General features: G+C 44.9%; 55 protein-coding genes, 1 tRNA gene and 1 riboswitch (2 of these 57 only partly in view). Of the genes, 43 read left to right on the top strand and 13 right to left on the bottom strand.

All coding sequences use genetic code 11. From position 1 onward, the window contains the following. Nucleotides 1-858, top strand: the 3' portion of a protein-coding gene (locus ACFQ2J_RS09475; protein WP_386059210.1) for a YaaC family protein. 96 nt of this gene lie to the left of the window's left edge; 858 of the gene's 954 nt are visible here — the last part of the coding sequence; the start codon falls outside the window, past its left edge; the stop codon is at nucleotides 856-858. Nucleotides 859-1,088: 230 nt separating this feature from the next. On the opposite strand, the gene ACFQ2J_RS09480 is transcribed toward ACFQ2J_RS09475, so the two are convergent. From ACFQ2J_RS09480 to dnaA, 8 genes are all read right to left on the bottom strand, one after another. After that, on the bottom strand, nucleotides 1,089-2,171 hold the full coding sequence (locus ACFQ2J_RS09480; RefSeq protein WP_386059213.1) for an HD-GYP domain-containing protein: 1,083 nt from the start codon (nucleotides 2,169-2,171) through the stop codon (nucleotides 1,089-1,091). 115 nt (nucleotides 2,172-2,286) lie between these two features. Next, entirely contained in the window at nucleotides 2,287-4,827 is a 2,541-nt protein-coding gene (gene gyrA / locus ACFQ2J_RS09485; RefSeq protein ID WP_386059216.1) for a DNA gyrase subunit A, read from the bottom strand. Nucleotides 4,828-4,950: 123 nt separating this feature from the next. Then, a complete protein-coding gene (gene gyrB, locus ACFQ2J_RS09490) occupies nucleotides 4,951-6,873 on the bottom strand; it encodes a DNA topoisomerase (ATP-hydrolyzing) subunit B (protein WP_386059219.1) in 1,923 nt (640 codons plus the stop codon). A gap of 89 nt (nucleotides 6,874-6,962) precedes the next feature. After that, on the bottom strand, nucleotides 6,963-7,259 hold the full coding sequence (gene remB / locus ACFQ2J_RS09495; protein ID WP_386059221.1) for an extracellular matrix regulator RemB: 297 nt from the start codon (nucleotides 7,257-7,259) through the stop codon (nucleotides 6,963-6,965). Nucleotides 7,260-7,268: 9 nt separating this feature from the next. Beyond that, nucleotides 7,269-8,387 carry a DNA replication/repair protein RecF gene (gene recF, locus ACFQ2J_RS09500; protein WP_386059224.1) on the bottom strand — a complete coding sequence of 373 codons (1,119 nt, stop codon included), beginning with the start codon at nucleotides 8,385-8,387 and terminating at the stop codon, nucleotides 7,269-7,271. A gap of 25 nt (nucleotides 8,388-8,412) precedes the next feature. After that, nucleotides 8,413-8,634 (bottom strand): S4 domain-containing protein YaaA, encoded by a 222-nt coding sequence (gene yaaA / locus ACFQ2J_RS09505; RefSeq protein ID WP_386059227.1) that lies wholly within the window; start codon nucleotides 8,632-8,634, stop codon nucleotides 8,413-8,415. A gap of 277 nt (nucleotides 8,635-8,911) precedes the next feature. Next, entirely contained in the window at nucleotides 8,912-10,054 is a 1,143-nt protein-coding gene (dnaN, locus tag ACFQ2J_RS09510; protein WP_386059230.1) for a DNA polymerase III subunit beta, read from the bottom strand. Between the two features lie 172 nt (nucleotides 10,055-10,226). Further along, complete coding sequence (gene dnaA, locus ACFQ2J_RS09515; protein ID WP_386059233.1) at nucleotides 10,227-11,582, bottom strand: chromosomal replication initiator protein DnaA; 1,356 nt, start codon at nucleotides 11,580-11,582, stop codon at nucleotides 10,227-10,229. A gap of 694 nt (nucleotides 11,583-12,276) precedes the next feature. Here dnaA and rpmH point away from each other — a divergent pair. From rpmH to ACFQ2J_RS09575, 12 genes are all read left to right on the top strand, one after another. After that, nucleotides 12,277-12,411 carry a 50S ribosomal protein L34 gene (gene rpmH, locus ACFQ2J_RS09520; RefSeq protein WP_019377820.1) on the top strand — a complete coding sequence of 45 codons (135 nt, stop codon included), beginning with the start codon at nucleotides 12,277-12,279 and terminating at the stop codon, nucleotides 12,409-12,411. 130 nt (nucleotides 12,412-12,541) lie between these two features. Further along, nucleotides 12,542-12,889 carry a ribonuclease P protein component gene (rnpA, locus tag ACFQ2J_RS09525; protein ID WP_386059238.1) on the top strand — a complete coding sequence of 116 codons (348 nt, stop codon included), beginning with the start codon at nucleotides 12,542-12,544 and terminating at the stop codon, nucleotides 12,887-12,889. 93 nt (nucleotides 12,890-12,982) lie between these two features. Continuing rightward, nucleotides 12,983-13,756, top strand: coding sequence for a YidC family membrane integrase SpoIIIJ (spoIIIJ, locus tag ACFQ2J_RS09530; protein WP_386059241.1), 774 nt, complete (start codon nucleotides 12,983-12,985; stop codon nucleotides 13,754-13,756). After that, nucleotides 13,753-14,484, top strand: coding sequence for an RNA-binding cell elongation regulator Jag/EloR (jag, locus tag ACFQ2J_RS09535; protein ID WP_386059244.1), 732 nt, complete (start codon nucleotides 13,753-13,755; stop codon nucleotides 14,482-14,484). The genes spoIIIJ and jag overlap by 4 nt, the downstream gene beginning before the upstream one ends. A gap of 793 nt (nucleotides 14,485-15,277) precedes the next feature. Beyond that, nucleotides 15,278-16,654 (top strand): tRNA uridine-5-carboxymethylaminomethyl(34) synthesis GTPase MnmE, encoded by a 1,377-nt coding sequence (gene mnmE / locus ACFQ2J_RS09540; protein WP_386059246.1) that lies wholly within the window; start codon nucleotides 15,278-15,280, stop codon nucleotides 16,652-16,654. A gap of 23 nt (nucleotides 16,655-16,677) precedes the next feature. Further along, nucleotides 16,678-18,567: a tRNA uridine-5-carboxymethylaminomethyl(34) synthesis enzyme MnmG gene (gene mnmG, locus ACFQ2J_RS09545; RefSeq protein ID WP_386059249.1), complete on the top strand. Its 1,890-nt coding sequence runs from the start codon at nucleotides 16,678-16,680 to the stop codon at nucleotides 18,565-18,567. A 21-nt stretch (nucleotides 18,568-18,588) separates the two neighbouring features. Continuing rightward, a complete protein-coding gene (gene rsmG, locus ACFQ2J_RS09550) occupies nucleotides 18,589-19,305 on the top strand; it encodes a 16S rRNA (guanine(527)-N(7))-methyltransferase RsmG (RefSeq protein ID WP_386059252.1) in 717 nt (238 codons plus the stop codon). A gap of 253 nt (nucleotides 19,306-19,558) precedes the next feature. Continuing rightward, nucleotides 19,559-20,443, top strand: coding sequence for a nucleoid occlusion protein (gene noc, locus ACFQ2J_RS09555; RefSeq protein WP_386059255.1), 885 nt, complete (start codon nucleotides 19,559-19,561; stop codon nucleotides 20,441-20,443). Between the two features lie 125 nt (nucleotides 20,444-20,568). Beyond that, nucleotides 20,569-21,342: a ParA family protein gene (locus tag ACFQ2J_RS09560; RefSeq protein ID WP_386059258.1), complete on the top strand. Its 774-nt coding sequence runs from the start codon at nucleotides 20,569-20,571 to the stop codon at nucleotides 21,340-21,342. Next, the gene (locus tag ACFQ2J_RS09565; protein WP_386059261.1) at nucleotides 21,323-22,165 is read left to right on the top strand and encodes a ParB/RepB/Spo0J family partition protein; all 843 of its coding nucleotides are present in this window, start codon (nucleotides 21,323-21,325) and stop codon (nucleotides 22,163-22,165) included. The genes ACFQ2J_RS09560 and ACFQ2J_RS09565 overlap by 20 nt, the downstream gene beginning before the upstream one ends. A 74-nt stretch (nucleotides 22,166-22,239) precedes the next feature. Then, the gene (locus ACFQ2J_RS09570) at nucleotides 22,240-23,379 is read left to right on the top strand and encodes an aminotransferase class V-fold PLP-dependent enzyme (RefSeq protein ID WP_386059263.1); all 1,140 of its coding nucleotides are present in this window, start codon (nucleotides 22,240-22,242) and stop codon (nucleotides 23,377-23,379) included. 5 nt (nucleotides 23,380-23,384) lie between these two features. Continuing rightward, a complete protein-coding gene (locus tag ACFQ2J_RS09575; protein ID WP_386059266.1) occupies nucleotides 23,385-24,089 on the top strand; it encodes a DUF554 domain-containing protein in 705 nt (234 codons plus the stop codon). A 54-nt stretch (nucleotides 24,090-24,143) separates the two neighbouring features. Here the strand turns inward: ACFQ2J_RS09575 and yyaC are convergent, their stop codons facing one another. Continuing rightward, complete coding sequence (gene yyaC, locus ACFQ2J_RS09580) at nucleotides 24,144-24,740, bottom strand: spore protease YyaC (RefSeq protein WP_386059269.1); 597 nt, start codon at nucleotides 24,738-24,740, stop codon at nucleotides 24,144-24,146. 91 nt (nucleotides 24,741-24,831) lie between these two features. On the opposite strand from yyaC, the gene ACFQ2J_RS09585 reads away from it, so the two are divergent. The 10 genes from ACFQ2J_RS09585 (at nucleotide 24,832) to serA (ending at nucleotide 33,194) form a co-directional block, all read left to right on the top strand. Beyond that, nucleotides 24,832-25,851: a YkvI family membrane protein gene (locus ACFQ2J_RS09585; protein WP_386059272.1), complete on the top strand. Its 1,020-nt coding sequence runs from the start codon at nucleotides 24,832-24,834 to the stop codon at nucleotides 25,849-25,851. Between the two features lie 46 nt (nucleotides 25,852-25,897). Beyond that, entirely contained in the window at nucleotides 25,898-26,803 is a 906-nt protein-coding gene (locus ACFQ2J_RS09590) for a mechanosensitive ion channel family protein (RefSeq protein ID WP_386059275.1), read from the top strand. 11 nt (nucleotides 26,804-26,814) lie between these two features. Beyond that, nucleotides 26,815-27,012, top strand: a complete 198-nt coding sequence (locus ACFQ2J_RS09595; protein ID WP_386059278.1) for a DUF951 domain-containing protein — start codon at nucleotides 26,815-26,817, stop codon at nucleotides 27,010-27,012. Between the two features lie 200 nt (nucleotides 27,013-27,212). After that, a complete protein-coding gene (gene ychF / locus ACFQ2J_RS09600; protein ID WP_386059280.1) occupies nucleotides 27,213-28,313 on the top strand; it encodes a redox-regulated ATPase YchF in 1,101 nt (366 codons plus the stop codon). 142 nt (nucleotides 28,314-28,455) lie between these two features. Then, nucleotides 28,456-28,746 (top strand): 30S ribosomal protein S6, encoded by a 291-nt coding sequence (rpsF, locus tag ACFQ2J_RS09605; protein ID WP_386059283.1) that lies wholly within the window; start codon nucleotides 28,456-28,458, stop codon nucleotides 28,744-28,746. Between the two features lie 12 nt (nucleotides 28,747-28,758). Further along, the gene (gene ssb, locus ACFQ2J_RS09610; protein ID WP_386059286.1) at nucleotides 28,759-29,229 is read left to right on the top strand and encodes a single-stranded DNA-binding protein; all 471 of its coding nucleotides are present in this window, start codon (nucleotides 28,759-28,761) and stop codon (nucleotides 29,227-29,229) included. Between the two features lie 22 nt (nucleotides 29,230-29,251). Then, complete coding sequence (rpsR, locus tag ACFQ2J_RS09615) at nucleotides 29,252-29,479, top strand: 30S ribosomal protein S18 (RefSeq protein WP_386059288.1); 228 nt, start codon at nucleotides 29,252-29,254, stop codon at nucleotides 29,477-29,479. A gap of 138 nt (nucleotides 29,480-29,617) precedes the next feature. Beyond that, nucleotides 29,618-30,280: a peroxiredoxin gene (locus tag ACFQ2J_RS09620; protein WP_386059291.1), complete on the top strand. Its 663-nt coding sequence runs from the start codon at nucleotides 29,618-29,620 to the stop codon at nucleotides 30,278-30,280. Between the two features lie 182 nt (nucleotides 30,281-30,462). Next, nucleotides 30,463-31,611, top strand: coding sequence for a pyridoxal-phosphate-dependent aminotransferase family protein (locus ACFQ2J_RS09625; protein WP_386059294.1), 1,149 nt, complete (start codon nucleotides 30,463-30,465; stop codon nucleotides 31,609-31,611). Next, nucleotides 31,608-33,194 (top strand): phosphoglycerate dehydrogenase, encoded by a 1,587-nt coding sequence (serA, locus tag ACFQ2J_RS09630; protein ID WP_386059297.1) that lies wholly within the window; start codon nucleotides 31,608-31,610, stop codon nucleotides 33,192-33,194. Before ACFQ2J_RS09625 ends, serA begins: the two co-directional genes overlap by 4 nt. 40 nt (nucleotides 33,195-33,234) lie before the next feature. Here the strand turns inward: serA and ACFQ2J_RS09635 are convergent, their stop codons facing one another. After that, entirely contained in the window at nucleotides 33,235-34,050 is an 816-nt protein-coding gene (locus ACFQ2J_RS09635) for a histidinol-phosphatase HisJ family protein (RefSeq protein WP_386059299.1), read from the bottom strand. A 173-nt stretch (nucleotides 34,051-34,223) separates the two neighbouring features. Here ACFQ2J_RS09635 and ACFQ2J_RS09640 point away from each other — a divergent pair, with 173 nt between their 5' ends. From ACFQ2J_RS09640 to ACFQ2J_RS09660, 5 genes are all read left to right on the top strand, one after another. Continuing rightward, nucleotides 34,224-35,174 (top strand): YybS family protein, encoded by a 951-nt coding sequence (locus ACFQ2J_RS09640; protein WP_386059302.1) that lies wholly within the window; start codon nucleotides 34,224-34,226, stop codon nucleotides 35,172-35,174. A gap of 33 nt (nucleotides 35,175-35,207) precedes the next feature. Beyond that, nucleotides 35,208-37,181 carry a DHH family phosphoesterase gene (locus ACFQ2J_RS09645; RefSeq protein WP_386059304.1) on the top strand — a complete coding sequence of 658 codons (1,974 nt, stop codon included), beginning with the start codon at nucleotides 35,208-35,210 and terminating at the stop codon, nucleotides 37,179-37,181. After that, on the top strand, nucleotides 37,178-37,624 hold the full coding sequence (rplI, locus tag ACFQ2J_RS09650; RefSeq protein ID WP_386059307.1) for a 50S ribosomal protein L9: 447 nt from the start codon (nucleotides 37,178-37,180) through the stop codon (nucleotides 37,622-37,624). Before ACFQ2J_RS09645 ends, rplI begins: the two co-directional genes overlap by 4 nt. Nucleotides 37,625-37,660: 36 nt before the next feature. Next, entirely contained in the window at nucleotides 37,661-39,019 is a 1,359-nt protein-coding gene (gene dnaB, locus ACFQ2J_RS09655; protein WP_386059309.1) for a replicative DNA helicase, read from the top strand. Nucleotides 39,020-39,231: 212 nt separating this feature from the next. Beyond that, nucleotides 39,232-39,549, top strand: coding sequence for an MGMT family protein (locus tag ACFQ2J_RS09660; protein ID WP_386059312.1), 318 nt, complete (start codon nucleotides 39,232-39,234; stop codon nucleotides 39,547-39,549). A gap of 27 nt (nucleotides 39,550-39,576) precedes the next feature. Here the strand turns inward: ACFQ2J_RS09660 and ACFQ2J_RS09665 are convergent, their stop codons facing one another. Beyond that, nucleotides 39,577-40,116: a CotY/CotZ family spore coat protein gene (locus ACFQ2J_RS09665; RefSeq protein WP_386059314.1), complete on the bottom strand. Its 540-nt coding sequence runs from the start codon at nucleotides 40,114-40,116 to the stop codon at nucleotides 39,577-39,579. Between the two features lie 248 nt (nucleotides 40,117-40,364). Here ACFQ2J_RS09665 and ACFQ2J_RS09670 point away from each other — a divergent pair, with 248 nt between their 5' ends. From ACFQ2J_RS09670 to ACFQ2J_RS09740, 15 genes are all read left to right on the top strand, one after another. Next, a complete protein-coding gene (locus ACFQ2J_RS09670) occupies nucleotides 40,365-41,654 on the top strand; it encodes an adenylosuccinate synthase (protein WP_386059317.1) in 1,290 nt (429 codons plus the stop codon). Between the two features lie 323 nt (nucleotides 41,655-41,977). After that, a tRNA-Phe gene (locus tag ACFQ2J_RS09675) sits at nucleotides 41,978-42,050 on the top strand. A 299-nt stretch (nucleotides 42,051-42,349) separates the two neighbouring features. Further along, nucleotides 42,350-43,777: a peptidoglycan DD-metalloendopeptidase family protein gene (locus tag ACFQ2J_RS09680; RefSeq protein ID WP_386059319.1), complete on the top strand. Its 1,428-nt coding sequence runs from the start codon at nucleotides 42,350-42,352 to the stop codon at nucleotides 43,775-43,777. A 161-nt stretch (nucleotides 43,778-43,938) separates the two neighbouring features. Next, a complete protein-coding gene (yycF, locus tag ACFQ2J_RS09685) occupies nucleotides 43,939-44,643 on the top strand; it encodes a response regulator YycF (protein ID WP_386059322.1) in 705 nt (234 codons plus the stop codon). A 6-nt stretch (nucleotides 44,644-44,649) separates the two neighbouring features. Beyond that, nucleotides 44,650-46,482, top strand: coding sequence for a cell wall metabolism sensor histidine kinase WalK (walK, locus tag ACFQ2J_RS09690; RefSeq protein ID WP_386059325.1), 1,833 nt, complete (start codon nucleotides 44,650-44,652; stop codon nucleotides 46,480-46,482). Beyond that, nucleotides 46,479-47,837 (top strand): YycH family regulatory protein, encoded by a 1,359-nt coding sequence (locus tag ACFQ2J_RS09695; RefSeq protein WP_386059328.1) that lies wholly within the window; start codon nucleotides 46,479-46,481, stop codon nucleotides 47,835-47,837. The genes walK and ACFQ2J_RS09695 overlap by 4 nt, the downstream gene beginning before the upstream one ends. Next, nucleotides 47,818-48,714, top strand: coding sequence for a two-component system regulatory protein YycI (locus tag ACFQ2J_RS09700; RefSeq protein ID WP_386059331.1), 897 nt, complete (start codon nucleotides 47,818-47,820; stop codon nucleotides 48,712-48,714). Before ACFQ2J_RS09695 ends, ACFQ2J_RS09700 begins: the two co-directional genes overlap by 20 nt. 22 nt (nucleotides 48,715-48,736) lie before the next feature. Next, complete coding sequence (locus ACFQ2J_RS09705) at nucleotides 48,737-49,534, top strand: MBL fold metallo-hydrolase (RefSeq protein ID WP_386059334.1); 798 nt, start codon at nucleotides 48,737-48,739, stop codon at nucleotides 49,532-49,534. A gap of 69 nt (nucleotides 49,535-49,603) precedes the next feature. After that, the gene (locus ACFQ2J_RS09710; RefSeq protein WP_386059337.1) at nucleotides 49,604-50,824 is read left to right on the top strand and encodes a S1C family serine protease; all 1,221 of its coding nucleotides are present in this window, start codon (nucleotides 49,604-49,606) and stop codon (nucleotides 50,822-50,824) included. Between the two features lie 391 nt (nucleotides 50,825-51,215). Beyond that, a riboswitch (SAM riboswitch) is annotated at nucleotides 51,216-51,332 on the top strand. 86 nt (nucleotides 51,333-51,418) lie between these two features. Next, nucleotides 51,419-52,447: a methionine ABC transporter ATP-binding protein gene (locus ACFQ2J_RS09715; RefSeq protein WP_386059340.1), complete on the top strand. Its 1,029-nt coding sequence runs from the start codon at nucleotides 51,419-51,421 to the stop codon at nucleotides 52,445-52,447. Then, nucleotides 52,437-53,099: a methionine ABC transporter permease gene (locus tag ACFQ2J_RS09720; protein WP_386059343.1), complete on the top strand. Its 663-nt coding sequence runs from the start codon at nucleotides 52,437-52,439 to the stop codon at nucleotides 53,097-53,099. Before ACFQ2J_RS09715 ends, ACFQ2J_RS09720 begins: the two co-directional genes overlap by 11 nt. 15 nt (nucleotides 53,100-53,114) lie before the next feature. Continuing rightward, a complete protein-coding gene (locus ACFQ2J_RS09725) occupies nucleotides 53,115-53,939 on the top strand; it encodes a MetQ/NlpA family ABC transporter substrate-binding protein (RefSeq protein WP_386059346.1) in 825 nt (274 codons plus the stop codon). A 236-nt stretch (nucleotides 53,940-54,175) separates the two neighbouring features. Then, the gene (locus ACFQ2J_RS09730; protein ID WP_386059349.1) at nucleotides 54,176-55,369 is read left to right on the top strand and encodes a M20 family metallopeptidase; all 1,194 of its coding nucleotides are present in this window, start codon (nucleotides 54,176-54,178) and stop codon (nucleotides 55,367-55,369) included. A gap of 272 nt (nucleotides 55,370-55,641) precedes the next feature. Beyond that, a complete protein-coding gene (locus ACFQ2J_RS09735) occupies nucleotides 55,642-56,139 on the top strand; it encodes a YdbC family protein (protein WP_386059352.1) in 498 nt (165 codons plus the stop codon). Beyond that, nucleotides 56,105-56,659: a GNAT family N-acetyltransferase gene (locus ACFQ2J_RS09740; RefSeq protein WP_386059355.1), complete on the top strand. Its 555-nt coding sequence runs from the start codon at nucleotides 56,105-56,107 to the stop codon at nucleotides 56,657-56,659. The genes ACFQ2J_RS09735 and ACFQ2J_RS09740 overlap by 35 nt, the downstream gene beginning before the upstream one ends. Here ACFQ2J_RS09740 and ACFQ2J_RS09745 read toward each other — a convergent pair. Both ACFQ2J_RS09745 and ACFQ2J_RS09750 read right to left on the bottom strand, forming a co-directional pair. Continuing rightward, a complete protein-coding gene (locus ACFQ2J_RS09745; protein WP_386059358.1) occupies nucleotides 56,643-56,843 on the bottom strand; it encodes a hypothetical protein in 201 nt (66 codons plus the stop codon). The two genes, ACFQ2J_RS09740 and ACFQ2J_RS09745, sit on opposite strands and share 17 nt — an antisense overlap. Nucleotides 56,844-56,920: 77 nt before the next feature. Continuing rightward, a protein-coding gene (locus ACFQ2J_RS09750) for a Ger(x)C family spore germination protein (protein ID WP_386059361.1) crosses the window boundary here: on the bottom strand, nucleotides 56,921-57,671 show its 3' portion. 389 nt of this gene lie beyond the right edge of the window; only the last 751 of its 1,140 coding nucleotides appear in the window; its start codon lies off the right edge, out of view; its stop codon occupies nucleotides 56,921-56,923.

A 57,671-nucleotide genomic window follows, 5' to 3' on the forward strand; every position in this document is an offset into this window, starting at 1 on the left:
GAAGCAGAGGCAACCGCTTATAAGAACAGTGAACGGTTCTGCTACTTCCTGGAACATGGACTGCACTATATTGAAACAGGGATGAGTTCACCGTTATCCGTGAAACCTGTGTTGTTTTTCTATGGTCTCGGGCATCTGCTGAAGGCAAGTCTGCTTATCAAAGACCCGGAATACCCGCCTTCCTCCAAGGTACTGGCACACGGGTTATCGACAAGGAAAAGGAAGAAACAGAACTATTCCTTCTTACAGGATGAAGTGAAAGTTCAGCCGCAAGGGTTATTCACCTATACAGGCAGCCATCTTTTTCAACTGAAATCCTCGTTCCAGAAAGCGAATATGGACCAGCTGCTGCAGTTGATTCCGGAAATGGCACCGTTATATCAATGGAGAGGGGAAAGAAAATTACTGCCCGTAGGTAAGGAAGGGAAAACGACGATTCTGCTTGACCTTGCTGCATGGAATGCCTTTCACCTGTCAGAACGAAAAATCAAACGTAGATTTGCGGGCTTTAACGTGACAACAAGTGAAAAAAAGGGGGATATTCTCCATATTGAACTCGAATCACCTCTACCACTGCATCAGTCCGCCCCTTTTTATTTCTCTGAAGAGGAGAAGACTTTCTACATGGCTACATCGCCAGATGCAGAGGACCATCTCGAAGAGGTCCTGATCCATTATATGGTCCTTTACAATTTGAGCATGATCGCTCGATATGAAGTTGAATGGTGGATGGACGTCCAATACATGCGTGATACCGAGGACTATGCATTCATCATCCACTTCCTCGACATCACCGCACAAAAAATAACAACCCTGATCGCCTATTGGCTAATGAATCAATCGACATTAAGCCATTAGATAAGAGATAGGGTTGTCCAACTATACTATTATTTAAGTTTATAATAAGCTAAGCGATTGCACACCTTAGATAAAATGGGAAGGGATTTCACGAGACTCCTTCGGAAAAACGAATGAGTCGAGACCCCGCAGCGCAGCGAGGAGGCTCGATCGTTCGTCCGAGGAATGCGAGTGAAATCCCGGGCCATTGTAACTTATTACGGTTTAGAAAATCTTCAATGATATGGTAATTACCCTACAACTTCCTCGATATAAACATCCAGGTGATTTTTCAGATGAATGATTTCCTCATTCTGCTGGAGCCGAACCATCGGCCTCGTCGGCTGGGATGATTCTATGAAAACGACCTCGCCCAAATCATTATTGGAGAGCTTCACTTTCGTACCAGTAGAGAAATTCGTCATATGGGTGATGAACGTCTGCACAATCTCATGGTTGAACCGGCCGAATTGTGCTTTCATCATTTCTTCGAGCACTTTGAATGGAGACTGTTTCGCACGGTACAGCCGCTCTGATGTCATCGCATGGTACATATCGCTGACAGCAATGATTCCACTGAAAATATGAAGCTTCTCCGATTTCAGGGCGAAAGGATATCCGCTTCCATCCAACCGTTCATGATGTTGGAGAATCCCGAGCTTAGCCCCTTTGGAAAGTGCAGGAATCGACTCTACCATGCGGTAGGAGTGCTTCGGATGCTGCTTGACTTCGTCATATTCAGCTTCTGTCAAAGAGCCCTGTTTAAAGAGAATCTTCGGGTCAATCTTTGCCATCCCACAATCACTGAGCAGGGCAGCAAGGCCTACCTGGATCCATTCTCCTCGTTCCAGGTTCATTTTCTTTGCCAGGAACGAAGCAATCAACGCAGAAGAAACACTATGATGGTACAAATACTCATCTTTTGTGGAATAATGGTGGAGTTTCACGATGTGATTATTGGACTCCACACCCGCTTCCAGCAATGGTACGATCGTATTCCTGATGGTCTGAATGTTGATCGGTGAGCCTGCCTGCCAGTTGCTGAACCATTTTTTATATTCCTTCACAGCTTTCAAATAGAGATCAGCAAATGAATCTTTCGCTTGATTATTCTCGTGGATGACATCCATCTGGATCTTTTCTTCCGGAACGTATGGCTCTCCATCTGAAAGCTTAGGAGATACATCCACAAAATCGACAAGAAATCGTTGCAGCACATGAATATGAAGTTCTTTCAACACGGTATGTTTAGGAATGATCGGGCGATTCGTTTTCCCCATCACTTCCCGAAGTAAAATACATCCTGGTACAAGTTGAGACGGATGAACACGCATTGTTTCCACACCTTTTATGTAAGTATTGGTAACGAAGCAATTCTCTTATGTAAAAGTAAAGCCGCCTGTTAGGAAAACAGGGCGACTTTACTCATCAGATGTGTATCTCGTTGTATTATTCTTCGGTCGGACTATCCTCTTCTGGTTGAGAAGCATCTTCAGAAGTGGAGGCTTCAGCACTTTCTTCTGCTTCCACCGCTTCGATTTCTGCTTCTTCCTCTTCTTCTGCATCTATACGAGCGACGGTTGCGACTTCTTCACCTTCCTGGAGACGAATGAGTCGGACCCCTTGCGTATTTCTACCGGTTTCGGAAATGCTTTCGACAGTCATACGGATCAGTATGCCCATAGCCGTGATCAACATGACGTCTTCTTCGCCTGTCACAGCTTTGACTGCTACGACCACACCGTTTTTGTCGGTAAGGTTATGTGTAAGGATACCTTTACCACCACGGTTCGTGATTCTGTATTCTTCCGCAGGTGTACGTTTACCGTACCCTTTGTTCGTAACGGTAAGCACTTGCATCGAATCATCGATGATTTCCATCGATACGACTTCATCATCCTCTTTCAGGCTGATTCCTTTCACGCCTGCTGCAGTACGTCCCATCGTACGGACCTGGTCTTCATTGAACCGGATCAGGGACCCTTGTTTCGTACCGATCATGATGTCTTTATTGCCATCCGTCAAGCGGACAGAAATCAATTCATCCTCATCCCTTAAGTTTACGGCGATCAGTCCGCCTTTACGGATGTTCGCAAAGCTTGAGAGGGAGGTACGCTTGGAAACGCCATGACGAGTTGTGAAGAAGCAATACCAGTCATCAACAAAGTCTTCGACAGCGATGACCGCATTGATCCACTCATCCCGCTCGATTTCAAGCATGTTGATAATCGGAATTCCTTTCGCTGTACGGCTGAATTCAGGAACTTCGTATCCCTTCGCTTTATACACTTTCCCTTTGTTCGAGAAGAACAGAAGTGTGTTGTGAGTAGAAGTAGACAACAGGTGTTCCACGAAGTCATCTTCGTGGGTGCCCATTCCCTGGATCCCTCGTCCACCACGGCGCTGCGCACGATAAGTGGAAGCAGGGAGACGTTTAATGTAGCCCTGGTGTGTCAAGGTTACGATGATCGTCTCTTCAGGAATCAGGTCTTCATCCTCGATGAAGTCCGTACCACCGATCACAATTTCTGTTCGGCGTTCGTCATTGAAGCGTTCTTTGACTTCCGCAAGCTCTTCACGGATGATTTCCAATACTTTTTCTTCATCAGCAAGGATCGCTTTCAATTCAGCGATCAGTTCTACAAGTTCTTTATATTCTGCTTCGATTTTTTCGCGTTCCAATCCTGTCAGGCGTTGTAGACGCATATCAAGAATCGCCTGTGCCTGCTTTTCGGATAATTCGAAACGAGTCATCAATCCTTCACGGGCGATATCTGTCGTCTGTGATTCACGGATCAGCTTGATTACTTCATCAAGATGGTCGAGTGCAATCCGCAACCCTTCAAGGATGTGCGCACGCGCTTCCGCTTTACGCAATTCATACGCAGTACGTCGACGGATGACTACTTTCTGGTGCTCTAGGTAATACTCAAGACACTGCTTCAGGTTCAGCACTTTCGGCTGGCCGTCTACAAGTGCAAGCATATTGATACCGAACGATGTTTGCAGAGCGGTTTGTTTATATAAATTGTTCAAGAGTACATTCGGGTTCACATCACGGCGAAGTTCAATAACGACACGCATACCATTACGGTCGGATTCGTCACGAAGATCCGTTACGCCATCGATTTTCTTATCACGGGCAAGTTCAGCGATTTTTTCTACGAGACGCGCTTTATTCACCTGGTAAGGCAGCTCTGTAACAATCAGTTTCGCTTTACCATTCGCTTGTTCCTCGATATGTACTTTAGCTCGAACTGTAATCGAACCTTTTCCAGTTTCGTAGGCTTTACGAATCCCGCTCAGACCGAGGATTTGCCCGGAAGTAGGGAAGTCCGGTCCATAAATATGGTTCTCCATAAGTTCCTGGATGGTGATCTCCGGGTTCCTGCTTAATGCGAGCACACCATCGATGATCTCGCCCAGCTGGTGGGGCGGGATGTTGGTTGCCATACCGACGGCAATTCCGGAAGTACCATTGACCAGCAGATTCGGAAAACGGGCTGGAAGGACGATCGGTTCTCTTTCCGATCCATCATAGTTATCGCGGTAGTCGATCGTGTCTTTGTTGATGTCACGAAGGATTTCCATCGAAATCTTGGACATACGTGCTTCTGTGTAACGCATTGCTGCGGCAGCATCTCCGTCGACGGAACCGAAGTTACCGTGGCCATCGACTAGCATGTATCGATAACTGAAATCCTGTGCCATACGAACCATCGTGTCATAAACGGCAGAATCCCCGTGCGGGTGATACTTACCGATTACTTCACCGACGATACGTGCGGACTTTTTATATGCCTTATCTGAATGCATCCCTAAGTCATGCATTGCATAAAGGATCCTGCGGTGTACCGGCTTCAATCCATCACGGACATCCGGCAGCGCACGACTGACAATGACACTCATTGCATAGTCTAGGAAAGACGTTTGCATTTCCTGACTGATATTTATTTCCTGAACACGTGGACGATTTGGTTGATCCACCATGTAATGACCTCCAATCACAATTGAGGAAGGAGGATGACTGGACAGGGTCCCCTCATGAGTGTCCTGTCCCTGTTACGGCATCCCCAACTACTTGCATGTTGATTTCTATCAAAATTTTAGCGTTTATACGTCAAGGTTCTGTACATACTGGGCGTTGTCCTGAATGAAGTTACGTCGCGGTTCGACTTTATCTCCCATCAGGATATCGAATACTTCATCCGCTGATATTGCATCGGCAAGCTCCACTTGCTTCATCGTACGTGATTCCGGATCCATTGTCGTTTCCCACAACTGTTCCGGATTCATCTCCCCAAGACCTTTATAGCGCTGAACACCAGGCTTTGGTGATTTAGGAAGCTGGGCATACAACTCATCCAGCTGCTTGTCTGAATAAGTGTAGTAGACCGCTTTACCCTGCTGAATTTTGTAAAGTGGCGGCTGTGCGATATATACGTAGCCATTTTCAATCAATGGACGCATATAGCGGTATAAAAACGTCAACAATAACGTACGGATATGGGCACCATCGACATCGGCATCGGTCATGATGACGATCTTGTGGTAACGTGCCTTCGTGATGTCGAATTCCTCTCCGATCCCTGTGCCAAGTGCAGTAATGATGGCACGAACTTCGTTATTGGAAAGAATTTTATCGAGACGGGCTTTTTCCACGTTGATGATTTTACCTCTTAGCGGCAAAATCGCCTGGAAGTGACGATCACGGCCCTGTTTTGCAGAACCACCGGCAGAGTCACCCTCAACGATGTACAACTCGCTGATGTTCGGGTCACGGGAAGAACAGTCGGCAAGTTTACCTGGAAGATTGGACACTTCCAGCGCATTCTTTCTGCGTGTAAGTTCACGTGCTTTCTTCGCAGCCATCCGTGCGCGGGAAGCCATCAATCCTTTTTCAACAATGATTTTCGCCATCGAAGGGTTTTCAAACAGGAACTTGGAAAATGTTTCAGAGAAAACGGCATCCGTTACCTGACGCGCTTCACTGTTACCAAGCTTGGTCTTCGTTTGTCCCTCGAACTGCGGGTCCGGGTGTTTGATGGAAATGATGGCGGTCAAACCTTCCCTCACATCATCCCCGGTCAGGTTCGGATCGTTTTCTTTGAACATATTATTTTTACGGGCATAATCGTTGATGACCCTTGTAAGACCAGTCTTGAAACCGGACTCGTGGGTACCGCCCTCGTACGTGTGGATGTTGTTCGTAAACGAATAGATATTGCTTGCGAATCCATCGTTGTATTGAAGGGCGATTTCAACAGTGATATCGTCCTGCTCGCCTTCAGAGTAAAAAGTTTCGTGAATAGCTTCACGTGTACGGTTCATCCGTTCCACGTAGGAAACGATTCCGCCTTCATAATAAAAATCCTCTGCTTCTTTATCTGAACGTTTATCTTCTACGGAAATCGTCAAACCTTTATTCAGGTAGGCAAGTTCACGCAGACGATGTGCAAGTGTATCGTAGTTATATTCTTTCGTTTCGCTGAAGATTTCCGGATCTGGAGAGAAGTGGATTCTCGTTCCAGTGATATCCGTGTCTCCGATCACCTTCAGATCTTCATGTGGAACACCGCGGTGGAATTTCTGATAATGGATCTTCCCATCACGATGGACGAATACTTCAAGCTCCGTGGATAATGCGTTAACAACGGATGCACCTACACCGTGAAGTCCTCCGGAAACTTTATAGCCTCCGCCGCCGAATTTACCACCGGCGTGCAATACCGTCATGATGACTTCCACTGCTGGACGTCCCGCTTTTTCATGCATACCTACAGGAATTCCTCGTCCATTATCCGTTACGGTGATACTGTTGTCTTTCTCAATGATGACCTGGATGTGGTCACAGTAACCTGCCATTGCTTCATCGATACTGTTATCGACGATTTCCCACACAAGGTGGTGCAAGCCTTTTTCATTGGTAGAACCGATATACATACCAGGACGTTTACGAACTGCTTCCAGTCCCTCTAACACCTGTATCTGATTCTCATCATAAGCCTGTTGATCTTTCAATACTTCTTCACTCATGGTTCGTCACCTACATTTCTTCCAGATGTTCGAGCTTTTGTTCAGCTCTTGAATCGGAGTGCTTCTCAATCTATTGCTACGACTATACGTCATTCTTCTTCTGCGGCCAGGATTTCTTCTGAAAAGTCTTCCAGTTTGTTCAGTGTTGCCATCATATTGGCACGCTTTTTCAATGTCATGACTGAAAGCGGACTGAAATAGATCGCATCTTTCGTGATAACAATCGACTTCGCGTCATTATCCTGGTTCTCAATCACGTTTTTTTCTTTTCGCTGGTTGAAGATCATTTCTTCCACAATTGTCGAAGAGGAGATCAACGTATGATCGATGATCGAAACGACATCCTTCGAGCGAATGACATGATCATCACCAATATGGATAAACATCGTGCCACCTCATTCCTGCATTTCTATCGCACCATTCCGAATACGGAAAATTTCCGCCTGTGCCAGTGCTTCGTGTTCAATTCCATCGATACTCGTCGTTGAAACGAAGGTCTGCACTTTTCCTTGGATGGTATGTAGTAGGTGGGATTGCCGGTAGTCATCCAATTCACTCAACACATCATCAAGCAAAAGAATCGGATATTCTCCCACTTCACTATGGATCAATTCGATTTCAGCCAGTTTCAGGGATAACGCTGTCGTACGTTGCTGCCCCTGAGATCCGTACGTTTGTACATCTTTTCCGTTCACATGAAAAATGAGGTCATCCCGATGCGGTCCAGCGAGTGTCGTGCCCCGTTCCACTTCTTTATCCTCAATTTCGGTAAATTTTACCTTATATCTATCAGTTATTGTTTCCAAATCCATACCTTCTGATACTTCGACACTAGCGTCATAAAGGATTTCGAGCTGTTCAAGCTTTCTTGAGATTCCATCATGAATAGGAGCAGCCCACTTTCTCAACAGCTGGAGGAAGGTATGGCGCCGCTCTATGATCGTCGCAGCATGGCTGATCAACTGCTCTGTAAGTACATGCAGCATTGTACGATCGGTCAGTCTCTTGCGCTGCAAATCTTTCAACAGATGATTCCGCTGCTTCAATATCTTTTGATAGTTACCAAGGTGATAGATATAGGCTGGCTGGATCTGCCCGATTTCCATATCGATAAACCTACGACGCACCTGAGGATTGCCTTTGACAAGATTCAAATCCTCAGGTGCAAACATGACGACATTCATAGCCCCTATATAATCGCTCAGCCGTTTTTGCTCAAGATGGTTGAGCTTCGCTTTTTTCCCTTTTTTCGAAAGTACGATTTCCATCGGAAGCTTTCGATTGCGTTTTATGATACTACCTTCTATTTTAGCATATTCTTTGTCCCATTGGATAAGTTCCTTATCTCTTGGCGTCCGGTGGGACTTGGAAAACGCCAGCAGGTAGATCGCTTCCATCAGATTCGTTTTTCCTTGTGCATTCTCTCCGATGATGACGTTGATCCGATCATCGAAATTCAAATGGAGCTGATCATAGTTACGGAAAGAGCGCAGCTTGATTTCTTGGATATGCATCAGAATTTCCTTTCAGCCTGGTGCTTCAGTTCGCTTTTGCGACTTCGAACGTGCCGACACCTGGGATCTCGACTTGGTCTTCCACGTAAAGCTTACGTCCCCGACGGTCTTCAAGTTCGCCGTTCACATAAACCTCATATTCACTTAAAAACATTTTAGCCATGCCTCCGGATTCCACAACATTAGCCAGTTTAAGGAATTGTTGGAGTTGGATGTATTCTGTCGAAATTTCTATTTTTTCGTTCATTCTTTTCACCCTAACGGTTAGATTTGCCTTCTTTCTATTTTACTAAATAAATCGACATAAGAAAAGAACAGCATTTAGATAATCTAGGTACATCTTTTAAAAAGAGCAGATGAAGGTGGAAATGACTTACTTTTCGACCTGTGGGGTGTTCCAATTTCCAGCCTTCCTTCTCATATTTATTATGTGATGTACCTTCTCAAATAAACTAAGTTCACTAATTAAAAAAGAATGTAAAACAAAAAGGATGTCCTAGATTGAGCGAGGACATCCTTTTTTCTTAATACGTTCTTACTGGCAGGATCAGTTGCAGGATTTGTTCGTCTTCGATCGGTCGGATAAGGAATGGGCGCATGGCACCTGTGAATTCCACCTTCACTTGATCTGTTCCTACAGCTTTCAGTGCATCCATCATATATTTCGCACTGAAGGAAATTTTCAATTCTTCACCTTCGATGGAAGCAGCTTCTACTTCTTCGACAACGTTTCCTACTTCTGGAGAGTTACCGTTGATTTCAATCTGGTTGCCGCCTTTTGTAATCAGACGGACAACATTGTTCCGGTTTTCCCGAGCAAGCAGGGAAGCACGATCGATGGATTGAAGCAATTCTTTCGTATCCATCTTTACGATTGTCTTGCTTTCATCCGGGATCAAACGGGAAGTTTCCGGATAATTTCCGTCGAGTAGACGGGAAAGGAAATACAAATGTTTCGTACGGAAGAGAATTTGGTTATCCGTGACATTGATTTCAATCGTGTCATCTGAGTCGCTAAGGATTTTATTAAGCTCAGTCAAACTTTTTCCAGGAATGACGACATTATCAAACGCAAGGCTTCCCCCTGATTCCTGCAGTGGTAGTTTGCGTGATGCCAGACGATGACTGTCTGTCGCGATGAAATGAAGTTCCCCGTCCTGGATTTTCACATTCACACCAGTCAAAATCGGGCGAGTTTCCGAAGAAGATACAGCAAATACGGTCTGACGGATCAATTCTTTCAAAAGATCGATCGGAAGCTCAAAACTATCTTCTGTATGTAGTTTTGGCAGCTGAGGATATTCCTCTGCATCCTGTCCATTCAAATGAAATTCAGCATTTCCTGAACGAATTGTTACGTTTCGATGGTCATCCGTCAGAATTTCCACTGTATTCTGTGGAAGTTTCCGGACGATATCAGGAAAATATTTTGCCTGCAGTACGATACTTCCTGGTTCAATGTTTTCTACATATACGAGTCCATCTTCTTCAGCGGGGATGAATGATTCAATCGAAATATCAGAATCGCTTCCTGTCAATTTAAGGCCAGCTTCACTGACCTCCAATTTCATACCTGTCAAAATTGGAATCGTCGTTCTGGAAGAGATTGCTTTCATGACATGTTGGACGCTTTCCATCAACTGATCTCGTTGAATTACGAATTTCATGAATGAGTCCTCCTAAGTGATCATATTTATATATTTTTATTAATAAAAAATAGTAATAATAGTAATAGGGGCTGTGAATATGTGGATAACCCAATCAACCTCAATCAAGGAAGGTTATCCACATGTGGACAGCATGTTGGCATACGTGCACGAGTTATACACACTATTCAGGTTACTGCGATTTCAGTTTTTCCTGAAGCTCATCGATTTCTCTCGATAATTGAGCGTCGGAAGCAATCAATTTTGATATTTTCTCGTGAGCATGAATGACGGTTGTATGGTCACGTCCCCCAAATTCTTCACCAATCTTCGGAAGGGAGAAATCAGTCAGTTCCCTGGAAAGATACATGGCGATCTGGCGAGGGAATGCTACGGACTTTGTACGTTTTTTGGCTGCGAAGTCCTCCAGTCGTACACTGTATCGTTCCCCGACGAGCTCCTGAATCGACTCGATCGTAATCACTCTCGGTTTGGAGCTTGGAATGATGTCTTTCAACGCTTCAGCTGCCAATGATGCATTGATATCGCGATTGATCAAGGAAGAATAAGCGACAACCCGGATAAGTGCACCTTCTAATTCGCGAATATTCGTATCAATCTGATTGGCGATGTAAAGCATGACTTCATTAGGAATATCCAAACCTTCCGCCTTCGCTTTCTTACGCAGAATGGCAATCCTCGTTTCCAGATCAGGAGGAGTGATATCTGTGATCAATCCCCATTCGAAGCGGGAGCGCAGTCGATCTTCCAATGTAGGAATTTCTTTAGGTGGACGGTCGCTGCTGATGATGATCTGTTTGCTTTCCTCATGAAGCGTATTGAAAGTATGGAAGAATTCTTCCTGTGTCTGTTCCTTTCCAGCAAGGAACTGGATGTCATCAATCAATAACACATCAACACTTCGATATTTATTACGGAAGTTGACTGCTTTGTTATCACGGATTGAATTGATGAATTCATTGGTGAATTTCTCGGATGACAAATAAACCACTTTCGCATTAGGATTGTGATCCAGTACATAATGGCCGATCGCATGCATCAAGTGGGTTTTTCCAAGCCCCACTCCTCCATAGATAAAGAGAGGATTGTAGGCTTTTGCCGGAGCTTCTGCTACAGCAAGCGAAGCAGCATGGGCGAACCTGTTACCCGATCCGATGACAAACGTGTCAAATGTATATTTAGAGTTCAGCATACTCTGAGGAGATTCTTCCCCCTCATTCGCTTTCACTTCAGGAACCTTCTTGGAAGCTAGCTTCACTTCCTCCATGGAGTCATCCTTGTTCTCCGGGATGATGAATTTTGTATTCAATTCCGCCCCTGTTACTTCATATAATGTTTCATTGATCAATTTGGAATATTGATTCTCGAGCCAGTCTCTAGCAAACTCGTTCGGTGCTACGATCGTCAATGTATTATCTTGCAGTGCATTGGCTTTTGTCGCTTTCAGCCAAGTTTCAAAGCTTGGTTTACTAATTTTCTTTTTCATATGCTCTAATGTCGTATCCCAAAGCTCGTAGATATTTTCCAAATCATATCACCCCTTTCATCCAATCCATAAAAATCATAAAAGCCTTCCGTAAACTTTTTCCAACAAGCAAAAAAAAGCTCGAAAGGCACCGATGTATAATATTTGTATAATGTAAATTGGAAACTATGCAATTTTCATTTGTGGACTTATATTTCCTGTTATTTAGACAAATCCAGCGCTTATTTCCATTATCCACAGACCTGTTCATAACTTAAGTAACAAGCATGTGAATAGATGTCCACATATTATCCACAACCTGTGAATAAGAGAAAATCGTGCTGTCAGATATTCAGCGTTAAAACACAAATATAATACCAAACAAAACGCATCTTGGCAATGGTTATTCAAAGCTTATCCACAAGCCCAACAGGTTGTAGATACTTTCTATCCACACCACTATATTTTGTTATTATGTTGTCGATAATTGATGTGGATAGTCAGAAACCCTCGAAAAAGTTATTCACACCTGATGTTGATTATCCACATAGAAGCTATGTATAATCATCTTGGATGCTCTGGGGAAAGTGTTATGTAACAGTGCTGTTATATAACGCGATATTGCTCTGGATCCTGAGTCCAATAGAATAAATTAAAAAGTAAGTTGACATGAAGCCAGCCTATTCTTTATAATTAATTGGACTGCCTTTTAGCATGATTGAATTTAGGAGATAAAACCTCAGGAGGTGCATATATAATGAAACGTACATTTCAACCAAATAACCGTAAGCGTAAGAAAGTACACGGCTTCCGCACACGTATGAGCACAAAGAACGGACGTAAAGTCTTGGCTCGTCGTCGTCGTAAAGGAAGAAAAGTATTATCTGCATAGGCCACTGAACACCTCAGTGGTCTTTTTTTCAAATTAAAGATGGAAACTTTACAAAAATCCATAGAAGCACGATTGATAAAAGCAACTCGATCGAGGTTGCTTTCTTATATGTAGCGGAGGGTAAGATCCCATGAAGAAAGCGTACCGAATCAAAAAAAATGAAGAGTTCCAGCAGGTGTTCAAGAAGGGGAAGTCTTTCGCTAACCGTCAGCTGGTGCTTTATTATATGAAAAAAGATGATCAGTCCCACTTCAGGATCGGGTTATCCGTAAGCAAGAAAATAGGTAATGCCGTACTTAGAAATCAAATCAAACGATATTTGAGACAAGCATTCCTGGAGCTCGAACCAAGGATCGATACCCGTTATGATCTTGTGGTCATCGCAAGAAATCCGACGAAGAATATGGATTTCCATGAAATGAAAAAAAGCCTTTCCCATGTATTGTATAAATCGAGATTGCTATCAAAAGATCGTTGAATCTTTTTTTGATATAGAATGTTCATCAGCTAACATGCTAAAATGATGAATAGATTGAAATAGGGAATTGCACTTGAGTAAGGAGGAAACACGTTGCGTAAAAAAGTTTTATGGCTGATGGTGATGACGGGTGTCCTGGCTTTATTGTCCGGATGTACCGAGGTCAACCAGGATATCACTTCTGAAAGTGAAGGCTTCTGGAACAACTATGTCGTTTGGCCATTGTCTCAAGCCATCACATATTTTGCTGAGCTGACTAATGAAAGCTATGGTCTATCCATCATTATCATTACTATTATCATTCGTCTTGTATTGTTACCATTGAACGTCAAACAGCTGAAAAGTTCAAAAGCGATGCAGGACATTCAACCTGAGTTGAAGGAACTGCGTGAGAAATACAGCTCGAAAGATGCACAAACACAACAGAAGCTGCAGCAGGAAACAATGCAGTTATTCCAGAAACATGGAGTCAACCCGCTTGCCGGTTGTATGCCATTGATCGTGCAGATGCCGATCCTGATTGGGTTCTATCATGCGATCATGCGTACTCCAGCAGTGGAAACACATACATTCCTATGGATGCAGCTAGGTGAGCCGAGTTACATCCTGGCAGTCGTCACTGCAGGTACGACATTCCTGCAGCAGAAATTGATGATGGCAGGTGGAGCAGCAGCTCAGAATCCGCAAATGCAGATGATGTTATACTTGATGCCGATCATGATCGGTACATTCGCATTCTTTTTCCCATCAGCACTAGCCCTATACTGGGTAGTCGGTAACTTGTTTATGATTGCGCAGACGATTTTCATTCGTAAGCCAATGATGGATAAAGCAAACGCTGAAACAACGGGAGGAAAAAATAAGTGAAGCAACTAACTGCTACTGGACAAACAGTTGATGATGCGGTCAAATCAGCATTAGAGCAGTTACAAACATCAAGGGACCAAGTCGAAGTCGATGTGATTGATGAAGGAAAGAAAGGGTTCTTGGGATTCGGAAACAAACCAGCGATCGTCAAAGTGAAGATCATGGAAGCTTCCAAACCGGAACCTGAGGTTGAAGTTGAAGAAACTGCACCTCAAGAAGAGACTAGTCGTAATGAACAGGTAAGTGAATCCATCCCAGAAGAAACGGCTTATGTCGAAGAAGATCCGATTGAAGAGGCTGGGGCCTATATCAAGTCTATTGCAGACCAGATGGGGGCGCCGGTGGATGTGGAAGTGAAGGTCAATAACCGAGACGTTCATATGGAGCTTGTCGGTGACAAGATTGCTAAGCTGATCGGAAAGCGTGGTCAGACACTGAATGCATTGCAGTATCTTCTGCACCTTTCTGTTAATCGTCAGACAGATCAATTCTATACCGTCGTTCTCGATGCGGAGGGTTACCGTAATCGTCGTAAAGAAACTTTGGAAACATTGGCAGGCCGCCTTGCAGACAAAGCGCTCCGCACGAATCAGGCAGTCAAGCTTGAGCCGATGCCTTCCTATGAAAGAAAGATCATTCATACCGCACTTCAGAACAATCGCGATGTCGAAACGTATTCGGATGGCAATGATCCGAAACGGCACGTCGTCATCAAACCATCGAAGTAAATGATAAACTTCCGTCTTTATTAGGCGGAAGTTTTTTTATTGACCAATGTTACCAAATTAGCGGAAATGGCGGCTGGGAAACTACTCGCTTTCCTGTGGGGGAGCTGGCGAGCCTCCTCGGTCGTTTTACTCCCTGTGGGGTCTCGCCTAGGCCCTTCTCCCACGGGAGTCTCGCAGTTTCCCAGCCGCCCTCAGTGTGATTGGTGAATGAGCTTAATTTACGTGAATTTTTCAAACATCAGGTGCAGGTTACGAGCATGTTTGATCCTAGAACGGAAAACCAATAATTAGTTTTAACAGATCCTTCTTTTTGAAAATCGAATAAATATCGTAATTGAAATAATCAAGAGTATTGCATAAAACCAAAACGAACGGTACCAGACATACTTCAATTCCAACCAAAAACTCATTCCGCCTTCCTCTGGTTGTAATAGAGAATAGGTAGAAACCTCAACATAAAACATCCCACTAGAAAACAACAATAATAAGAAAACTACGATCCATCCCCAACTTTTGAATTTCATATATAAACCACCATACTTTTAAATTAAATATACCATTCATTAAGGATTCTTTCTTGCATCCTCTATCAAACAATTGTCTTGATATCCGTTAAATACAGCTTTTAACTTATGCACATGTGGATAACCTAATACTATAAATTCTTCTATCATTTGCTTGTGTATATCTTTTCAAATCCTATATGGATGTGCTAATCTAATAAGTTAGTGACTTCTATAAAAAATGAGTTGTGGATAAATGAAAATAGATAAGAAACCAAGGAGGTGATCGTGTGGAGACAGATACGATTACGGCGATATCCACCCCGATGGGGGAAGGTGCGATTGCGATTGTCCGTTTAAGTGGAAATGAAGCTGTTTCGATTGCTGACAGTATCTTCAAAGGAAAAGATCTTGCATCGGTGGACTCCCATACGATCCATTATGGAAAAATAATCGACCCGGAAACGGATGAAATAGCAGAAGAAGTAATGGTTTCTGTGATGCGTGGACCGAAAACATTCACTCGTGAAGATATTATTGAAATCAATTGTCACGGTGGACTGGTATCCGTCAACCGCGTGTTGGAAATCGTATTAGCCCAGGGTGCCCGTCTGGCGGAGCCTGGAGAATTCACCAAACGTGCGTTTTTGAATGGCCGAATCGACCTTTCACAGGCAGAAGCGGTGATGGATTTGATCCGGGCAAAGACGGATCGGGCAATGAACGTTGCTTTGAAGCAGATGGATGGGCGTCTATCGAAGCTAATTCAGGATCTCCGTCAAAAACTGCTTGAGACATTGGCACATGTGGAAGTGAACATTGATTATCCAGAGTATGATGATGTCGAAGAAATGTCCCATACGATGATGGAGGAAAAGACACGTGAAGTCCATCGCGAAGTCCAATCACTTTTACAGACAGCAAAACAGGGGAAAATACTACGTGAAGGCTTGGCTACTGCGATCATCGGACGTCCGAACGTTGGGAAATCGTCCTTGATGAATGCGCTGGTGCATGAAAACAAAGCGATCGTGACCGATGTTCCAGGGACCACCCGCGACGTGATCGAAGAATACGTCAATGTTCGCGGAGTTCCTCTACGCCTGGTCGATACTGCTGGTATCCGGGAAACCGAAGATATCGTCGAACGGATCGGCGTGGAAAAATCACGTCAAGTATTGAAGGAAGCGGACCTGATCCTGCTTGTGTTAAACTATGGTGATGCATTGACAGAAGAAGATGTACGTTTGTTTGAAGCCGTCCATGATCTTGATGTGATCGTCATCGTGAACAAGACGGATTTAGAACCTGCATTGGATATGGACCGTGTTCATGAACTTGCTGCAGACCATCCTGTCATCACGACATCGTTGATTCAGGAACAGGGAATCGACGAACTCGAACAGGCGATTTCACAAGTCTTCTTCGAGGGAGAATTGGATGCAGGGGATATGACTTATGTTTCCAATGTACGTCATGTCCAGCTTTTGAAGCAGGCGAAGAAATCGTTGGAAGATGCGATGGAAGGCATGGAAATGGGAATGCCTCTGGATATGGTTCAGATTGATGTGACGAACACATGGGAAACGCTCGGCGAAATCATCGGAGATACAGTCCATGAAAGTCTGATCGACCAGCTGTTTTCCCAATTCTGCTTAGGAAAATAATTTTTAAAGGAGAGAACGACCAAATGACCTACGATGCTGGAAATTATGACGTTATCGTTATTGGTGCTGGTCATGCTGGATGTGAAGCGGCTTTAGCTTCTGCAAAAAGAGGAGCGAAGACGCTGATGCTTACCTTGAACTTGGACTTGGTTGCTTTTATGCCATGTAACCCGTCCGTTGGTGGTCCCGCCAAAGGAGTCGTCGTAAGAGAAATCGACGCGCTTGGTGGAATCATGGGTAAAGTGATCGACAAGACACATATCCAGATGAAGATGTTGAATACAGGGAAAGGCCCTGCGGTCCGTGCGTTGCGTGCGCAGGCAGACAAACCTTTATATATACAGGAAATGAAAGACACTTTGGAAAACCAGGAGAACCTTACCCTTCGCCAAGGGATGGTCGAGCGCCTGATTGTCGAAGACGGTGAGGTAAAAGGGGTAGAGACCGAAACGAAAGCGGCATACCGAGCAAAGACAGTGATCGTTACGACAGGTACGTTCATGCGCGGAAAAGTGATTATCGGAGATCTTACGTATGAGAGTGGACCGAATAACCAGCGAGCTACTGTTTCATTATCCGAGCATCTTGAAGAGCTTGGAATTGAAATGGTGCGGTTCAAAACAGGTACCCCGCCACGCGTAAACAACCATACTGTCGATTATTCAAAAACGGAAATCCAGCCTGGTGATGATGTACCACGTGCATTCTCTTATGAAACGACGGAATACATCATGGACCAGATTCCATGCTGGCTGACTTACACGAATGAATATACGCATAAAATCATCGATGAAAACCTTGAGTTGTCACCGATGTATTCAGGCATGATCAAAGGAACCGGTCCTCGTTACTGTCCATCGATCGAGGATAAAGTGGTACGTTTCAATGATAAACCACGCCACCAGATTTTCCTTGAACCAGAAGGACGCAAGACAGAGGAAGTTTATGTCCAGGGGCTTTCCACTTCCTTACCTGAATTTATCCAGAAAAAGATGCTGGAGACAATTCCAGGCCTGGAAAAAGCAGAAATCATGCGTGCTGGTTATGCAATCGAGTATGATTCAGTCGTACCGACACAGCTATGGCCTACGCTTGAAACAAAGAAAATTAAAGGTCTTTATACAGCTGGTCAAATCAATGGAACTTCCGGATACGAGGAAGCCGCAGCACAGGGAATTATGGCTGGTATCAATGCGGCAGCGCAAGCGCTTGATATCGAACCATTGATTCTTGGACGTTCCGATGCCTATATCGGTGTGCTGATTGATGACCTGGTCACGAAAGGAACGAATGAACCGTATCGTCTGCTCACATCAAGAGCAGAATTCCGGTTGATGCTGCGTCATGACAATGCGGACATTCGTTTGACCGATATTGGATATCAAATGGGAATGATCTCTGAAGAGCGCTATGCAGCATTCCAGGAGAAGAAGCGTTTGATTGAAGAAGAACGTGCACGTCTCGAAGGGATCATTTTGAAAGCAGATCCTGAAGTGCAGAAAGTCATCGAAGAAGCTGGCGGAACACCATTGAAAGATGCTGTACGGGCATCTGACCTGCTTAAGCGCCCGGAAATGAGCTATGAAATGATTGCGCGCCTGACAAGTCCGGAAAAAGAGCTTGCAGATGGTGTGAAAGAACAGGTTGAAATTCAGACGAAATATGCCGGCTATATCGCTAAAGCATTGCAGCAGATTGATCGCATGAAAAAGATGGAGGATAAGAAGATCCCTGAAAACATCGATTATGATGCAATTAATGGGTTGGCATCTGAAGCGAGAGATAAACTGAAAGAGGTTCAGCCATTGTCTGTCGGACAGGCATCCCGTATCTCAGGAGTGAACCCTTCGGATGTATCGATTCTGCTTGTCTATATTGAACAAGGTAAGATTGCAAAAGTTTCGAACGAATAAGGAAGAAGAAAGGAAGCGTCTATGGATAAAAACACCTTTCTTGAGGCATTGAAAGATAAAGGTATCGAATTGGATCAGAAGCAGCAGGAGCAATTCCAAAAGTATTTTGAGATTCTCGTTGAATGGAACGAAAAAATGAACCTGACAGCGATCACAGATGAAGAAGGAGTGTATTTGAAGCACTTTTACGACTCCATCACCGCTGCGTTTTACCACGATTTCTCCAAACCACTTACCATTTGTGACGTAGGAGCGGGGGCAGGTTTTCCAAGCTTGCCTCTGAAAATCTGTTTTCCGCATTTGAAGGTGACAATCGTCGATTCATTGAAGAAGCGGATTACATTCCTGAATCATCTGGCACATGAACTGGAATTGACGGATGTTGCATTCTATCATGACCGGGCAGAGAACTTCGGGAAAAATCCACAATTCCGAGAAAGCTTCGACCTCGTCATGGCAAGAGCGGTTGCCAGACTTTCCGTGCTAAGCGAACTATGTCTGCCACTTGCACAAAAAGGCGGCATGTTCATGGCAATGAAAGGACCGAACCTTGCTGATGAGTTGGAAGATGCGAAAGAAGCGATCCGTATTGTCGGTGGAGAACTGAAAAGTACGGATACCTTCGACCTTCCAGAGGAAAACAGCGAGCGGAATATTGCACTGATCGAAAAACGGAGGAAAACTCCGAAGAAGTACCCTCGTAAAGCAGGGGTTCCGAACAAAACACCAATCTCTTAAAACAGAGCGCGTTGCTGACAATAATAGCAACGCCTCTTTATTAAGAGGTGGAGTCTATCAGACTATGATTTTTTTAAATTATGATTTTGGTAGATACTTTTTCCAATTCAAATATGCTAAAATAGAAGAAGATGTGAAAAGTAAATGGCATGCGCAGCAGTAGCTATTTCTGCAGCGCTTTTTTCAATAGAGTAGCGTGTTTCACGTGGAACATCTAAGTATGTATGCTCGCAAACAAAGGTGGTGTCTGATCATGGTACATCCTTTCAGTCGATTATTTGGTCTGGGAGATAAATCAGATTCGCAAGAGGAAAAGAATACAGACGAACAGCCGTTGGAAGAAGAAGTCTATGACAAAGATGAAGTCATGCAGGTTTCGGTAGAGAAAGTCCAGCCGAACCGTTATCAGCCAAGAACGGTTTTCAATGATGAAAAAATTTCTGAACTCGCTCAGACGATACATACACACGGTATCATCCAACCAATCGTCGTGCGCAGGTTAGACGATGAAAACTTTGAGCTGATTGCAGGTGAACGCCGTTGGAGAGCTGTGCAGTCACTAGGGTGGGAAACGATTCCTGCCATCATTCGCGATATGAATGATACGACGACTGCTTCCGTTGCACTGATTGAAAACCTTCAACGTGAAGAATTGACAGTGATCGAAGAAGCGAAAGCCTATGCGAGGCTGATCGAATTGCATCAGTTGACCCAGGAAGCATTAGCGCAGCGACTTGGCAAAAGTCAGTCGACGATCGCAAACAAAATGCGCCTGTTGAAGCTTTCGGATGTGATCCAGCAAGCATTACTCGATAAAAAAATCACTGAGCGTCATGCGAGAGCTTTGATTGCTGTGAAGGATCTTGAAGTTCAGGAAAAGATCCTCCATGAAATTATCGAAAAGCAGTGGAACGTGAAGCAGACTGAAGAACGGATCCAAAAAGAGAATGAAGACAAGAAGCCTGCCAAGAAAAAACCTCAGTTAAAGGGATTCAATAAAGATATCAGAATTGCAATGAATACGATCCGTCAATCGTTGACGATGGTAAACGATACTGGCATCGATGTTGAAACCGATGAAGAAGACCACGAAGACTACTATCAGTTCACCATCAAGATACCTAAGAAAAAATCATAAATCTACATTAAATCTCCCATCTTGATAAAAAAAGATGGGTATTTTTTAGGAAATACATGAATTCGAATTCAGAATTGAAAAAAAATGATAGAATGATTGATAAAGAGAACGAGGTAGGTGACATCATGGGGAAAGTTATCGCCATCGCCAATCAGAAGGGCGGCGTAGGAAAAACGACGACAGCAGTCAATTTAAGCGCTTGCTTGGCATATTTGAACCATAAAGTCCTGCTTGTCGATATCGACCCGCAAGGAAATGCGACAAGTGGAGTAGGTGTGAACAAAGGAGAAATGGACCAGTGCATCTATAATGTACTTGTTGAAGATGCAGATGCCTCCAAGGTTTGCACTTCGACAATGGTGGAGAATCTGGATGTCATTCCTGCGACAATCCAGCTGGCAGGTGCTGAAATTGAGCTGGTACCTACCATTTCCCGAGAGGTCCGATTGAAGCAGGCATTGGATGAAGTGAAAGACAACTATGATTACGTCATCATTGATTGTCCACCATCATTAGGTCTGCTGACGATCAATTCACTGACCGCTTCAGATTCAGTCGTCATTCCGGTTCAGTGTGAATATTACGCGTTGGAAGGACTGAGCCAATTGTTGAACACGGTTCGTCTCGTCCAAAAGCATTTGAATAAAGACTTGATGATCGACGGTGTATTATTGACGATGCTGGATGCAAGGACGAATCTCGGTATCCAGGTCATCGAAGAAGTGAAGAAATATTTCCAGGATAAAGTCTATGGAGCGATCATTCCGAGGAATGTACGTTTAAGTGAAGCACCAAGTCATGGACAACCGATCATTCTGTACGATGCGAAGTCACGCGGAGCTGAAGTATATCTAGATTTGGCAAAGGAAGTGATTGCTAGTGGCGAAAGGGTTAGGTAAAGGCCTCAATGCTTTTTTCCCGGATTTAGAGCAGAAGGAAGAAGAAAATATCGAACAGGTCCCGACGAAAGCTTGCAGACCGAATCCATATCAGCCCAGAAAAACGTTTCGGAAAGAAGCGATTGAAGAGCTGAAGGAATCAATCGAACAACATGGCATCTTACAGCCGTTAGTCGTTCGTAAAAGTATCAAAGGCTATGAAATTGTAGTCGGAGAACGACGATTCAGGGCTGCGAAGGCTGCAGGACTCGATACTGTACCTGTTTTAGTTCGGGAATTGAATGATGAACAGATGATGGAGCTCGCACTTTTGGAAAACCTGCAGCGGGAGGATTTATCCCCGATTGAAGAAGCGCAGGCTTACTCCAATCTGATGCGGGAGCTGAAGGTAACCCAGGAAGTATTGGCACATCGACTTGGAAAAAGCCGGTCTCATATCGCAAACCTTGTCCGTTTGTTGTCCTTGCCGGTACCGGTCATTACGATGATCAATAACGGCGAACTTTCAATGGGGCATGGCAGGGCGTTGCTCGGAATCAAGGATGACGACCAGTTGATGCCAATTGTAGAGCGGATCAAAAAAGAGCATTTGAATGTGCGTCAAGTTGAACAGATGATTGCACAGATCAATGAGAAGAAAAAGCCTGTAAAGAAGAAAACTTCTGAGAAGGATGTTTTCCTGAAAGAGAAAGAGACGAATCTGCGCGAACGATTCGGTACAGGCGTCACCATCCATCGAGGAAAGCGTAAAGGTAAAATCGAAATCGAGTTCTTTTCCGATGATGATCTGGAACGAATTTTGACTTATTTGGAAAAAGAGTGAATGCTTCAAAACCTGGTTAAGCACGATTAACCGGGTTTTTTTGCACCCGAATTCTACAAGAGAGGGGGATCGAAATGGACATCATTTATTTGGATCACGCAGCATCGTCATTTCCGAAGCCGCCTGGAGTGTCACAAGCTATGATAGAAGCCGTGGAGAAATACGCTGCCAACCCTGGACGTGGAACGCACCGACTTGCTGAACAGGCAGGGGGAGTCATCGAAAAAACCCGTCGCATGCTTGCAACGAAATTTGGTGTAAGCAATCCAAATCACGTCCTTTTCTTTTCAAATGCAACAGCAGCCTTGAATCAGGCGCTCAAAGGGTATCCTTTCAAAAAAGGAGACCATGTCATTACTACCAGTTTCGAGCATAATTCTGTCCGAAGACCATTGGAATATTTGAAGGAAGCGGCTGGTATCGACGTAACGTATATAGAAGGGAATTCAGCCAATCTGCTAGAGGGCATGAAAATGGCCATGCGGCCGGAAACAGTTCTGCTGGCGGTTTCCCATGCTTCCAACGTCACTGGGGAAGTCGCCCCCTTGAAGGATATGATTGAGCTTGCTAAATCAAAGGATATCAAGGTGCTGGTGGATGCGTCGCAGACTGCAGGACATTTTCCAATACATATGAAGGATGAAGGAATCGACATGCTGGCTTTTCCTGGACATAAACGACTGTTGGGCCCACAGGGAACCGGTGCGCTATTGGTCGAAGGTAAAATCGAATTGAACCCGATCCATCATGGTGGGACAGGAAGCTTTTCCGAGTTACCGGGACAGCCGGATCAATGGCCGGAACGATTTGAAAGTGGAACGCTCAACACTCCAGGTATAGCAGGATGGCATGCAGCTTTGAAACAACTGGAAGCAATCGTTTCACGTGAAACGGATCTGACTAAATTGTTGATTCAAGAGTTACGTATGGTAAAAGATGTAGTCATATATGGAGAAATCGATGGATTTCGTATGCCAGTAGTGGCATTTAACATCGGAGACATCCCATCTCATGAAGTAGGAATGATCCTTGATTCGCACTATGGAATCGCTGTCCGGGCAGGAATGCATTGCAGTCCAACAACACATGTGCATTTTGGTACTGAAAATCAAGGTGCCGTCCGGGCAAGTATCGGTCCCTTTACTACAGAGAGTGATATCGACGCATTGGTCAAAGCGGTAAAAGAAATCAGAGATGGATACTTGGAGGCGTAAGACATATGGCATTGTTCGGCACAATCATCAACGGAGTATTGATCATCTTAGGTTCTTTATTAGGGTTGTTTTTCACTAAAATTCCTGAGCGTTTTAAAGAGACAATCATGAATGGGGTCGGCATTTCAGTCATTCTGATCGGTTTGCAGATGGGATTCAAGACAGAAAATGTCGTGATTGTCCTGCTCAGTCTGCTTTCAGGAGCAATTATCGGAGAATGGGCAAGACTCGAAGAGAAGCTCGAAGGTCTTGGTGGATGGCTGCAGAGCAAGTTCGCTGCTCCTGGTAGCGAATCAACGATCGCTCAGGGCTTCATTACAGCATCGCTTATTTTTGTTATTGGTGCCTTGTCGGTCATCGGGGCGTTAGACAGCGGCTTGAGGAATGATCATGAAATACTGATTACAAAGGGCATCATCGATGGGTTCGTTTCACTTGTACTGACCACTACGCTGGGGTTCGGGGTAGTGTTATCAGTCGTTCCGGTCGTGCTGTATCAGGGTACGATTGCGCTGTCCGCAACGTTGATCACGGAGTGGATTCCGCAGGCACTGCTTGATACTTTCATCACGGAAATGACTGCTACTGGAGGGTTGATGATCGTAGCCATCGGTCTTAATCTATTGAATATCACGAAGATCAGGGTGGCGAACCTGTTACCTGGTTTGCTGACGGTTGGTCTCATTGTCTATCTTGCTTCATTATTTTGATAAAGAAAATTATTTCCATAAAAAAGACTGCCTTCTTATGCGATGGCAGTCTTTTTATGATGAAGATAGATTGCGGAAACTTTTTTTGATAGGCTTCATGCCGTATGTGCGGTCGACGACTTGGATGGCGTCTGCCACTTTGGTTGCCATTTCGATGACCGTGTGCAGCCTTGTGTTCTGGAGGACGAAATATTCCATGAATCCACCGACATTGACGATGCCGCTAATGGAAATGTCCCCGATTTTCGGCAGGTCCTTTTTCATTGCAGCCCCTGGGGCGAGCGGACCTTCCTGGACCGATATCATACCGATGGAGGAAGATTTTCCAAGACACGCATCGATGGCAATGATGAATGGCCGAGCATGCTTCCGTTCGATGAGAGCTACTTTTTCTTTCAGGTTAAGGGCATGCAGCGGATCGGCGAGTGTCCCATATACATGGAAGTTTTTCAGTTTTAAATCGTTCAGCATCGATCCTACCAACGGTCCGAACGCATCGCCGGTGGACCGATCGGTTCCGATACAGGCAATGACCACTTCACCGCCTTCAGGAATCCTGTCCAGCAACTGTCCACTCAACTGGTCAATCACAGCAGGACTAGTGTAGAGGTATCTCGATTCTTTCTGCAAAAACCTACCCTTAAGATTCATAGCTTATCCTCCATGTACATATTGGTAATAGTATATAAAACTTTCAATCGTTCTATACGTCACAAATAAAACTAGAGCTGGGGGAGCGGATATGTTGAAATCAGGCGTGAAGTGGATGTTTCTAATCATCGGGACAATGATCGGAGCGGGGTATGCATCTGGAAGGGAGTTATGGCAATTTTTCGGCCATGAAAGTGGACTGGCTATCGGGATATTCACGATTCTGTTCATCATATGCTGTTATGTCATCCTGAAGATCAGCTACGAGCAGAAATCTTCGCACTATCTCCCTGTATTAAGAGCGGTAGTGGGGAAACATCTGACAGGCGTGTACGATTGGATGATCATCCTTTACTTATTTACAACAACGGTTGTCATGTTGGCGGGGAGCGGTGCTACATGGCAGGCATTCCACTTTTCTTATCGGTTCGGCGTCATGGCAATCGTCATTCCGCTCATACTTATCTTCGTTTGGGATGTAAAGGGGATCGTTTCCATCAACAGCCTTATTCTTCCTTTATTAATCCTTGGCTTGTTTTTTGTATTGATGCTCTTTACCTTTGATCAGAATTTGACATTGTTCGATCACCTGCACGAAATGGATAATTGGATGGCTGCTTTTCCGTTCACTGCCTTGAATATACTGCCGCTGATTGCGGTCCTTGGCGCGATCGGCAATCAAATGAAAGCGAAAAATGAAATCTGGGTCGCCAGTATCGGGAGTGGCGTGATTCTTGGAGGAATCTCGTATTTATACAACAACAGCCTGATTCAAATCTCTGAAGAAATCATTCTCTATGAAATCCCTCTGTTTGCGATTTTAAAAGAATATCCATATGAAATGTTTTTGTTCATATCGATCCTTTTATGGATCGCTATTTTTACAACGGCTGCTTCCGGTGTGCTGGGCCTGATCACCAGATTCCGTGATTGGCTTAACATTCCATTATGGATACTGGCGATGATGGCAATAGCGATCATGCTTCCGTTCACCTCCTTCGGCTTCTCTACATTGATTGAATACCTTTATCCGATCTATGGACTGCTGAATTTATATGTCCTTTCGGCTATCTTGCTGTATCCGTTAGTAAATCGATACAAAATGGAGTGAAAACCTGTTACAATGAGTCTCATAAATGTGCACAGGAGGTAAGTGTGTGGGAGATACTGTGGCAGATTATGGGGAGCGTTGGGGTAACTTTCAGGATTATTTGCTTGGCCCTGAGCTATGGCTCAAACTGGGCGAAGGGGCATTTGATATATTAGTGATCGTCACCATCGCCTACATTGTCATTAAGCTAGGCAAAAAACTGACGAGTGAGTTCTTTTTCAAGCGGCGTAGAGGCCCCTTCAAGATTACGAAGCGGCGGGAAGATACACTGCGTAAATTGTTTGGAAACATTTTGACATACTTCGTTTATTTCACGGCTTTCGTGATGATATTAGAAACATTCGGCCTGAAAATCGGTCCATTGCTTGCGGGTGCAGGGGTAGCAGGTCTTGCCATTGGTTTCGGTGCCCAGAGCCTTGTAAAGGATATCATCACCGGATTCTTCATCATTTTCGAAGATCAGTTTTCCGTGGGTGATTATGTAAGGACAGCTGGCATCGAAGGTTTCGTTGAAGAGATCGGTTTGAAGACTTGTAAAATCAAAAGCTGGACAGGTGAAGTCCATATCATTCCGAATGGCAATATCACACAGGTGACCAACTACTCGATTCATAACAGTATTGCAGTCGTCGATGTGAGTATTGCCTACGAGGGCAATATTGAAAGAGCGGAAGCGATCATCCTGGAATTGCTTGAGGAGCTTCCGGATAAGTACGAACCGATGATTACGGTACCTGAATTATTAGGTGTACAGAACCTTGGTGCATCGGACGTCGTGCTCAGGATCGTTGCTGAAGTATATCCGATGGAGCACTGGGCGATGGCACGTGCGATTCGTAAAGAAGTGAAGAACCGTCTTGATGAGCGTGGCATCGAAATTCCTTTCCCTCGTCTTGTCATGTATTCCAGACAGGATGAAGTGGAAGCGGCTAAAATCAAGGAAAACGTGTAGGAGGAAGCATGATGGCGGATAAAGATTTTCAAATGAATGAGATTGTAGAAATGAAAAAACCTCACCCATGCGGCGAAAACAAGTGGAAGATCATACGTATGGGAGCGGATATTCGCATCAAATGTGAAGGCTGCGGTCACAGTGTAATGATTCCTCGTCGTCAGTTCCAGTCCAAAATGAAACGAATTCTGGTGAAAAGCGAAGAATAGGGTCGTTTCACGTGAAACAAATAAAATCAAACATGGAAACCATTCAATAAAGTGGTTTTCATTAGAGTGAATTGGAAAAACAAGGCTCATTACAAGGTCTTGTTTTTCTTTTTGCTATACTTGTCATTTTTTTGTACAGTATCTATAATTGGTATGACTAACGTACATGTATGGAAATCCTTAAGGAGTGGAAGTCTTTTATGGCATTAACAGCAGGAATCGTAGGTTTGCCCAACGTAGGTAAATCCACGTTATTTAACGCAATTACACAAGCAGGCGCATTGTCTGCCAATTACCCGTTTGCAACGATAGATCCGAACGTCGGAATCGTCGAGGTTCCAGACGAGCGTCTGGATAAACTGACAGAGCTTGTCAACCCGAAGAAAACCGTTCCGACTGCGTTCGAATTCACTGATATCGCTGGAATCGTCAAAGGTGCCAGTAAAGGAGAAGGACTTGGCAACCAGTTCCTTTCTCACATCCGACAAGTGGACGCGATCACGCATGTGGTCCGTGCATTCGAGGATGAAAACATTACGCACGTATCAGGTAAAGTCGATCCGATCAGCGACATCGAGACGATTAACCTTGAGCTGATCCTTGCTGACCTGGAAACTGTTACGAAGCGTTTTGACCGTGTATCGAAGCTTGTGAAGCAGAAGGATAAAGCTGCACTTGCCGAGTATGATGTGCTTGAGAAGCTGAAAGCAGGTTTTGAAGAAGAAATGCCGGCCCGTGCCGTCGAATTCACAGATGAACAGCAGAAGATCGTCAAAGGGCTGCACTTGTTGACAGCTAAGCCGATTCTTTATGTTGCCAATGTGAGTGAAGATGAAATCGGTGTCGATGTTGATAATCCTTACGTAGAGAAGATTCGTGAATATGCCGATGCAGAAGGCGCGGAAGTGATCGTCGTCTGTGCAAAAATCGAATCTGAAATCGCTGAATTAGAAGGGGAAGAGAAGCAGGAATTCCTTGAAGAGCTTGGAATCGAAGAGTCTGGTTTGGATCAGTTGATCAAAGCAACGTATAACCTGCTTGGGCTTGCTACCTACTTTACTGCCGGTGAGCAGGAAGTGCGTGCATGGACATTCACAATCGGAATGAAAGCCCCTCAGGCAGCAGGAATCATCCATACGGACTTCGAACGTGGTTTCATCCGTGCGGAGACCGTATCCTATGAGGACCTTGTCACAGAAGGTTCCATGGGAGCAGCGCGTGAGAAAGGTAAAGTGCGTTTGGAAGGGAAAGAATACCTCGTCAAAGATGGCGATGTCATTCATTTCCGCTTTAATGTATAAGCGTAGATTGGATCTCTCGTCTAACCTGTTGTCATTTGCATAGGAATTTGGTATAATACTTCATTGTGAGTAATTGATGATAATTACTCCTTGCTCCTTTCAAAGAAAAGGGGCCGTTAAGTCCATAAGGAGGTGAAAACGGATGAGAAAATATGAAATCATGTACATCATCCGCCCAAACATTGAAGAGGATTCTAAAACTGCTGTAGTTGAGCGTTTTAACGGAATTCTATCTGATAACGGTGCGGAGATCGAAAACGTTAAAGAACTAGGTAAGCGTCGTCTTGCTTATGAAATTAACGATTTCCGTGACGGATTGTATGTAACCATCAACTTCAAAGGCGACGAAAAAGCAATCAGCGAATTCGATCGTCAGGCGAAGTTCTCTGATGACATTATCCGCCACATGGCTGTACGCGAAGATGACCAATAAGGAGTGATTCTGATGTTAAATCGTGTCGTATTAGTCGGCAGATTAACGAGGGATCCGGACCTACGCTATACACCAAACGGAGTGGCTGTTGCTAACTTTACGATTGCCGTGAATCGCCCATTCTCCAGTCAATCTGGAGATCGTGAAGCGGACTTCATCAACTGTGTCGTTTGGAGACGCGCTGCCGAGAACCTCGCGAACTTCATGAAAAAAGGAAGCCTCGTAGGTGTCGATGGAAGACTGCAGTCACGCAGCTTTGATAACCAGGAAGGTAAGCGTGTATTTGTCACAGAAGTAGTGGCAGACAGCGTTCAATTCCTTGAGACGAAAGGTTCTTCTTCCCAAGGAGGAGGACAAGGTGGGTTCCAGCAAAATCAGAATCCTCAAAATAACAACCAACGAAATGACTTTAAACGTGATGAGGACCCATTCGAGAATAATGGGGAACCTATCGATATATCAGACGATGATCTACCATTCTAATTAAGTAAGGAGTGAATCAACTATGGCACGTCGTGGTCGCGCAAAGCGCAGAAAAGTGTGTTTCTTCACAGCGAACGGTATCACACACATCGACTATAAAGATGTTGATCTACTAAGACGTTTTGTTTCCGAGCGTGGAAAAATTCTTCCTCGCCGTGTAACAGGAACTTCTGCAAAGTATCAACGTAAATTGACGAAAGCTATCAAACGTTCTCGTCAAATGGCTCTATTGCCGTACGTTGCTGAGTAATTCAGCATAAGAAGCACAACAGGAATCATTCCTGTTGTGCTTTTTTTATTGTTTTAATACATAGAGAACGGGAACACGGCAAATGTGTAGGAGGAAGATGTATTTTAATCAGAACATGATTTGGAGGAGGTAGGGAGAATGGAACAGAACCAGCATACTCAAGAACAGACTTACAGCTTGCCGCGTATTGGAGAAAAGGCGCCAGATTTCAAAGCGCAGACGACACATGGTGAATTATCGCTGGATGATTTCAAAGGGAAATGGTTTGTATTATTTTCACATCCGGCTGATTTCACTCCGGTCTGTACGACAGAATTTGTAGCTTTTCAGGGAATTTATGATCAGCTGAGAGAACTGGATACAGAATTGATTGGTCTAAGTGTAGACAGTGTCACTTCCCACATTGCCTGGATCAGAAATATTGAGGAAAACTTTGATACACGAATCGAATTTCCTGTCATAGCCGATCTTGATAAGCAGGTTGCTACGAAGTTCGGGATGATCATGCCTGAAAGCAATGGTACAGAAACATCGAGAGCCGTTTTTGTCATCGATGATAAAGGGACCGTCCGATCTGTCATCTATTATCCGCTTACAACCGGGCGTAACATGGCAGAAATTGTCCGCTTGGTGCAAGCATTGAAAACGACAGATGAACATGGTGTATCTACTCCTGCCGATTGGCAAAAAGGGGACAAAGTGATTGCTTCCCCACCTAAAACGACGGAAGATGCACGTGCTCGTGAAGAGGACCCGAACTATGAATGTGTCGATTGGTATTTCTGTAAAAAAGACCTATAAAAGCTAAGGATAGACGGTGTTTGGTCACTGTCTATCCTTTTTTATGAACGGATACATATATTATATTAGCTAGCCCAATAAGAAGTCTGAATATATTGACAAAATAAGTGGTTTTGTTAGGATAGAAATAATTTACTTCGGTAAAGTGACAGAGCGTCACCCATCAAAAAGGAGTGTTTGAAATGGGGCATCTATTACGAATTCCTGGTCCTACACCAATTCCACCGCAGGTTACACAGGCGATGGCACAACCGATGATCGGACACCGCAGCCAAGCGTGTAAAGATCTGATTAAAAAAATAACCCCTAAATTGAATCGAGTATTCGGCTCCGCTTCGGATGTGTTAGTGCTGACAGGTAGTGGGACATCTGCCCTCGAAGCCGCTGTTGTCAATATGACTGATCCGGGGGATGAAGTACTTGTCGTTGTGACAGGAGCTTTCGGTGGGCGCTTTGCTTCAATAGCAGAAGCTTATGGTCTTCAGGTGCACTGTCATGACATCGAATGGGGGAAAGCCGCTGATCCTTCCCATGTGCAGGATCATCTAAAGCAGCATCCCGGAATCAAAACTGTGTTTTTAACGCATTGTGAGACATCCACTGGCGTCCTGAACCCTGTAAGCGAGATTGCGAAGACTATCCGTAAGGTCTCGGATGCACTGGTTGTTGTCGACGGCGTTTCATCTGTTGGCGGAGCTGAAATCAGTCTTGATAAGGATGGAATCGACTTGCTCGTGTCAGGTTCTCAAAAAGCGTTGATGCTTCCGCCTGGATTGGCGTTCGTTGCGGTGAGTGAAAGAGCTCGGAAAGTGATTGAGCATGTGCAACGCCCCCGTTTTTATTTGGATCTTCGTAAATACTGTGGAAATTGGAACGATGGGCAGACGCCTTTCACACCTGCATTATCTCTGTTGATGGGGCTGGATGAAGTACTGGATATGCAACTGGAAGAGGGTATTGATGCCATTTTTCAACGACACCTGATCATGCGTGATATGACACGTGCTGCAATGAAAGCACTGGAAATTCCTTTGCTTACAAACGAAGTGGATGCGTCCACTACCGTAACATCGGTGAAGCCGACCGCGTTTGATGCAGAAGCATTCAGAAAAACCGTCCACGAATCATTCGGGTTGCTCCTTGCAGGAGGGCAGCAGCATTTGAAAGGGGAGATTTTCCGGATTGGTCATATGGGCTATTGCACGCCGGAGGATATTCTGGAAACGATCAAACGGATGGAGGCGGGACTAAAGAAGATGGGCGTCCCATTTGAATCAGGTGCAGGTTTGGAAGCTGCAGAACGAAAATGGAAGGAAGCGATGCATGCATGACTTTTCGAATTTTGATCTGTGACCCTCTAAGTGAAGATGGGGTGAAGCCGCTTTATGAAGCGGAAGATGTAGAGATCATTGATACGCCTGGAATGGAGTTCGATGTCCTTAAGCAGAAGCTCGCCAACGCCGACGCTGCTATTGTGCGAAGTCAGACGACGATGACGAGAGAATTGATCGAAGCTGCACCTAACCTGAAGGTCATCGGTCGTGCCGGGGTTGGGGTGGATAACATCGACCTTGATGCAGCGACAGAAAACGGGGTCATCGTCGTGAATGCACCTGATGGAAATACGATGTCGACGGCAGAACATACGATGGCGATGCTGATGGCGCTTGCCAGAAACATCCCTCAGGCATATAACCTGCTTCGTAATGGGCGCTGGGAACGGAAAGCGATGGTCGGCGTGGAATTGAAGGATAAGACGCTTGGCATCATCGGCCTTGGCAGGATTGGTAAAGAAGTAGCTCGTCGAGCCAAAGGGCAGCGGATGGATGTCATCGCTTACGACCCTTTTCTAACAAAAGAAAAAGCCGAGAAGATCGGAATTGAATATGGCGGAGTGGAAGATGTCCTAAAAGCTGCTGATTTCCTTACGGTACATACGCCACTCATGAAAGAAACGCATCACTTGATCGACCGGGAGGCGCTGAAGCTGATGAAGCCGTCAGCAAGGGTACTGAATTGCGCTCGTGGGGGAATCATTGATGAGGAAGCTCTTTATGAAGCGCTGAAGGAAAAGCGGATTGCTGGAGCTGCACTGGATGTATTTGAAAACGAACCAGCGGTCGGCCATAAGCTGCTTGAGCTTGACGAGGTGATTGCGACACCGCACTTAGGGGCGAGTACGGTGGAGGCGCAAGAAAACGTAGCTGTCGATGTAAGTGAGGATATCCTTCATATTCTTAGAGGAGGGACTGCGAAGCATCCGGTGAATGTACGGGCGGTTTCTCCGGAAGTAATGGAACAACTGGAGCCCTATTTCGAGTTGGCAGAAAAACTCGGTCCATTTTTATCGAATCTGACAAAGGGCGTACTTGAAAAAATCACCATCCATTATGCAGGTGAACTCGTACAGCGGGACACCTTACCTCTTACACGCTGTACAGTAAAAGGAATCCTGAAGCTACATCTCGGATCGCGAATCAACGATGTCAATGCCTTCATGGCAGCCAAAGATAAAGGGATCGTCGTTGATGAAAATAAATCGACGGTTTCAAGAGGGTTTACGAACCTTATCACTGTGGAAATCAAGACGAATGAGGAGACGCGTACGGTTGCTGGTACGCTTCTGAACGGACTTGGACCTAGAATCGTCAAACTTGATCAATATTCGGTCGATGTGCAGCCTACTGGTCATTTGGTCGTCATCCGTCACCATGATAAGCCTGGAGCGATCGGTAAGGTCGGCAATTTGTTCGCGGAGGCCGGCGTCAACATTGCTACGATGCAGGTCGGGCGCAAAGGAGAAGGCGGGCACGCGGTGATGGTGCTTTCCGTTGATCGGCCGCTTGAAGATGCGTGTCTTGAAAAGCTGAGAGGAATGGAAGAAATCCGCCAGGCCCACCGTTTGGAATTATAAAAAGGTCTGTCCCCATCGGTGTGGGGGCAGACCTTTTCCATCATCCTAAAGGGTGAGTGCGGGATTTCCTTTTTGTAAAGGTGTGCAGTTCCTGGTAGCCTGCTTCCTTAGCGAGCGTGATCGCCTCATCATACGCATAGCCTACGTGGCCCGGCTTATGTGCGTCGGAACAGGTGACGATGCCGACGCCTGCTTGGTAGCATTTTTTCAAAAGGACGGGATCGGGGTACATCTTTCCGACAGGTTTTCTTAACCCCGCTGTACTGATTTCGATGCAGGTGCCTGATTTTGCGAGAGCTTTCACCGCTCGATCATATTGCTCATGAAGGAATTCCTCGCTGTCCGGCCAATAGGAGAAGATCTTGATCAGGTCGATATGTCCGACGAAATCGAAAAGCTGCGACTCTGCCAATGTGACGATCTGATCGAAATAATTGCGATACGCTTCGTTGATGTCTCTTTTTTCATATTCATGGCGGTACGTGGCAAGGTCGATGCCCCAATCACCGATCCAATGGACGGAGCCGATGACATAGTCGAACGGATGGGCATCGATGAATTGCTTCATCTCTGCTTCCTTTCCGGGAGTATAGTCCATCTCGATTCCCATTTTTACAGGTAGTCCTTCCGCTTCGGCCTGATCGAATAATGCCTGATAATCACTGAATTCGATCCCACGCCGGTTGTCGATCCATGGATTGGAAAGGATCGGTTTTGTCTCATTGAAAAAATAAGCGTGCTCCGAGATGCCGAGTTCCTCAATACCCTTCTGGCGTGCTTCAGCGATATACTGCTTCAGATAATCCGTGGAAAAGTCTCCGGTTTCATGCATATGGACGTGGTAATCAGTCAGCATGCTGCCCCTCCTCAATGGTTGTTTGCTCCATCATACCAAAGCTCCTGAATATCTGTCATCGCTACCAGGACTTGTAAATGTAGGATTGGAACAATTATTTATGGTATGACGCATAAACATGTTAAAATAAAAGGGTTACCATTGAGATATGTATGAATGAGGTGCGGTTTTTAATGAAAGATTCGCGGCAGATCACCCAAGGTGCGTTAATGATCGGAATTTACTTGATTGTATTATTGATGAACATTTTCATTCCCTATATAGGGATTGTGTTATTTTTCGCATTACCATTACCATTTATTGTATACAGCTACCGTCACGGCTTGAAACCTGGGCTGATCATGCTGGTGGCTGCGACAATTCTCGGCTCGCTGTTCGGGACGGTATTCTCGCTCCCATTGACCCTGATGGTCGGCATCGGCGGTCTGTGTATCGGTACGGCGTTACATCGCAAGCGCTCACCCTATGAAACGTGGGCAATCGGCTCAGTCGGTTTCATTATTGGGCTTGTGCTTGTATTCTTGTTGACGCAAGTACTGTTCGGTGTCAATTGGATTGAAGAAGTGAAGACGATGATGGATGAATCGTTTATGATCACGGAGAACATCATGCAGCAGATGCCTGGAGACACGGAAGAAGTCGGTCAGCAGATCGATGCCATGAAAGAACAGATAAATCGTTTTCCTATTTATCTTCCTAGTATCTTTGCACTGATGGGAATTTTCTTTGCACTTATCAGTCAGTGGGTCGGATACAAAGCGATCAACCGGCTGGAAAACAAGCGGCTCGGTTTTACGAAGTTTCGTAACTTCCAACTGCCTGTATCACTGTTGTGGTACTATTTCATCGCCATGCTTCTGGAAATGGCGACCAATAATCAACAGGATGGCACATTGTATCTTGCTGCCACCAATGTTTTCACACTGACAGGCGTATTGATTGCGCTGCAGGGCATCGCATTTCTTTTTTATTATGTTCATGCGAAAGGAAAGTCGAAGGCACTGCCTATCACAGCGATCGTCCTCACTGTTTTAATTCCAGACCTGGGTCTTTATCTTGTAAGGATCTTAGGTATAATTGATATAGGATTCTCGTTACGTAACCGTCTCAAAGAAACGAAATAACCTTTCGGATCATGAAAGTGGGAGCTGAAGTTCATGGCCAATCATGTCCACAAGCCAAAAATAAGCAGTCACTTCTGGATCATTTATGCGATATCGATCGTTCTGTTAGTGTTCATCTGGTATTACCAGTGGATGCTCGGTTTGACGATGACGCTGCTTCTTGCTGCGTCAATCTACTACACGATCCGAACCGAAAGACACTTGATCAATGAGACGGAAGAATACATCTCGACCTTATCGTATCGCGTCAAAAAGGTCGGGGAGGAAGCACTCCTCGAGATGCCGATCGGGATTGTACTGTTCAATGACAACTATAAGATTGAATGGACGAACCCGTTTATGAACGATTTCTCCGAGGACGATACACTTGTTGGAGAATCGCTGAACGAGCTTTCTGAAGAGCTTATCAAGCATATTAAAGAAGAGAAAAAAGAAGCATGGATCCAGATTGGAGACTATGAATTCCAGACACTGATCAAGCGTGACGAGCGGTTGTTATACTTGTTCGACCGTACGAAACAGACGGAAATCCAAAGCCTCTATCATAACGAACAGACCGTGCTGACCATCATCTTTTTAGATAACTATGAGGAAATCACCCAAGGAATGGATGATACGGCAAAAAGCCATATCAACTCCCAGGTGACGTCGATTCTGAACAAGTGGTCCCAGGAATACGGGATCTATTTGAAGCGGACGTCGCAGGAACGGTTCCTTGCAGTCATGAATAAAGAAATTCTATACCAGCTTGAAAAATCGAAATTCGAGATTCTCGATGATGTCCGTGAATTGATTACCGATCAGAACGTACCATTGACACTAAGCTTTGGAATAGGTGTGGGACCGGTCAGTCTTCCGGAACTCGGAGAGCTTGCCCAGTCGAGCCTCGACCTTGCATTGGGCCGTGGCGGGGACCAGGTCGCCATCAAGGATGATACGGGAAAAGTCCGCTTCTATGGCGGAAAGACCAACCCAATGGAAAAACGTACGAGGGTACGTGCCCGTGTCATTTCCCATGCGATGAAGGAACTTGTCCAGGATAGTGAAAAAGTGTTGATCATGGGGCACAAATCACCGGACATGGATGCAATCGGAGCATCGATCGGGATATTGAAAATTGCCCAGGCGAATAACAAGGACGGCTTTATCGTGCTCGACCCGGATGATATTGATATCGGGGTAGCGAACATGATGGAAGAAGTTCAGAATGATGAAGACTTATGGTCGCATTTCATCACCCCTGAGGATGCGATGGAGCTCGTCAGCAATGAGACCTTGCTTGTCGTCGTTGATACGCACAAGCCATCGCTTGTAATGGAAGAGAAGCTGCTCAGCAAGACCGAGCACGTGGTCGTCATCGACCATCACCGGAGAGCGGAGGAGTTCATCTCAGACCCTACACTTGTCTACATGGAGCCGTATGCGTCGTCGACAGCGGAACTCGTTACCGAATTGCTTGAGTATCAGCCGAAGAAATTGAAGCTGACGATGCTTGAAGCGACTTCCCTGTTAGCAGGAATTATCGTTGATACGAAAAGCTTCACACTCCGAACAGGTTCACGTACCTTTGACGCTGCTTCTTATCTAAGATCCAAAGGAGCAGATACCGTACTCGTGCAAAAGTTCATGAAGGAAGATTTGAATCTGTATGTGAAACGGAGCCGCTTGATTGAACGTTCGTCGATCTACCGCGATGGCATTGCTATTTCCACTGGAAATAAAGGGGAAACCTATGGACCTGTTCTGATCGCTCAGGCAGCAGATACGCTGCTTACGATGAGCGGCGTTATCGCATCGTTCGTCATTTCCGAACGCAAAGACGGGAGAATCGGCATCAGTGCCCGCTCACTTGGGGATGTGAATGTCCAGGTGATCATGGAAAAAATGAACGGCGGCGGCCATTTGACGAATGCTGCCACACAATTGGAAGACACAACCATTGAAGATGCAAAAGCATTGTTGCAAGATATACTTGATGAATACTTTGAAGGGGGCTCATCAGAATGAAAGTGATTTTCACGAAAGATGTAAAAGGCAAAGGCAAAAAAGGCGAAGTGAAGAACGTATCCGATGGATATGCACGTAACTTCCTTTTGAAAAATAATTACGCAGTTGAAGCGACCAATGCAAACATGCAGGCCCTGAAAGCGAAGCAGAATAAAGCAAAACAAGAGGAACAGGAAGAGCTTGATGAAGCGAAGCAGCTGAAGGAAACAATCGAGAAGCTGGAAGTGAAGCTTTCAGCAAAGTCAGGCGATGGTGGTCGCTTATTCGGCTCAATTACGAGCAAGCAGATTGCAGATGAACTGAAGAAGTCCCATAACATTAAAGTGGACAAGCGTAAGATTGAATTGAATGAACCGATCCGCACGCTTGGCTATTCCAACGTCCCTGTCAAGCTTCACCCGGAAGTCACAGGTACGATCAAAGTGCATGTGGCAGAGCAATAATGCCATCCTTGTCCCGTACAAGAGGAGGAACCGCACGTGAGTGAATTTTATAATGATCGCACCCCGCCTCATAATATCGAAGCAGAGCAGGCGGTACTCGGTGCGGTTTTTTTAGAGCCTGAAGCAATGTCGACTGCGTCAGAAAAGCTGTTACCAGACGATTTCTACCGCGCTGGTCACCAGCGGGTCTTTGAAGTGATGCTCACTTTGTCTGATCGAGGAGAACCAATTGACCTCGTCACCGTTACAACTGCATTGGCAAATGCCAAAGTATTGGACGAAGTTGGGGGAGTCTCGTATTTAAGTGATCTCGCAAACTCTGTACCTACCGCAGCGAACGTCGAGTACTATGCTAAGATCGTAGAAGAAAAATCACTACTACGTCGTCTGATCCGTACAGCAACCGGCATCGTGACAAACAGTTTTTCTGAAGAGGAAAATGTTGACGGAGTACTCAATGATGCAGAGAAGAGCATCCTCGATGTATCCCAACGGAAAAACTCCGGCGCTTTCAAGAACATTAAAGATGTCCTGATTGATGTCTATGACAACATCGAACAGTTGCATAACACGAATGAAAGTGTGACTGGAATTCCGACTGGTTATCGTGACCTTGACCGGATTACCTCCGGTTTCCAGCGTAATGACTTGATCATCATCGCTGCCCGTCCGTCGATGGGTAAAACTGCATTCGCTTTGAACATCGCTCAGAATGTCGCAATCAATACAGATGAAAATGTCGCGATCTTCAGTCTCGAGATGGGAGCTGATCAGCTCGTTTCCCGTATGCTTTGTGCTGAAGGGAATATCGATGCACAGAAGCTGCGTACAGGAAGTCTTGAATCAGAAGACTGGAGCAAGCTGACGATGGCAATGGGAAGTCTTTCGAACGCCGGTGTCTATATCGATGACACCCCAGGGATCCGGGTCAGTGAAATTCGTTCCAAGTGCCGTCGTCTCAAGCAGGAGCACGGACTTGGCATGATTCTGATCGACTACTTGCAGTTGATCCAGGGTAGTGTCAACTCGAAGGAAAACCGTCAGCAGGAAGTTTCCGAGATTTCACGTTCCCTGAAAGGATTGGCACGTGAACTGAACGTTCCACTGATTGCATTGTCCCAGCTGTCTCGTGGAGTAGAATCCAGACAGGACAAGCGTCCGATGATGTCCGACCTTCGTGAATCCGGAAGTATCGAGCAGGATGCCGATATCGTAGGATTCCTTTACCGTGAAGATTACTACGAGAAAGAATCCGAGAATAATAATATCGAAATCATCCTGGCCAAGCAGCGTAACGGCCCGGTCGGTACCGTCGAGCTTGCTTTCGTCAAGCAGTACAACAAGTTCGTCGATTTGGATCATCGCTATTCTGATAGTGATGTTCCTCCGGCTTAGGATGATAGAGTATGCGCTGAACCGGCCAGATCGGTTGATCGCTCATAAATTCTGGATTTTCGCTCATAAACTTGCGGAAGTCGCCCATAAATCCTGGATTTCGCTCACAAATCAAAAATTTCGCCCACAAGCCAAACGGAAAGCTCCACTCTCAACAAAAGAGTGGAGCTTTTATACTATTCAAAGGTCAAATTTACCATCAGGAGGAGTATATGAAACCATTCACTTCAAAAGTCATTTCTATCATCCAATCGATTCCGGAAGGTTATGTAATGACCTATGGACAAATCGCAAAAGAAGCAGGCAGCCCTCGCGCTGCAAGACAAGTGGTGCGCATCCTGCACTCGATGAGCAGGAAACATGCACTTCCATGGCACCGAGTCATCAACAGCAAAGGGGAAATTGCAATCAAGGACGAAGCCTTGAATTATGATCAGATGATGATGCTTGAAGAGGAAGGGGTCAAATTTCTTTCCGAAAAAAAGGTGGATTTGGAAACCTGTCTATATGAACCAAATAAAAAAGCCTAAAGCTTAGGTGCCTTAGGCTGAGTCCGCTCAATCTTCTTTATCATGGTTAGATGCTGAAGGAGAAACTGGAGTAATAGCTGGTAGACATGTAATTCCGCAGAAGCAATTCAAGTCGATGATGATACATATGCCAGTTGCTTCGAAGTTCGCAATGCTTCTTCCAGGGAAGAATCTACACACATCACTGATATTTTTATCCGAAGGTTTAGGCTGGTTTCCACCGTTATTGACCGGAAGCAGCAACTCTACCTTCACACAGCAGTCACTGCCCTCGACGAAATGCTTCGCTTTGAGCACCGGTGTTTCTACACATTCGTAAGCAAATCCGCCAGATCCACCTCTAGGCGTCTGTACGACTCCACTTGCGATGAATGGCTTACAATTTTCACAGTAAAGGATGAATGGAACGGTCGTGTTCCCACCGTTAGCCGTCGATGGAGAAACAAGTTCCTGAATGGAAGTCTCGCAGCTCGTATCGCAATGTTTTTCTACTACATCATCCTGTGCATCGATGATATCACTGACGACGTCACAGATACAATCTTCTCTTCTTTTCCCACAGCTCATATGCTCAACTCCTTTGAAGTTTCATACACTATAACCTATGTCGCATAAGGGCAGGTGTCCGTGATTTTTGCATAAGGCAGCATAATTGGACACATGTCTTGGGTTTATAAAAAGCGGCACCATTATATTCGAACAATCATGCCGTGTTTTAATATTAATGTTCGTATTTTCGATTGACGAAACAGTCTGGAATTGATAAACTTACCATGTTGTGAACCAAAGACAAACTTTGAAGGTGGAGGTGCCTTATGTCTTCAGTAGTAGTAGTCGGGACCCAGTGGGGCGACGAAGGTAAAGGTAAAATTACAGATTTTCTATCACAGAATGCAGAAGTTGTTGCACGCTATCAAGGTGGAAACAACGCAGGACATACAATTAAATTTGATGGAGTAACTTATAAATTACATTTGATTCCATCCGGGATCTTTTTTGATGATAAAATTTGTGTGCTTGGAAATGGAATGGTCATCGATCCAAAGGCCCTTCTTGAAGAGCTTGCATACTTACATGATAAAGGTGTTTCGACCGATAATCTGCGCATCAGCAATCGCGCACACATCATCCTTCCTTACCATCTGAAACTGGATGCACTGCAGGAAGAAGAAAAAGGTGCGAATAAAATCGGTACGACGAAAAAAGGCATCGGTCCTGCTTATATGGATAAAGCAGCCCGTGTCGGTATCCGCGTCGTTGATTTGCTGGATAAGGAAAGCTTCCGTGAGAAATTGGAGCAGAACCTTGCAGATAAAAACCGTCTGTTTGAAAAAGTGTATGAAACAGAAGCAGTGAAGGTCGAAGATATCTTAGAGGAGTATTACGAATACGGACAGCAGTTCAAAAAGTACGTATGTGATACTTCCGTCGTATTGAATGACAACCTTGATGACGGCCGCCGCGTCCTTTTTGAAGGCGCACAAGGTGTCATGCTCGACATCGACCAGGGCACATACCCGTTCGTTACATCCTCCAACCCGATTGCAGGTGGCGTAACGATCGGATCCGGTGTAGGTCCTTCTAAAATCAAGCATGTCGTAGGGGTTTCCAAAGCATACACGACACGTGTCGGTGACGGTCCATTCCCTACTGAACTGCATGACGAAATCGGTGATCAGATCCGTGAAGTCGGCCGTGAATATGGAACGACGACCGGACGCCCACGCCGTGTCGGCTGGTTTGACAGTGTTGTCGTCCGTCATGCTCGCCGTGTAAGTGGAATCACCGACCTTTCCTTGAACTCGATCGATGTCCTGACTGGAATTGAGACATTGAAAATATGTACGGCTTATCGATATAAAGGTGAAATCATCGAAGAATTCCCAGCAAGCTTGAAAGAGCTAGCTGAATGTGAACCTGTGTACGAAGAAATGCCAGGCTGGACCGAAGATATCACAGGAGTGAAGAGTCTCCATGAGCTTCCGGAAAATGCGCGACACTATGTCGAACGCATCTCCCAGTTGACCGGCATCCCACTGTCGATCTTCTCGGTAGGCCCAGATCGCTCGCAGACAAACGTCGTCCGCAGTGTCTATAGCGAATAATAGTAGAAGGAGAGCCCCAATATGTGGCTCTCTTTTTTTGATTGGGGGTTGGGATGGTACTTGCGTTGACCGATTTGATGGTGGTTATGACCGATTTCAGCTAATTTTGACCGACTTTCACCAGATTTGGACCGATAATCCGCAAACTTGACCGAAACCCCAAGAAAGCGATTCTAATCTACTTTTGTCGAAAAAAGTATTGCACCCCTCCAATCATCTATGATACGATAAATCACGTTGCCGCAATAAAGAGGCTGAGTTGGCTAACGAGCACACTCACGTGAACAACGCGGAAACACTATTAAAAATATAATTACTATTATGGCTTGGTAGCTCAGTCGGTAGAGCAACGGACTGAAAATCCGTGTGTCGGCGGTTCGATTCCGTCCCAAGCCACTACAAAGAAGACCTGTTTCGACACAGGTCTTCTTTTTTTTGTAACATTATTGCAAAATAAGTCTGAATATTTTGGAGGTATACAACATTTTCAGGGCATTATTACACCTAATGTGATAAATACCCCTTACAAAAATACCAATTTTAACCATGTAGATTATAAGTTTGTTACATTTGGTCTAGTTCCATTCCAAAAGTCACAGGCATTATGATAGATTAATAAAGTGACAAAAATTACGCCGAAAATATCTTAATATATAGATTTATGTGTATGGGTAAAGGTTTAGGAGGATTTTATTGTGGTGAGGAAAGTGACGGAAGCAAAGAAGAAATCGAGTATCATCAAGAAAGTTGCCTTGACGACAGTGATCGGGATGGGACTTACCTTCGGCTCAGTATATGCGGAAGATAGTTTGCCGACGATCTATCATGTCTATGTAGACGACGAATACATAGGTGCAGTAGAAGATAAAGGAATTGTACAGAAATATGTACAGTCCCAGATTTCAGATGTACAGAAAGACCATAAGGAATACACGCTGACAACTGGTGAAGAAATCAGCTATGTTCCGGAGAAAGTGTTCGATCCTTCCTTCAACAATCAAAAAGTTTTGGACGAGCTCAAGGATGAAGTTTCCGTTGAAGTGGAAACTGTAGGTCTTAGCATTGGTGATGAAACGATTGCACACTTGCCTACCAAAGAAGCTGCTGAAGAAGCACTTCAGCAATTGAAATTGAAGTACATTGATGAGTCTACCCTGAAAGAAGTAGAGTCAAACATGAAAAATAGTAAAAAACCAGAAGTGAAAACTGGTGATTCTACTATAATAGACGTCACACTGTCCGAAGAAGTTTCATTTTCCAATGAAAAAACTTCACTGGATGATGTATTGACTGTAATAGACGCTGTAAAGTTGCTTCAAAATGGCTATCTTGCTGAGAAGAAGCACAAAGTAGCAGAAGGAGAAACGCTAGGCGAGATTGCCGGACAATATGATCTGGATACAGATAAATTGATTGAGCTGAACAAAGAGCTGAAAGAAGATAATCCGCTGCAAATCGGCCAGGAGCTGAATGTAACGGAAAAGCAGCCATACGTGGATGTCATTGTGAAAGAAGAGACGAAGAAAAAAGAAACGATTGATCATGAAACGGAAACGAAGACTTCCGACTCCATGTATAAAGGAGAAGAGAAAGTCACTCAGGAAGGTTCCGATGGAGAGAAGGTCGTTCACACTGCAACAACAAAAGTGAACGGGAAATCGACAAAGACGGAAACTCTGGACGAAGAAGTGACAAAGGAAGCTGTCAATAAATTGATTGTCAAAGGTACAAAAGTTAAGCCATCACGTGGAACAGGAAACTTTGTTCGACCTACAGTGGGTGGAACAATTACGAGTAAGCAAGGCCAGCGTTGGGGCTCCCACCATAAAGGAATCGACATCGCTGGTGTCAGCGACCGTACAATTAAAGCAGCAGACAACGGTGTGGTTGTTTCTGCAGGAAATTCTAACGATGGATACGGGAATAAGATTGTCATTAATCACAACAATGGATTCAAAACGATTTATGCCCACCTTTCTTCCATCAGTGTCAAACCAGGTCAGACGGTTACACGTGGAAGTAAGATCGGTATGATGGGGTCGACTGGACACTCCACTGGTGTCCACCTCCACTTCGAGGTATATAAAAATGGAAAGCTCCAAAATCCGCTAAGTCATTTATAAGTTTTTCAGAAGCCGCGCGCAATCATAGTTGCTGCGCGGCTTCTTTTATGACGCGATTATCACGCGATAAGACATTTACGCAGAAATGAGTTAGAATAAGGAAAACGTGACAAATACTAAGCAAACATAAATAAACAATATGGAAAAGGGATGTGTAACTAATGAGTCAGAAGATTCTTGTAGTAGATGATGAAAAGCCGATCAATGATATATTGAAGTTCAACCTTGAAAAAGAAGGATATGAAGTCGTATGTGCGTTTGATGGAGATGAAGCCATCGAACTTGCGAATGAAGAGACTCCGGATCTGATTCTTTTGGACATCATGCTTCCAGGAAAAGATGGTAACGAGGTGTGCCGTGAAGTTCGTAAAACTCAAAACATGCCGATCATCATGCTGACAGCAAAGGACTCTGAAATAGATAAGGTGCTTGGACTTGAGCTTGGTGCCGATGATTATGTGACCAAGCCGTTCAGTAATCGCGAACTTGTTGCTCGTGTGAAAGCGAACCTTCGCCGTCGTCAGGCTGAACCAGAAGACCCGAACAGCAAAAATAAAGATATCAAAGTCGGCCGCCTTGTTATCCACCCGGACGCGTACACTGTTACGCGTGATGGTGATTATATCGAATTGACTCACCGCGAATTTGAATTGCTTCATTACCTTGCTCGTCATATTGGACAAGTGATGACCCGGGAACACCTGCTTGAAACAGTATGGGGTTATGATTACTACGGTGATGTACGTACAGTCGACGTAACCGTCCGTCGTCTTCGTGAGAAAATCGAAGAAAATCCAAGCAATCCGGTATGGATCGTGACGCGCAGAGGTGTAGGATACTATCTACGTAATCCAGAGCAGGAGTAGTGTTGTATGAAGAAAGTCAGCTTTTTCAGTTCCATCCGGTGGAAAGTGATCGTTGTATATATTCTACTTTTATTATTAGGCATCCAAGTCATTGGTGCCTATTTTGCTAAGAACCTCCAGGATCGATTGGAGAATAATTTCATTTCTTCCGTTGAGGAAAGCTCGAATGTATTGAAATTCAGTCTTAAAGAAGCATTTCAGAAAGAGAACGAGCGAACCGAAGATGACCCTACTCTGGAATCCGAGGTGAGGAGCATCCTCTATGACTTTGATCCTCAGGATATTTCCACGATGCTTGTCATTGATCAAAACAGTCGGATCATTGCTGCTGAAGGACAGAATTATGACGAACAGTCAATTGTAGGAACGAAAACAAACCTTCAGATTATCAAGACAACCTTACTGATCGGCGAGGGAGAAACAGCAGAGGGACTGAATGAACAGACGAATGACCGCGTTTTCGTAAAAACGGAACCAATCATGGTAGGAAATACTGTGGTCGGTGCAATTTATATTGAAGCCGATATGAGTGTCATCTACGATCAGATGCAAGAAATCAACCAGATTTTTGCACAGGGTACATTAATTTCACTGACAATTACGGTGTTATTAGGTGTGCTTGTCGCCCGTTCAATTACAAAGCCGATTTCCGAAATGCGTAAGCAGGCAAAAGTAATGGCGACAGGTGACTTCTCGCAAAAAGTAAATGTGTACGGTACGGATGAAATCGGTCAACTCGGTATGACATTCAACGATCTTAACGACAAGCTGAAGCTATCGCAGGCGACGACAGAAGGAGAGAGACGGAAGCTCAGCTCTGTCCTTTCCAACATGTCGGATGGTGTAGTGGCCACTGACCGCCTCGGTGCCATCACACTGATGAATGCTCCTGCTACGATGCTGATCGGGCAGACATTCGAGGACGTCCAGGGCCAGTCTTTGATTGATGTACTTAATATCAATGATCAGATTTCCGATATTTCGGAAATTGAAGAGGTTGGTTCGATGATAATCGACATGAGTACCGATGAGGAGCCATTTTTGCTGAAAGCCAATTTTTCCGTAGTTGAAGATGAGTTTGAAGAGATGGGTGGTTTCATCACTGTATTAAGTGACGTTACCGAGCAGGAACGAGTGGAGCAGGAGCGACGGGATTTTGTTTCAAATGTTTCGCATGAACTGCGTACTCCTCTGACAACGATGCGAAGTTATTTGGAGGCCCTTTCTGAAGGTGCCTGGGAAGATAAGGAAATCGCGCCGAAGTTTCTCGACGTCACGCAAAATGAAACCGAGCGGATGATCCGTCTTGTCAATGATCTATTGCAGCTATCAAAAATGGATGCAAAGAATTACAATCTATCAAAGGATAGAGTAGATTTCAATCCGTTTTTCCACCATATCATCGACCGATTCGAAATGAATAAGGTGGAACATATCGCTTTTGAGCGATTAATACCGGATGAGCGTGTATTCGTCTGGATGGACCAAGATAAAATCACCCAGGTGCTAGATAATATCATCTCCAATGCCATCAAATATTCTCCAGAGGGCGGAACAATCCGGTTCCATACAGAAAAACGCCGAAATAAACTGGAAATCAGTGTGTCGGATGAAGGGATGGGGATCCCTACCGAAAAAGTCGACAAGATTTTCGAGCGCTTCTATCGTGTCGACCGTGCTCGAACCCGTAAATTAGGCGGAACTGGTCTTGGTCTTGCTATTGCCCGGGAAATGATAGAGGCACACCATGGCGAAATTTGGGCGAAAAGTAAAGAAGGTAAAGGAACAACCGTTTTCTTTACACTTCCGCTAATGAAGAAGCGGAGGGATCAATCATGAACATAGAAACGCTAAAATCGATTACATTGACGATTCTGATCGCCTTCAGTCTGTTTCTGACGGTCTCCTTATGGTATTACCAGCCCAATCTGGAGCCTATTGATGATAAGAATGTTGGTGCGGACACTAATATTGAAGAAGGTGTGACAAATAATCTATCTGAACTTGTAGTACCTGACCGTGTCATCCTGCATAAACAGGATCGTTTTTATAGTTTCCGAAATCAACTAGACCGAGAACGTTTCTTATCAGAAGTGAAAAATTGGACGATCAACGGCTTTTCCAGTCGAAACTTCATTCCGCAAAAGGGCTTATTAGCTGAATTGCATTTCCCTACAGCGATTCCTTCCAGCACGATTCAAAATCTGTTCACATTGTCGGAAGGAGCAGCATCCGGGATTATACCGGAGATGAACTTCAAGGAAGTTTATTTTGTTAACGATAATAACGAAAAGGTGGAAGTGTTTTTCAAAAAAGAGGATGAGGAAGGGTACATGGTAACCGCAATTCAGTCTGTCAGTGCGCTTCAGAGGCTGGATATGCAGAAAATCAATGAACCACTGAATGAACAACTTCTGTTTGATGCTGAAGGAGTAACAGAACGGATTTTTGTTCCGGCAGATGCAAGGAAGATTCCGGACTATGTTCTGTTAGCAACAGATATCGATAAAGAACCGTTGATCAGTACGCTATTCACTGAAAGAAATAATGTAAGAGTTAGTTCGACGAGTGATAATGGCAAGCGTTATTATGATAGTGAGAGTGAAATGGAAGTGCCGAACGGTGACAAGTACATGCGGTTCCGAACGGCGACAAGTACTGAATTATCGAACATGACAATGGGAGATGTACTGGTGCAAAGTATCGATTTCGTGAATGATCATACTGGATGGACAAATAAATTCCAGTTGACCGAACTCACAGATCGTCAAGCGACGTACCGCATGCATTTTCAAGGTATTCCTCTTCTGAACTGGGATAACCTCACCACCATTCATATCGAATATGTGCAGCAGCAGGTCGCGAATTATGATCGACCGTTGATCAGCATCGAAGGGGAACTGGATAATAGTGATGGTGATGAAGACAATGGTAATGTAAGACAACTTCCTTCGGGTGAAACGGTCACCAGCTATTTAGTGAACAATTACGATGAAGACTATCTCGGTAGAATTGAAGATGTAAAAATCGGTTATCGACTGGTCTCCCCGGCAGAAGCCTCAGTTGTCTATTATGTTCAGCCTTACTGGCATATCAAGATCAACGGCGGCTGGGAACAATTCGAAATTGATGAATTGTCCAATATGCGTTCTTCAGGCAAGGGAGGTGCTGGACTTGCAATGGGGCCAAATTAAAACATTGTTTATCCTCAGCTTCCTTATTGTCGATATCTTTCTATTGAATCAATTACTGGATAAAAGATTTGAAGTGACTGAATCTTTTGGCGGAAATGATACCCCGTTGGCTGAGCAGATGGAGGCGGATGATATTGATGTAAGTGCCGTCCCGAGTGACACTCCGAAGGCATCCTACTTGACATTGGATAGGGCAGAGTTTACCGAAGATGATAAAACTGAGCTTGATCAAATTGATGGACTTAATGCAAGAATTTATAATGATGACCTGATCGCAGCCAGGTTTGAAGAACCGATTCCAATCGATGAAGATGCCAGCAGAGAAGAGATTATGGAGTTAGTGAATGATACATTCCTATATAATGATTTATATTCGTACTGGGGATGGAACAAAGCAGAAAATGTACTGATGTTCTTTCAGAAAAGTAAAGGCAGTACCGTTTATTTCAATGAGAGTGGTATGATCATGTTTCTGGTGGAAAAAGGAGAGATTGTCGGGTATGTGCAGACACGTCTGAAACCTCCAAATGAAGAAGATGTGGATGAAAAGGAACTGATCCCGCCAATCAGTGCTGTATATCTGCTTTATACAAGAAATCATATTGTACCTGGAGATGAAGTGACCGATGTGACACTCGGCTACCATTCCAAGATCAAACCGGAATTGGACGGGTTAAGCCGCTTGCAGATTTTCGCTCCGGTTTATAAAGTGACGATCAACAATGAGAAGGAACTGTTCTTGAATGCAACGCCGTATGAAGGAATCATTGAAATGAATGAAAGTGAATTCATTAAGCAGACCAAAGAAAAATTCACGGAGACGATCCAGTCTAATAATGGACCGGTTGTACCTATGGAAGACGGAACAGAACAATAATGAGTAAGTGGAGGGTCGAAGGATGACCTTACGTTTTAGTGTGCTTGCTTCAGGCAGTACAGGTAATGCGTTTTATATTGAAACAGCACAGGAAAGAATATTAGTAGATGCCGGACTGAGTGGCAAAAAGCTGGACGGACTTTTTGCCGGCGTTGATATCGATCCAAGCAAAATTACGAAAGTGCTTGTCACTCATGAGCACAGTGATCATATTAAAGGTTTGGGAATCATTGCACGTAAATACAACTTGCCGATTTATGCAAATGAAAAAACGTGGAAAGCGATGGAACCCGCATTGGGTAAGCTGACAGTCGATCAGAAATTCCATTTTGGTATGGAAGAGACGAAAACATTCGGGGATTTGGACATTGAGTCGTTCGGCGTTTCCCATGACGCAGCGGATCCAATGTTCTATACGTTTCATCACGAAGGGAAGAAAGTAGCGCTCGTGACTGATCTCGGCTATGTATCAGAACGGATTAAAAAGACGGTCGAAGGTGCAGATGCCTATATTTTCGAATCGAACCATGATGTCGATATGCTTCGAATGGGACGTTATCCATGGAATGTGAAGCGGCGAATTCTCGGTGATTCCGGTCACGTTTCCAATGAAGATTGCGCGCTTGCGCTTACCGATCTTATTACAGATAAAACAAAGCGTATTTATTTGGCACATTTAAGTCAAGATAATAACATGAAAGATTTGGCTAGGATGTCGGTAGATAACGTGTTGAAGGAAAGAGGCTTTGAGACAGGAAGCAGGATTGAACTCCATGATACGGATCCGAATGCACCGACACCCCTGTATGTAGTGAATTGAGTTTACACTTGTTGTAAACAAGGAAAAGTAATTTAGATAATTACTTACGGAAAGGACTGGTGGTGGAAGATGGGCTATTACGATGACCATTCACCGGCTGAATCCCATCAGAAAAAGAAAAGCTGGGTGATGCCAACCATCGTGGGAATCATTTTAGGGGCCGTGCTGGTGCTGCTTGCACTTCCTGCTTTGATTCAATCGAACATGCTTCCTTATGACATCACGATACCTGATGATGAAAGCGGCTTGGTCGATGAGGATGAAGCACTGACAGGTGCAGAACAGAACATACAAGTCGATGTGAATACACAGGTGACCGAGGTTGTCGAGGAAGTCAGTCCAGCGGTAGTCGGTGTTGTCAATATGCAGTCTCAGTCCAGCTTTTGGCAGCAGGAAGAGCAAGGAGAAGCTGGTACTGGATCCGGTGTCATTTACAAAAAAGATGGGGATACCGCATATGTGGTCACCAACAACCACGTGATCGATGGGGCTGATGAAATTGAAGTTGTCCTTTCCAACGAAGAACGGGTTAAAGCGGAATTGATTGGCGGAGACTTGTTCACCGACCTTGCCGTATTGAAGATGCCGGCTGATAAAGTGGAAAAGGTAATCGATCTCGGTTCATCCGACAAAATTAAGGTTGGGGAACCCGCGATTGCGATTGGAAACCCCCTAGGCCTGCAATTTTCTGGATCGGTTACAAAAGGGGTCATCAGTGGTAAACAGCGAGCAATTCCTCAGGATTTCAACGGAGATGGTCAGCCCGACTGGCAGGCAGATGTCATTCAGACGGATGCGGCTATCAACCCAGGGAACAGTGGTGGTGCCTTGATCAATATCAAAGGACAGCTGATTGGAATCAACTCGATGAAAATCGCTAGATCAGCGGTTGAAGGAATTGGATTTGCCATCCCGATCGACGAAGCGAAACCGATCATTAATGAGCTGGAGACACAAGGGAAAGTGACTCGTCCATTCCTCGGTGTGGAGGCTTATTCACTGACAGATGTACCTAGCCGTGAATGGGAGGAAACGCTCAAGCTACCTGAAGAAGTCCAAGGTGGGGTCTATATCCGCTCCATTGAACCATTATCCCCAGCAGCTAAAGCAGGGTTGAAAGAGCTCGATGTCATCACGGAATTGGATGGAGAACCGATCCAGAACATCATCGAACTGAGAAAACATTTATATGCAGAAACGAAAGTCGGCGACGAAATGACCGTAACATTCTACCGGAACGGTGAACAGCAGCAAGTAACCGTCACGTTAGCCGCCCAAGATGATTTTTAAGTAAGTAACCTTTCCTGAAGTGGAGATGATCCACATGTCAGGAAAGGTTTTTTTGTGTAAAATAATATCCACAGGTTGTTAGTAAGTTGAGGATAAGCCAAATAGATATAGTAGCGAACATAAATTCCTATACCAAATAGAGAAACTACCTGTTGATATGTGGATAATTTTTGTGGATAAACTGTTTGCAGTGTGGAATAACATGTGAATAATGAGTCATCAACAGGTAATGTGCGTAATTTTGTGGATAAAAAATGAAAGCGTCAAGCAAAGGCAGTAAAGACAGGGAATAGCGAAAATGCACGAAAATATTTTGAAAATTTTTATTGACACCGTTTATTCAGGTGTATTAGTATTAGCATCAACATTAAAAAACGAATAGCAATCAATCTTCTTATCCAGAGAGGTGGAGGGACTGGCCCTTTGATACCTCGGCAGCGGATTTCATGGTGTACCATGAAAAACTGTGCCAATTCCAGCGAGTGCGTATGCACTTGAAAGATGAGAAGAGACGGTACATAGATCATTATGGACCCCTCTTCTTGTTTTTCAGGAAGAGGGGTTCTTTTCGTTTATTTGAAAGGAGTGTACAGCATGATCCACTTTGAGGATGTCAGTAAGGTGTACGAGAACGATGGCAAGGAATTGAGGGCTGTCGATCACGTAGATCTGAGAATCGAAAAAGGGGAAATCTTCGGTGTCATAGGTTTCAGTGGTGCTGGTAAAAGCACCTTGATCCGGCTCGTCAATCTGATTGAGGCACCAAGTGATGGGAAAGTGCTCGTTGATGGGCGTAATTTAGCTGCCTTACCTAAACCAGAACTTAGGAAGGTGCGGAGAAAGATCGGGATGATTTTTCAGCATTTCAACTTATTGGAGTCGAAGACCGTCTATCAGAACGTTGCGTTCCCATTGTCACTTGCGAAGGTTCCTAAAAAGGAGATTGAAGCGCGGGTTACGGAAATTCTTGAGTTTGTCGGATTGGAGGATAAAGCGAAACAGTATCCTGACCAGTTGTCTGGAGGACAAAAGCAGCGGGTTGGTATCGCAAGGGCATTGACCACTTCTCCTGAAATTCTGCTTTGCGATGAAGCAACTTCTGCACTGGATCCGCAGACGACGAAGTCCATCCTGGATTTATTGAAAAGAGTCAGGGATCAGTACAACATAACCATTTTGATGATTACGCATGAAATGCAGGTGATCAAAGAGGTGTGTGACAAGGTTGCGGTGATGGAAAATGGGAAAGTAATCGAGCAGGGAACAATTTTCGATGTCTTTTCCAATCCTGAACATCCGACTACGAAAAACTTCGTTCGCACTGTCATGCAGGATGACATTCCAGCCTCGATCCTTAAGCAGGTGGAAGGTAGAGCAGGAGGACGCCACGTTTACCGGGTAACTTTTCTCAGGGAAACAGCGGGGGAACCGATTCTGTCGAAAACAGCCAAGAATTTCGATGTCGATGTGAATGTGCTTTATGGACAGATTACGGAACTGCAGGGGGTCCCATTCGGCAATCTGATTGTCGAACTTCAAGGAGAAGATGCTGAAATTCTGAGGGCCATCCATTTTATCCAATCCTCGGTGGCAGTGAAGGAGGTAGTTGCAGATGCAGGTTGATTTGAGAGAGTTTTGGCCGAAAATCCTTGAAGCTACCAATGAAACTTTGGCAATGGTAGGCTTCTCATTATTATTCGCAACATTGATCGGACTTCCACTTGGGATTGCGCTCGTCGTGACAAGGCCGAACGGACTGCTACATAACCGTCCGCTTTTCAATGTACTGAACGCTATCGTCAACTTTTTCCGTTCGATTCCATTCATCATTCTGCTGGTGGCAATTCTGCCGATTACGCGGTTGATTGTCGGAACAACGATTGGTACATCAGCGGCAGTCGTTCCGCTCGTATTCTTTGCAGGCCCATACATTGCAAGGCTCGTGGAAAGCAGCCTGCTTGAAGTGAAGCCAGGTGTCGTGGAGGCAGCGGAAGCGATGGGAGCGACTCCATGGCAGATCGTATTTAGGGTGCTTGTGCCAGAAGCGTTAAGTTCACTCATTTTGAACTTGACGATCGCAACGATCGGACTCGTCGGAGCATCGGCGATGGCAGGGTTCGTTGGTGGAGGCGGTCTTGGGGACTTAGCAATCGCATACGGCTATCAGCGATTTGAAACTGAAGTGATGATCATTACGGTGCTGTTGCTGGTCGTAATGGTGCAAGGACTGCAATCCGCAGGAAATCATTTATCCAAAGGCATCAGAAGAAGATAGAGGAGGAAATTACAGATGAAAAAATTAATCGCATTCATTTTGTTAGTTGTCAGTGTTGTATTAGGGGCATGCAGTGATGGTTCTGCATCAGGAAAAGATGACGTCATCAAACTCGGACTGAATGGTTCAGGGGTACCGATTTGGGAGGAAGTCAAGAAAAAGGCGGCAGATGAAGGAATTGAAATCGAACTTGTCGAGTTCTCTGATTATGTACGGCCGAACCAAGCTTTGGCTGATGGAGACATTGACTTAAATGCATTCCAGACCGTTTCTTATTTCGATGCATTCATTAAGGAGCACGACCTTGATCTTGCTCCGATTGGTACGACAGTCATCGCACCGATGGGGATCTACTCTGAAAAATATGAAGATGTGAAGGATATTCCAGAAGGCAGTAAAGTAGCATTGCCAAAGGAAGCGACGAACATGGGAAGGGCATTGCTTTTGCTTGAGCAGGCTGGTCTGATCGGACTGCCGGATGACTTCGATGGTAACGGAGCGATTGAAAAAGTTGAAGAAAACCCGAAAAACCTGCAACTGGAGCCGATTGTTGCCGCACAAACACCACGTGTCCTACCAGATGTAGCGATTTCCATCATTAACAATGGGGTGGCGGTAGAAGCAGGATTCACACCGGTCGAAGATGCGATTTTCATCGAGGATGACACGGCGAAGCCTTATATCAATATCATCGCATCCCGTGCGGATGAAACGGATAAAGAAGCATACCAGACAATCGTCGATATCTATCAGTCGGAAGAAATCGAGCAGGCGATTATTGAGAAGTATAACAATTCCTTGATTCCTACGTTTGTACCTTTGGAAGAAATCGGCTGGTAATGATCAGGGGGCGTTATCATTGTAAGTGTTAGTGTGGTCGGGAAATAACTCGCTTTCCTGCGGGGATCTGGCAAGCTTCCTCGGGCTTTTCGCCCTGCGGGATCTCGCCTAGACCCTTCTCCCGTGGGAGTCTCGTCATTTCCCATCCACACTGCAAATGCATCAATAACACCCCTGTAAATTAAGTTACATGAAGTTTGCTAGTACTAAGTAAGTCATTTCAAGGGGGATGAGTGATGACAGTTATATCGAAGAAGAGTTTGGAAGCTCGGGTTTTGGAGCAGATTGAGGAACAGAAGCAGAAGTATATCCGAACGAGTCACCGCATCCATGATCATCCTGAAATCGGAAATGAGGAAGTGTTTGCATCAGACCTGCTTTGCTCGATTTTGGAGGAGGCGGGGTTTGATGTAAATCGCAATATCCCGGAGCACGAGACCGCCTTTTTGGCTAGGAAAACTTCCGGTAAACCCGGTCCTAAAGTGGGTTACTTAGCTGAGTACGACGCGCTACCTGGGCTCGGGCATGCATGCGGTCATAATATCATCGGAACGACGAGTGTCGCAGCAGCAATCGCAGTTGCACAAGTGATCGATGAGATCGGTGGTGAAGTGGCTGTGCTTGGGACTCCAGCAGAGGAAGGTGGACCAAACGGAAGTGCGAAAGGAACGTTCGTCCGTCATAACTTAGTCCAGGATTTTGATGCTTGTCTGATGGTCCATCCGAAGGGAGAAACGAGCGGTTCCGTGGAGAGTCTTGCTGTAGACCCGCTTGATTTCGAATTCTTCGGCCGCTCTGCTCATGCTGCTGCCAAACCGGAATATGGAATCAACGCACTTGATGCCGTACTACAGCTCTTCAATGGCATCAATGCACTTAGGCAGCATGTGACCGATGATGTCCGGATTCACGGTGTGATCCTCGATGGCGGGCATGCACCGAACATTGTCCCTGATTATGCACGAGCAAGGTTCTATATTCGAGCGGCTACGCGGGAAACATGTAATGACGTGACTGCAAAGGTGAAGCGAATTGCGGAAGGAGCAGCGCTGGCCACCGGTGCTAATCATAAAGTGGAGCTGATTCAGAATCAGGTCGATAATTTCCGGGTTACTCCAAGGTTCGATCAGGTTTTTCGTGAGAAGGTTGAGCTGTTCGGTGAAACGTATGTTGTGGATCGAAAAGACGGAATCGGGTCGACGGATGCCGGGAATATCAGCCAGGTCGTGCCGACGCTCCATCCGTTCATCAAAATCGGTCCCGATACGCTTGTCCCGCATACGAATGAATTTCGCGTGGCGGCGAGGTCGGAATCTGGTGACCATGGGCTGCTCGTTGGTGCGAAGGCACTTGCGTTGACCGGTCTTGCGCTTTGGACAGAAGAAGGATTATTGAATGAAATCAAAGCGGAATATCAGCGGTTGAGTTGATCATTAGTTTGGGCGTACTCCTGTTAGTGGGAGTGCGCCTAAACTGCTTTTAAACAGTAAATTTGTTTGTTTGATGAGAATTGGAGATGTTTTAATTAGAAACCACTCGTCTCTGACCAGTAAATCACCATTTTTAATCAGAAAACCAAAATTTTTAATCACAAAGTTCCATTCTATTACGAATCTTTCCGACTAATTCTTGAAAGGGAGGGAAAAGGACTAGCAGAAGCGAAGTAGTAGGAACAGAATTTTTTATTAGGATGGGATGGAACATGATCATTAAACGAATCATTTGCAACGTACGTCCTGAGCAGCGCCAAGACTTCTCTGAAGCGCAGCAGAAATGGGAAAAGCTGCGTGATGTGGATGGATTCATCGGGCAAATAGGTGGCTGGTGCAAGGAGGATGAATCTTGCGCCTACATTGTCGCGCTTTGGAATTCAAGGGAAGAATACGATGCTTTCATGGAAAACGAACACGATGCCATTTATGAGGCAGGGCAGCAGGCGGATACGTTCGAGGAGATTACAATCGATCTGTTTGATGCGGTCGTCGAACCTTTGCGTGATATTGAAGCGGAGGCGATCTCTATTCATGAGGGGCTGCTTCCGTTTTTAGGTGGTGGCGATTTAGTCGGTTATCATATGGATGATAAACGGAGATACATCATCATTTCCTGGCATCAAGGTCCAGGAGATGTCCTTGTACAATTAGAAGATGCGTGGAGGGTTTCCAATGGCCATCATGAATCCAAAGAGTTTTCCGATTAGAGACGGAAGAAACGTTACAATCCGCACCGCTAAGCCCGGTGATGCAAAGAATGTTTTAGCTTTCAACCGGTCCATCCTGTGTGATGCACCTTACCTTGTCACAACTGTTGATGAGTTTAAGTTGACGGAATCGGATCAACGGAGGTTTCTGGAACAGATGCACGAAGCAGATGGAAGTCTAGCGCTCGTTGCTGAAGTGGAAGGACAAATGGTAGGTTTTTTGGATTTTGCAAGTGGGAGCAAACAGAGGACGGCACATCAGGGCGCCTTCGGTATGAGTGTCGAAGAAGACTATAGAGGCTTGGGAATCGGCAAGGCGTTGCTTCGTTCCCTGATCACCTGGGCGAATCAGCACCCGAAGCTGGAGAAGCTGACCCTTGAAGTCGTTTCGGAAAATAAAGGTGCCATTCACCTTTACAGACAACTGGGGTTCCGTGAAGAAGGAAGGAAAATACGTGCCTTGAAGCTGGAGGATGGGACGTATCATGACCTGTGGCAGATGGCTAAGTTTCTGAAGTGACCGGCAGAATACTCAGGCAAATGAGCAACAGAAGGAAAAGAATCCTCAGCTGTTCATCCTTAGTGACGACTTTCAATAAGACAACAAAGAGGATGCTTAGGAGAGGTTCTTCTTCGACCAAAAGAATCGCCGCAATATCGAGGAAAGCTAGCACGCTATCAAGTTGATTCGAATCTGTTGTCATTTTTCCACCTCCCATACATACAGGATATTTATACCCTGATAAAAGGTGAAAAAATAAGAAGGCGCCCACGCGCCTTCTTATTTTGTATTCAAGTTCTGTGTACCGAAATCGGTTACCTTTGTTGCAACATCGACTTTCACTTCCATCTGCTTGAAAATCTCATCCCAATTTTTTTCGTTTTTCTCCCAGTACTCATGAAGATGGATGTTGACCCAGTTCGACAAATTGAGAAAATCGACACCGAACTCGTGCTGTGCTTGGTTGATTACAGTTTCGATATCAGATTGTACGACTTTATTCGCCGCTTGTTCCACTTCTGCTTTCCATCCTTTTTTATAGACATCCCTTGAAATGCCCCAATCTTCCGCTAGCACGGTCTTAATCTCAACATTAATTTTCATTTTCAATGTTCCATCAGATAGCGAAGGCTTGAAAGTGGTATTTGCACTTTTCACTTCTAAAGTAATCTGGCCTTGATCAATCATTTTCTCATCCAAATGAATCAACCCACCTTGTACATCATTGGAGATGTAGCGGACGCCGATCAGGCTTTTGCTCGGGAGCCAGCCGATGTACTTTGTCTCTTTTGCTGAGATGATGCCTGCACCAGTCGAGCGAAGGTATCCATCCACCAGCGATATACCGGGAATGAGGAAGCTCTTTTTCTCGGAAATGTATTGAGCCATGTCTCCGATACTTAAGTTTTTTGGGATGATGTTATTTTTATCGTAGTTCTCACTCAAGTCTTTAATCTGGATTGATGGAAACAATTCCTTCGTTGGTTCCGTATCAAATATTACTGCAACAGAATCTTTCGTGATAAAAACC

The sequence above is a fragment of the Thalassobacillus hwangdonensis genome (assembly GCF_042675915.1).
Lineage (GTDB): Bacteria > Bacillota > Bacilli > Bacillales > Halobacillaceae > Thalassobacillus_A > Thalassobacillus_A hwangdonensis.

Coding starts and splice junctions, on each gene's coding strand:
- ACFQ2J_RS09480 (WP_386059213.1), bottom strand. CDS start 2,171: ATGCGTGTTCATCCGTCTCAACTTGTACCAGGATGTATTTTACTTCGG.
- gyrA (WP_386059216.1), bottom strand. CDS start 4,827: ATGGTGGATCAACCAAATCGTCCACGTGTTCAGGAAATAAATATCAGT.
- gyrB (WP_386059219.1), bottom strand. CDS start 6,873: ATGAGTGAAGAAGTATTGAAAGATCAACAGGCTTATGATGAGAATCAG.
- remB (WP_386059221.1), bottom strand. CDS start 7,259: ATGTTTATCCATATTGGTGATGATCATGTCATTCGCTCGAAGGATGTC.
- recF (WP_386059224.1), bottom strand. CDS start 8,387: ATGCATATCCAAGAAATCAAGCTGCGCTCTTTCCGTAACTATGATCAG.
- yaaA (WP_386059227.1), bottom strand. CDS start 8,634: ATGAACGAAAAAATAGAAATTTCGACAGAATACATCCAACTCCAACAA.
- dnaN (WP_386059230.1), bottom strand. CDS start 10,054: ATGAAATTCGTAATTCAACGAGATCAGTTGATGGAAAGCGTCCAACAT.
- rpmH (WP_019377820.1), top strand. CDS start 12,277: ATGAAACGTACATTTCAACCAAATAACCGTAAGCGTAAGAAAGTACAC.
- rnpA (WP_386059238.1), top strand. CDS start 12,542: ATGAAGAAAGCGTACCGAATCAAAAAAAATGAAGAGTTCCAGCAGGTG.
- mnmG (WP_386059249.1), top strand. CDS start 16,678: ATGACCTACGATGCTGGAAATTATGACGTTATCGTTATTGGTGCTGGT.
- rsmG (WP_386059252.1), top strand. CDS start 18,589: ATGGATAAAAACACCTTTCTTGAGGCATTGAAAGATAAAGGTATCGAA.
- noc (WP_386059255.1), top strand. CDS start 19,559: ATGGTACATCCTTTCAGTCGATTATTTGGTCTGGGAGATAAATCAGAT.
- ACFQ2J_RS09560 (WP_386059258.1), top strand. CDS start 20,569: ATGGGGAAAGTTATCGCCATCGCCAATCAGAAGGGCGGCGTAGGAAAA.
- ACFQ2J_RS09570 (WP_386059263.1), top strand. CDS start 22,240: ATGGACATCATTTATTTGGATCACGCAGCATCGTCATTTCCGAAGCCG.
- ACFQ2J_RS09575 (WP_386059266.1), top strand. CDS start 23,385: ATGGCATTGTTCGGCACAATCATCAACGGAGTATTGATCATCTTAGGT.
- yyaC (WP_386059269.1), bottom strand. CDS start 24,740: ATGAATCTTAAGGGTAGGTTTTTGCAGAAAGAATCGAGATACCTCTAC.
- ACFQ2J_RS09585 (WP_386059272.1), top strand. CDS start 24,832: ATGTTGAAATCAGGCGTGAAGTGGATGTTTCTAATCATCGGGACAATG.
- ACFQ2J_RS09595 (WP_386059278.1), top strand. CDS start 26,815: ATGGCGGATAAAGATTTTCAAATGAATGAGATTGTAGAAATGAAAAAA.
- ychF (WP_386059280.1), top strand. CDS start 27,213: ATGGCATTAACAGCAGGAATCGTAGGTTTGCCCAACGTAGGTAAATCC.
- rpsF (WP_386059283.1), top strand. CDS start 28,456: ATGAGAAAATATGAAATCATGTACATCATCCGCCCAAACATTGAAGAG.
- ssb (WP_386059286.1), top strand. CDS start 28,759: ATGTTAAATCGTGTCGTATTAGTCGGCAGATTAACGAGGGATCCGGAC.
- rpsR (WP_386059288.1), top strand. CDS start 29,252: ATGGCACGTCGTGGTCGCGCAAAGCGCAGAAAAGTGTGTTTCTTCACA.
- ACFQ2J_RS09620 (WP_386059291.1), top strand. CDS start 29,618: ATGGAACAGAACCAGCATACTCAAGAACAGACTTACAGCTTGCCGCGT.
- ACFQ2J_RS09625 (WP_386059294.1), top strand. CDS start 30,463: ATGGGGCATCTATTACGAATTCCTGGTCCTACACCAATTCCACCGCAG.
- serA (WP_386059297.1), top strand. CDS start 31,608: ATGACTTTTCGAATTTTGATCTGTGACCCTCTAAGTGAAGATGGGGTG.
- ACFQ2J_RS09635 (WP_386059299.1), bottom strand. CDS start 34,050: ATGCTGACTGATTACCACGTCCATATGCATGAAACCGGAGACTTTTCC.
- ACFQ2J_RS09640 (WP_386059302.1), top strand. CDS start 34,224: ATGAAAGATTCGCGGCAGATCACCCAAGGTGCGTTAATGATCGGAATT.
- ACFQ2J_RS09645 (WP_386059304.1), top strand. CDS start 35,208: ATGGCCAATCATGTCCACAAGCCAAAAATAAGCAGTCACTTCTGGATC.
- rplI (WP_386059307.1), top strand. CDS start 37,178: ATGAAAGTGATTTTCACGAAAGATGTAAAAGGCAAAGGCAAAAAAGGC.
- ACFQ2J_RS09660 (WP_386059312.1), top strand. CDS start 39,232: ATGAAACCATTCACTTCAAAAGTCATTTCTATCATCCAATCGATTCCG.
- ACFQ2J_RS09665 (WP_386059314.1), bottom strand. CDS start 40,116: ATGAGCTGTGGGAAAAGAAGAGAAGATTGTATCTGTGACGTCGTCAGT.
- ACFQ2J_RS09670 (WP_386059317.1), top strand. CDS start 40,365: ATGTCTTCAGTAGTAGTAGTCGGGACCCAGTGGGGCGACGAAGGTAAA.
- yycF (WP_386059322.1), top strand. CDS start 43,939: ATGAGTCAGAAGATTCTTGTAGTAGATGATGAAAAGCCGATCAATGAT.
- walK (WP_386059325.1), top strand. CDS start 44,650: ATGAAGAAAGTCAGCTTTTTCAGTTCCATCCGGTGGAAAGTGATCGTT.
- ACFQ2J_RS09695 (WP_386059328.1), top strand. CDS start 46,479: ATGAACATAGAAACGCTAAAATCGATTACATTGACGATTCTGATCGCC.
- ACFQ2J_RS09705 (WP_386059334.1), top strand. CDS start 48,737: ATGACCTTACGTTTTAGTGTGCTTGCTTCAGGCAGTACAGGTAATGCG.
- ACFQ2J_RS09710 (WP_386059337.1), top strand. CDS start 49,604: ATGGGCTATTACGATGACCATTCACCGGCTGAATCCCATCAGAAAAAG.
- ACFQ2J_RS09715 (WP_386059340.1), top strand. CDS start 51,419: ATGATCCACTTTGAGGATGTCAGTAAGGTGTACGAGAACGATGGCAAG.
- ACFQ2J_RS09720 (WP_386059343.1), top strand. CDS start 52,437: ATGCAGGTTGATTTGAGAGAGTTTTGGCCGAAAATCCTTGAAGCTACC.
- ACFQ2J_RS09725 (WP_386059346.1), top strand. CDS start 53,115: ATGAAAAAATTAATCGCATTCATTTTGTTAGTTGTCAGTGTTGTATTA.
- ACFQ2J_RS09730 (WP_386059349.1), top strand. CDS start 54,176: ATGACAGTTATATCGAAGAAGAGTTTGGAAGCTCGGGTTTTGGAGCAG.
- ACFQ2J_RS09735 (WP_386059352.1), top strand. CDS start 55,642: ATGATCATTAAACGAATCATTTGCAACGTACGTCCTGAGCAGCGCCAA.
- ACFQ2J_RS09740 (WP_386059355.1), top strand. CDS start 56,105: ATGGCCATCATGAATCCAAAGAGTTTTCCGATTAGAGACGGAAGAAAC.
- ACFQ2J_RS09745 (WP_386059358.1), bottom strand. CDS start 56,843: ATGACAACAGATTCGAATCAACTTGATAGCGTGCTAGCTTTCCTCGAT.